The 55,515-nt window shown below is 63.7% G+C and carries 57 protein-coding genes and 2 pseudogenes (2 of these 59 only partly in view); 33 read left to right on the top strand and 26 right to left on the bottom strand.

Annotated elements, in window-relative coordinates:
- The 3 genes in view from AOT87_RS24500 to AOT87_RS24510 are tightly spaced (at most 14 nt apart) and all read left to right on the top strand, a layout consistent with a single transcriptional unit that may run on beyond the window.
- On the top strand, positions 1-754 hold the 3' portion of the coding sequence (locus tag AOT87_RS24500) for an SDR family oxidoreductase (protein ID WP_046255035.1). It extends 98 nt beyond the left edge of the window; only the last 754 of its 852 coding nucleotides appear in the window; its start codon lies beyond the left edge, outside the window; its stop codon occupies positions 752-754.
- Between the two features lie 14 nt (positions 755-768).
- On the top strand, positions 769-2,952 hold the full coding sequence (locus AOT87_RS24505) for an acyl-CoA dehydrogenase (RefSeq protein ID WP_057969224.1): 2,184 nt from the start codon (positions 769-771) through the stop codon (positions 2,950-2,952).
- Positions 2,942-3,886 (top strand): alpha/beta hydrolase, encoded by a 945-nt coding sequence (locus AOT87_RS24510; RefSeq protein ID WP_057969223.1) that lies wholly within the window; start codon positions 2,942-2,944, stop codon positions 3,884-3,886. The genes AOT87_RS24505 and AOT87_RS24510 overlap by 11 nt, the downstream gene beginning before the upstream one ends.
- Before the next feature lie 30 nt (positions 3,887-3,916).
- On the opposite strand, the gene AOT87_RS24515 is transcribed toward AOT87_RS24510, so the two are convergent.
- Genes AOT87_RS24515 through fadD2 form a run of 3 tightly spaced genes read right to left on the bottom strand, consistent with a single transcriptional unit; the run spans position 3,917 to position 7,342 of the window.
- Positions 3,917-4,381 carry an SRPBCC family protein gene (locus AOT87_RS24515; RefSeq protein WP_057969222.1) on the bottom strand — a complete coding sequence of 155 codons (465 nt, stop codon included), beginning with the start codon at positions 4,379-4,381 and terminating at the stop codon, positions 3,917-3,919.
- Between the two features lie 27 nt (positions 4,382-4,408).
- The gene (locus AOT87_RS24520) at positions 4,409-5,668 is read right to left on the bottom strand and encodes a saccharopine dehydrogenase NADP-binding domain-containing protein (RefSeq protein ID WP_057969221.1); all 1,260 of its coding nucleotides are present in this window, start codon (positions 5,666-5,668) and stop codon (positions 4,409-4,411) included.
- A 3-nt stretch (positions 5,669-5,671) separates the two neighbouring features.
- Positions 5,672-7,342, bottom strand: coding sequence for a long-chain-fatty-acid--CoA ligase FadD2 (fadD2, locus tag AOT87_RS24525; RefSeq protein WP_057969220.1), 1,671 nt, complete (start codon positions 7,340-7,342; stop codon positions 5,672-5,674).
- A gap of 121 nt (positions 7,343-7,463) precedes the next feature.
- On the opposite strand from fadD2, the gene ligD reads away from it, so the two are divergent.
- Positions 7,464-8,672, top strand: a complete 1,209-nt coding sequence (gene ligD / locus AOT87_RS24530) for a non-homologous end-joining DNA ligase (protein WP_057969227.1) — start codon at positions 7,464-7,466, stop codon at positions 8,670-8,672.
- Here ligD and AOT87_RS24535 read toward each other — a convergent pair.
- A complete protein-coding gene (locus AOT87_RS24535) occupies positions 8,669-9,064 on the bottom strand; it encodes a hypothetical protein (RefSeq protein ID WP_057970127.1) in 396 nt (131 codons plus the stop codon). The genes ligD and AOT87_RS24535 overlap by 4 nt on opposite strands.
- Before the next feature lie 496 nt (positions 9,065-9,560).
- On the opposite strand from AOT87_RS24535, the gene AOT87_RS24540 reads away from it, so the two are divergent.
- The 3 genes from AOT87_RS24540 to AOT87_RS24550 are packed head-to-tail and all read left to right on the top strand — an operon-like array spanning position 9,561 to position 11,168.
- Positions 9,561-10,313 (top strand): hypothetical protein, encoded by a 753-nt coding sequence (locus tag AOT87_RS24540; protein ID WP_057969126.1) that lies wholly within the window; start codon positions 9,561-9,563, stop codon positions 10,311-10,313.
- Positions 10,310-10,903, top strand: coding sequence for a cytochrome c oxidase subunit 3 (locus AOT87_RS24545; RefSeq protein WP_070947393.1), 594 nt, complete (start codon positions 10,310-10,312; stop codon positions 10,901-10,903). Before AOT87_RS24540 ends, AOT87_RS24545 begins: the two co-directional genes overlap by 4 nt.
- Before the next feature lie 4 nt (positions 10,904-10,907).
- Complete coding sequence (locus AOT87_RS24550) at positions 10,908-11,168, top strand: cytochrome C oxidase subunit IV family protein (protein WP_057969124.1); 261 nt, start codon at positions 10,908-10,910, stop codon at positions 11,166-11,168.
- Between the two features lie 18 nt (positions 11,169-11,186).
- On the opposite strand, the gene AOT87_RS24555 is transcribed toward AOT87_RS24550, so the two are convergent.
- The 4 genes from AOT87_RS24555 to AOT87_RS24570 are packed head-to-tail and all read right to left on the bottom strand — an operon-like array spanning position 11,187 to position 15,293.
- The gene (locus AOT87_RS24555; protein WP_057969123.1) at positions 11,187-11,945 is read right to left on the bottom strand and encodes a MerR family transcriptional regulator; all 759 of its coding nucleotides are present in this window, start codon (positions 11,943-11,945) and stop codon (positions 11,187-11,189) included.
- Entirely contained in the window at positions 11,942-13,441 is a 1,500-nt protein-coding gene (locus AOT87_RS24560; RefSeq protein ID WP_057969122.1) for an NAD(P)/FAD-dependent oxidoreductase, read from the bottom strand. Before AOT87_RS24560 ends, AOT87_RS24555 begins: the two co-directional genes overlap by 4 nt.
- A gap of 11 nt (positions 13,442-13,452) precedes the next feature.
- A complete protein-coding gene (locus AOT87_RS24565) occupies positions 13,453-14,373 on the bottom strand; it encodes a reductase (protein WP_046255047.1) in 921 nt (306 codons plus the stop codon).
- Between the two features lie 35 nt (positions 14,374-14,408).
- The gene (locus AOT87_RS24570) at positions 14,409-15,293 is read right to left on the bottom strand and encodes an SDR family NAD(P)-dependent oxidoreductase (protein ID WP_057969121.1); all 885 of its coding nucleotides are present in this window, start codon (positions 15,291-15,293) and stop codon (positions 14,409-14,411) included.
- A 59-nt stretch (positions 15,294-15,352) separates the two neighbouring features.
- Here AOT87_RS24570 and AOT87_RS24575 point away from each other — a divergent pair, with 59 nt between their 5' ends.
- Entirely contained in the window at positions 15,353-16,408 is a 1,056-nt protein-coding gene (locus tag AOT87_RS24575) for a ferredoxin--NADP reductase (protein WP_057969130.1), read from the top strand.
- A 17-nt stretch (positions 16,409-16,425) separates the two neighbouring features.
- Here the strand turns inward: AOT87_RS24575 and AOT87_RS24580 are convergent, their stop codons facing one another.
- The 4 genes from AOT87_RS24580 to AOT87_RS24595 form a co-directional block, all read right to left on the bottom strand.
- Complete coding sequence (locus AOT87_RS24580; protein WP_057969120.1) at positions 16,426-18,309, bottom strand: acetoacetate--CoA ligase; 1,884 nt, start codon at positions 18,307-18,309, stop codon at positions 16,426-16,428.
- Positions 18,299-19,939: an AMP-binding protein gene (locus AOT87_RS24585; RefSeq protein WP_057969119.1), complete on the bottom strand. Its 1,641-nt coding sequence runs from the start codon at positions 19,937-19,939 to the stop codon at positions 18,299-18,301. The genes AOT87_RS24580 and AOT87_RS24585 overlap by 11 nt, the downstream gene beginning before the upstream one ends.
- Before the next feature lie 91 nt (positions 19,940-20,030).
- The gene (locus AOT87_RS24590) at positions 20,031-20,858 is read right to left on the bottom strand and encodes a CoA ester lyase (protein ID WP_057969118.1); all 828 of its coding nucleotides are present in this window, start codon (positions 20,856-20,858) and stop codon (positions 20,031-20,033) included.
- Positions 20,855-21,346 carry a MaoC family dehydratase gene (locus AOT87_RS24595; protein WP_030097243.1) on the bottom strand — a complete coding sequence of 164 codons (492 nt, stop codon included), beginning with the start codon at positions 21,344-21,346 and terminating at the stop codon, positions 20,855-20,857. Before AOT87_RS24595 ends, AOT87_RS24590 begins: the two co-directional genes overlap by 4 nt.
- A 141-nt stretch (positions 21,347-21,487) precedes the next feature.
- Here AOT87_RS24595 and AOT87_RS24600 point away from each other — a divergent pair, with 141 nt between their 5' ends.
- Complete coding sequence (locus tag AOT87_RS24600) at positions 21,488-22,267, top strand: IclR family transcriptional regulator (protein ID WP_057969117.1); 780 nt, start codon at positions 21,488-21,490, stop codon at positions 22,265-22,267.
- Here AOT87_RS24600 and AOT87_RS24605 read toward each other — a convergent pair.
- Positions 22,264-23,139, bottom strand: coding sequence for a LysR family transcriptional regulator ArgP (locus tag AOT87_RS24605; protein ID WP_057969116.1), 876 nt, complete (start codon positions 23,137-23,139; stop codon positions 22,264-22,266). The two genes, AOT87_RS24600 and AOT87_RS24605, sit on opposite strands and share 4 nt — an antisense overlap.
- Positions 23,140-23,210: 71 nt before the next feature.
- On the opposite strand from AOT87_RS24605, the gene AOT87_RS24610 reads away from it, so the two are divergent.
- The 10 genes from AOT87_RS24610 to AOT87_RS28105 all read left to right on the top strand — a co-directional run bounded on the left by AOT87_RS24610 (position 23,211) and on the right by AOT87_RS28105 (position 30,272).
- On the top strand, positions 23,211-23,804 hold the full coding sequence (locus AOT87_RS24610) for a LysE/ArgO family amino acid transporter (protein ID WP_078322933.1): 594 nt from the start codon (positions 23,211-23,213) through the stop codon (positions 23,802-23,804).
- A gap of 66 nt (positions 23,805-23,870) precedes the next feature.
- The gene (locus tag AOT87_RS24615) at positions 23,871-24,338 is read left to right on the top strand and encodes a DUF4334 domain-containing protein (protein ID WP_057969115.1); all 468 of its coding nucleotides are present in this window, start codon (positions 23,871-23,873) and stop codon (positions 24,336-24,338) included.
- Positions 24,335-25,402 carry an NAD(P)-dependent alcohol dehydrogenase gene (locus AOT87_RS24620; protein ID WP_057969114.1) on the top strand — a complete coding sequence of 356 codons (1,068 nt, stop codon included), beginning with the start codon at positions 24,335-24,337 and terminating at the stop codon, positions 25,400-25,402. The genes AOT87_RS24615 and AOT87_RS24620 overlap by 4 nt, the downstream gene beginning before the upstream one ends.
- A gap of 41 nt (positions 25,403-25,443) precedes the next feature.
- Positions 25,444-25,986 carry a TetR family transcriptional regulator gene (locus tag AOT87_RS24625; RefSeq protein ID WP_198528399.1) on the top strand — a complete coding sequence of 181 codons (543 nt, stop codon included), beginning with the start codon at positions 25,444-25,446 and terminating at the stop codon, positions 25,984-25,986.
- A gap of 60 nt (positions 25,987-26,046) precedes the next feature.
- Positions 26,047-27,027, top strand: a complete 981-nt coding sequence (locus tag AOT87_RS24630) for an ABC transporter substrate-binding protein (protein ID WP_081343266.1) — start codon at positions 26,047-26,049, stop codon at positions 27,025-27,027.
- Positions 27,027-27,419 carry a hypothetical protein gene (locus tag AOT87_RS24635; protein ID WP_030097251.1) on the top strand — a complete coding sequence of 131 codons (393 nt, stop codon included), beginning with the start codon at positions 27,027-27,029 and terminating at the stop codon, positions 27,417-27,419. Before AOT87_RS24630 ends, AOT87_RS24635 begins: the two co-directional genes overlap by 1 nt.
- Positions 27,420-27,429: 10 nt before the next feature.
- The gene (locus AOT87_RS24640; RefSeq protein ID WP_030097252.1) at positions 27,430-28,143 is read left to right on the top strand and encodes a queuosine precursor transporter; all 714 of its coding nucleotides are present in this window, start codon (positions 27,430-27,432) and stop codon (positions 28,141-28,143) included.
- Positions 28,144-28,182: 39 nt separating this feature from the next.
- Entirely contained in the window at positions 28,183-28,830 is a 648-nt protein-coding gene (locus tag AOT87_RS24645) for an allophanate hydrolase subunit 1 (protein ID WP_057965456.1), read from the top strand.
- Positions 28,827-29,702, top strand: a complete 876-nt coding sequence (locus AOT87_RS24650; protein ID WP_057965457.1) for a 5-oxoprolinase/urea amidolyase family protein — start codon at positions 28,827-28,829, stop codon at positions 29,700-29,702. The genes AOT87_RS24645 and AOT87_RS24650 overlap by 4 nt, the downstream gene beginning before the upstream one ends.
- 18 nt (positions 29,703-29,720) lie before the next feature.
- Positions 29,721-30,272 carry a GNAT family N-acetyltransferase gene (locus tag AOT87_RS28105; RefSeq protein ID WP_070947394.1) on the top strand — a complete coding sequence of 184 codons (552 nt, stop codon included), beginning with the start codon at positions 29,721-29,723 and terminating at the stop codon, positions 30,270-30,272.
- A 59-nt stretch (positions 30,273-30,331) separates the two neighbouring features.
- Here the strand turns inward: AOT87_RS28105 and AOT87_RS29640 are convergent.
- The 3 genes and pseudogenes from AOT87_RS29640 to AOT87_RS24670 all read right to left on the bottom strand — a co-directional run.
- Positions 30,332-30,892, bottom strand: a pseudogene (locus AOT87_RS29640) (VC0807 family protein); the annotation flags it as partial.
- 44 nt (positions 30,893-30,936) lie between these two features.
- Positions 30,937-31,605: a VC0807 family protein gene (locus AOT87_RS24665; RefSeq protein ID WP_057969112.1), complete on the bottom strand. Its 669-nt coding sequence runs from the start codon at positions 31,603-31,605 to the stop codon at positions 30,937-30,939.
- 20 nt (positions 31,606-31,625) lie between these two features.
- The gene (locus tag AOT87_RS24670) at positions 31,626-32,285 is read right to left on the bottom strand and encodes a VC0807 family protein (protein WP_057969111.1); all 660 of its coding nucleotides are present in this window, start codon (positions 32,283-32,285) and stop codon (positions 31,626-31,628) included.
- A 171-nt stretch (positions 32,286-32,456) separates the two neighbouring features.
- On the opposite strand from AOT87_RS24670, the gene AOT87_RS24675 reads away from it, so the two are divergent.
- Positions 32,457-32,885: an Hsp20/alpha crystallin family protein gene (locus tag AOT87_RS24675; RefSeq protein ID WP_030097258.1), complete on the top strand. Its 429-nt coding sequence runs from the start codon at positions 32,457-32,459 to the stop codon at positions 32,883-32,885.
- Between the two features lie 27 nt (positions 32,886-32,912).
- Here AOT87_RS24675 and AOT87_RS24680 read toward each other — a convergent pair.
- Positions 32,913-33,873: pseudogene (locus AOT87_RS24680) on the bottom strand (acyl-ACP desaturase).
- A 254-nt stretch (positions 33,874-34,127) separates the two neighbouring features.
- Entirely contained in the window at positions 34,128-34,295 is a 168-nt protein-coding gene (locus tag AOT87_RS28900) for a hypothetical protein (RefSeq protein ID WP_157859033.1), read from the bottom strand.
- 186 nt (positions 34,296-34,481) lie between these two features.
- Here AOT87_RS28900 and AOT87_RS24690 point away from each other — a divergent pair, with 186 nt between their 5' ends.
- From AOT87_RS24690 to AOT87_RS24700, 3 genes are all read left to right on the top strand, one after another.
- A complete protein-coding gene (locus AOT87_RS24690) occupies positions 34,482-35,216 on the top strand; it encodes a cutinase family protein (protein ID WP_057970129.1) in 735 nt (244 codons plus the stop codon).
- Positions 35,217-35,355: 139 nt separating this feature from the next.
- Positions 35,356-38,577, top strand: coding sequence for a cytochrome P450 (locus AOT87_RS24695; protein WP_234797231.1), 3,222 nt, complete (start codon positions 35,356-35,358; stop codon positions 38,575-38,577).
- A gap of 87 nt (positions 38,578-38,664) precedes the next feature.
- Positions 38,665-39,393, top strand: coding sequence for an isochorismatase family protein (locus AOT87_RS24700; protein ID WP_057968451.1), 729 nt, complete (start codon positions 38,665-38,667; stop codon positions 39,391-39,393).
- 60 nt (positions 39,394-39,453) lie between these two features.
- On the opposite strand, the gene AOT87_RS24705 is transcribed toward AOT87_RS24700, so the two are convergent.
- Both AOT87_RS24705 and AOT87_RS24710 read right to left on the bottom strand, forming a co-directional pair.
- Positions 39,454-39,981 carry an alkyl hydroperoxide reductase gene (locus AOT87_RS24705; RefSeq protein ID WP_057968450.1) on the bottom strand — a complete coding sequence of 176 codons (528 nt, stop codon included), beginning with the start codon at positions 39,979-39,981 and terminating at the stop codon, positions 39,454-39,456.
- A 1-nt stretch (position 39,982) separates the two neighbouring features.
- A complete protein-coding gene (locus AOT87_RS24710) occupies positions 39,983-40,570 on the bottom strand; it encodes a peroxiredoxin (protein WP_030097266.1) in 588 nt (195 codons plus the stop codon).
- A gap of 96 nt (positions 40,571-40,666) precedes the next feature.
- Between AOT87_RS24710 and AOT87_RS24715 the strand changes: the two genes are divergently transcribed.
- Positions 40,667-41,605, top strand: coding sequence for a hydrogen peroxide-inducible genes activator (locus tag AOT87_RS24715; protein ID WP_057968449.1), 939 nt, complete (start codon positions 40,667-40,669; stop codon positions 41,603-41,605).
- Here the strand turns inward: AOT87_RS24715 and AOT87_RS24720 are convergent.
- From AOT87_RS24720 to AOT87_RS24735, 4 genes are read right to left on the bottom strand one after another with little or no spacing between them, the layout of a single operon-like run.
- Positions 41,602-42,366, bottom strand: a complete 765-nt coding sequence (locus AOT87_RS24720) for an isocitrate lyase/phosphoenolpyruvate mutase family protein (RefSeq protein WP_057968448.1) — start codon at positions 42,364-42,366, stop codon at positions 41,602-41,604. The genes AOT87_RS24715 and AOT87_RS24720 overlap by 4 nt on opposite strands.
- A 29-nt stretch (positions 42,367-42,395) precedes the next feature.
- Positions 42,396-43,088: a GntR family transcriptional regulator gene (locus tag AOT87_RS24725; RefSeq protein WP_057968447.1), complete on the bottom strand. Its 693-nt coding sequence runs from the start codon at positions 43,086-43,088 to the stop codon at positions 42,396-42,398.
- Positions 43,069-43,806, bottom strand: a complete 738-nt coding sequence (locus AOT87_RS24730; protein ID WP_078322941.1) for a maleate cis-trans isomerase — start codon at positions 43,804-43,806, stop codon at positions 43,069-43,071. The genes AOT87_RS24725 and AOT87_RS24730 overlap by 20 nt, the downstream gene beginning before the upstream one ends.
- Positions 43,799-44,560, bottom strand: a complete 762-nt coding sequence (locus tag AOT87_RS24735; protein ID WP_030097271.1) for an Asp/Glu/hydantoin racemase — start codon at positions 44,558-44,560, stop codon at positions 43,799-43,801. Before AOT87_RS24735 ends, AOT87_RS24730 begins: the two co-directional genes overlap by 8 nt.
- A gap of 190 nt (positions 44,561-44,750) precedes the next feature.
- On the opposite strand from AOT87_RS24735, the gene AOT87_RS24740 reads away from it, so the two are divergent.
- Together AOT87_RS24740 and AOT87_RS24745 are read left to right on the top strand one after the other, a co-directional pair.
- A complete protein-coding gene (locus AOT87_RS24740; RefSeq protein WP_234797234.1) occupies positions 44,751-45,617 on the top strand; it encodes a D-2-hydroxyacid dehydrogenase in 867 nt (288 codons plus the stop codon).
- Complete coding sequence (locus AOT87_RS24745; protein ID WP_057968445.1) at positions 45,610-47,001, top strand: amidase; 1,392 nt, start codon at positions 45,610-45,612, stop codon at positions 46,999-47,001. Before AOT87_RS24740 ends, AOT87_RS24745 begins: the two co-directional genes overlap by 8 nt.
- 7 nt (positions 47,002-47,008) lie before the next feature.
- Here AOT87_RS24745 and AOT87_RS24750 read toward each other — a convergent pair whose 3' ends face one another.
- Both AOT87_RS24750 and AOT87_RS24755 read right to left on the bottom strand, forming a co-directional pair.
- Positions 47,009-47,503 carry a DUF3830 family protein gene (locus AOT87_RS24750; protein ID WP_030097274.1) on the bottom strand — a complete coding sequence of 165 codons (495 nt, stop codon included), beginning with the start codon at positions 47,501-47,503 and terminating at the stop codon, positions 47,009-47,011.
- A complete protein-coding gene (locus tag AOT87_RS24755; RefSeq protein ID WP_109398624.1) occupies positions 47,503-48,708 on the bottom strand; it encodes an aminotransferase class III-fold pyridoxal phosphate-dependent enzyme in 1,206 nt (401 codons plus the stop codon). The genes AOT87_RS24750 and AOT87_RS24755 overlap by 1 nt, the downstream gene beginning before the upstream one ends.
- A gap of 150 nt (positions 48,709-48,858) precedes the next feature.
- On the opposite strand from AOT87_RS24755, the gene AOT87_RS24760 reads away from it, so the two are divergent.
- The 7 genes from AOT87_RS24760 to AOT87_RS24790 form a co-directional block, all read left to right on the top strand.
- Positions 48,859-50,274, top strand: a complete 1,416-nt coding sequence (locus AOT87_RS24760; RefSeq protein ID WP_057968456.1) for an NAD-dependent succinate-semialdehyde dehydrogenase — start codon at positions 48,859-48,861, stop codon at positions 50,272-50,274.
- An 8-nt stretch (positions 50,275-50,282) separates the two neighbouring features.
- Complete coding sequence (locus AOT87_RS24765) at positions 50,283-51,323, top strand: isocitrate/isopropylmalate family dehydrogenase (protein ID WP_346424252.1); 1,041 nt, start codon at positions 50,283-50,285, stop codon at positions 51,321-51,323.
- A 110-nt stretch (positions 51,324-51,433) separates the two neighbouring features.
- The gene (locus AOT87_RS24770; protein ID WP_030097278.1) at positions 51,434-51,706 is read left to right on the top strand and encodes a hypothetical protein; all 273 of its coding nucleotides are present in this window, start codon (positions 51,434-51,436) and stop codon (positions 51,704-51,706) included.
- Complete coding sequence (locus tag AOT87_RS24775; protein ID WP_057968443.1) at positions 51,703-52,512, top strand: hypothetical protein; 810 nt, start codon at positions 51,703-51,705, stop codon at positions 52,510-52,512. Before AOT87_RS24770 ends, AOT87_RS24775 begins: the two co-directional genes overlap by 4 nt.
- A gap of 45 nt (positions 52,513-52,557) precedes the next feature.
- Positions 52,558-54,471: a fumarate reductase/succinate dehydrogenase flavoprotein subunit gene (locus AOT87_RS24780; protein ID WP_030097280.1), complete on the top strand. Its 1,914-nt coding sequence runs from the start codon at positions 52,558-52,560 to the stop codon at positions 54,469-54,471.
- Position 54,472: 1 nt separating this feature from the next.
- Entirely contained in the window at positions 54,473-55,219 is a 747-nt protein-coding gene (locus tag AOT87_RS24785; protein ID WP_030097281.1) for a succinate dehydrogenase/fumarate reductase iron-sulfur subunit, read from the top strand.
- A 24-nt stretch (positions 55,220-55,243) separates the two neighbouring features.
- On the top strand, positions 55,244-55,515 hold the beginning of the coding sequence (locus tag AOT87_RS24790; RefSeq protein ID WP_057968442.1) for an SRPBCC family protein. The gene runs 337 nt beyond the window's last position; the window shows 272 of its 609 coding nt (coding positions 1-272); the start codon lies at positions 55,244-55,246; its stop codon lies beyond the right edge, outside the window.

Genomic DNA, 55,515 nt, shown 5'->3' on the forward strand with positions numbered 1-55,515 from the left:
CGCGAAGGTGGCGATCGGCGATATCGATAAAAAGCTGTGTGAGAACACCGCGGCTGAGATCGGTAACGGCACCATCGGCCTGCCACTCGATGTCACCGACTACGGCAGCTTCGAGGCCTTCTTAGACACCATCGCGGCCACCGTGGGACCCGTCGACGTGATCGTGAACAACGCGGGCATCATGCCGATCACACCGTTCGGGGAAGAGTCGCTGGAATCCATCCAGCGTCAGCTGGATATCAACGTGCGCGGCGTCATGTGGGGCAGCCAGCTCGCCATAGCGCGGATGAAGCCGCGCGGCGGCGGCGTGATCGTCAACATCGCGTCGGCGGCGGGCAAGATGGGCGTGCCCGGGCTCGCCACGTACTGCGCGACGAAATGGGCCGTGGTCGGTCTCTGTGAGTCGCTGACTCTCGAACTCAAGGACGACAACATCTCTGTTGTCTGCGTGATGCCCGGCGTCGTCAACACCGAGCTGGTGGCCGGTCTCGAAGAACACTGGCTACTGGGAATCGTTCAGCCCGAAGATATTGCCGCCGGTGTGCTCAAGGCCGTACGAAAAGGCAAGTTCCCCGTCATGGTGCCCAAGAAACTCGGCCCGCTGCTGCGGACAACGGCCATGCTGCCCCGGGCGCTGTACGGCCCCGCGGCGCGATCGCTGGGTATGGACCACTTCATGCTCGACGCCCATGGCACCTCGGCGCGTGCCGCATACGAGAACCGCGCCAGCCATAGCGAGCCCAGCGCCGACTAGTTAGGAAACAGCCCATGCCTATCGCCATCAACAGTGAGCATGTAGCACTTGCAGATTCGGCGCATGCGTTCGTCGAACGCGTGGTGCCCTCCGAGCTACTCCACGAGACCCTCGAAACACCTCTGCCGTGGCCTCCCCCGTTCTGGAAGGCCGCTGCCGATCAGGGTCTTACCTCCGTACACCTCGCCGAATCCGTTGGCGGCCAAGGATTCGGCGCACTGGAGCTGGCGATTGTGGTGGCCGAGTTCGGGCGGGGCGCCGTGCCCGGACCATTCGTCCCGTCGGTGATCGCGAGCGCGCTGATCAGCGGCCACGATCCCGACCACCCGCTACTGGGCGACCTGGCCTCCGGTGCGTCCATTGCCACCTTCGCCTCCACATCGTCGTTCAACGGTACGGCCTCCGGCGACGGCCTCACCGTCGACGGGCAGGCTCGTTCGGTACTGACGGCGGCCTCAGCGGCCTATATGGTGGCCCCGGTTTCGGTCGGCGCCGATCGGGTGTGGGTGGTCCTGAGCGCCGATGACGTCACCCTCGCACCGCAGCAGAGCGTGGACCGGCTGCGACCGGTCGCCCATGTGACGGCCGCCGCCGTCCAGGTACCCGCCGATCGCGTGCTGACCAACCTGACCGACGCCCGGGCCACCAGCATCATCTCCACGATCCTGTCGGCCGAGGCCGTCGGCGTGGCCCGCTGGGCCACCGACATCGCCTCCGAATACGCCAAGGTGCGTGAGCAATTCGGCCGCCCCATCGGGCAGTTCCAGGGCATCAAACACAAGTGCGCCACCATGGCCGCCGTCACCGAACGTGCGACAGCTGCGGTGTGGGATGCCGCACGCGCCCTTGACGATGAGGACGAGACCGCCGGCATCGTGGAGTTCGCGGCCGCCGCGGCGGCGACACTGGCACCGGCGGCCGCCCAGCAGTGCGCGCAGGACTGCATTCAGGTCCACGGCGGTATCGGCTACACCTGGGAGCACGATGCCCACATCTACTACCGCAGGGCGCTGGGTCTCATTGCCGCCCTGGGGCGTTCCGGCAGTGCGCCGACGACCGTGGTGCGCACCGCCGTCGAGCACGGCCTGCGCAAGGTAGATATCGACCTGGCACCGGAAACCGAGGCGCTGCGCCAGGAGATTCGTTCTGAAGTCGCCGCCCTCAAGGAGATCCCGTCCGGGAAGCGCAACACCGCCATCGCCGAAGGCGGGTGGGTACTGCCCTACCTGCCGACGCCCTGGGGGCGCGCCGCATCTCCCATCGAGCAGGTGATCATCTCCCAGGAATTCCTCACCGGAAAGGTGCGCCGGCCCCAGCTCGGCATCGCGACCTGGCTGGTGCCGTCCATCGTCGCGTACGGCACCGAGGAGCAGAAACAGCGCTTCCTGCCTCCCACCTTCCGGGGCGAAATGATGTGGTGCCAGCTGTTCTCCGAGCCCGGCGCCGGGTCCGATCTCGCCGGTCTGTCCACCAAGGCAGTCAAGGTGGACGGCGGCTGGCGCCTCACCGGCCAGAAGATCTGGACCTCGGTGGCCCAGTTCGCCGACTGGGGTGCCTGCCTGGCCCGGACCGATCCCAACGCTCCTAAACACAACGGCATCACGTACTTCCTCGTCGATATGAAGAGCGAGGGTGTCACCGTTCGGCCGCTGCGCGAGATGACCGGCGGCGCACTGTTCAACGAGGTGTTCATCGACGATGTGTTCGTACCCGATGAGCTGGTGGTCGGCGAGGTCGACCGCGGCTGGGAAGTCAGCCGCAACACCCTGACCGCGGAACGAGTTTCGATCGGCAGCTCCGACCTGCCGTTCCTTGCCAGCCTCGACGATCTGGTGTCCTTCATCGGCGAGCACGAGCTCAGCGAGGTAGCACGCGACCGGGCGGGCCAGCTCATCGCCGAAGGGCATGGGGTGAAGCTGCTGAATCTGCGCTCCACGCTCCTCACTCTGGCCGGCGGCGACCCGATGCCGTCGGCAGCCGTGTCCAAGCTGCTGGGCATGCGTACCGGACAGGGATACGCCGAGTTCGTGGTGAACCATTTCGGACCGGACGGCGCTATCGGCGATTCCGAGCAGGAACAAGGTCGCTGGGCCGACTATCTTCTAGCCAGCCGTGCTACCACCATCTACGGTGGCACCTCCGAAGTGCAGCTAAACATCATTGCCGAGCGACTGTTAGGACTACCGCGTGACCCGTAATACCGCGACCGAAACCGCGTGGCGTCAGCATGGGGACTTTTTCACCGCCGCTGACGGCACCCGAATCGGGTTCTCCGATACGGGGAACAGCACGGCGCCCGTCACCGTGCTGTTCCTGCACGGCTGGACCCAGAACCGCGAGGCCTGGGACGACGTGGCCGGTCCGCTCCACGAGCGCAATCCCGAACTGCGCATCGTCGCACTGGATCACCGGGGCCACGGCCAGTCCGATCCGGCACCCCAAGGCTCGGTGAACGTTCCCCAACTGGCCACGGATGCAGCCGACTTCATCAATGCCGAAATCCCAACCGGGCAGATCGTGATCGTCGGTCACTCGATGGGCGGCATGACCATGATGGGCCTCGGTGAATATCACCCGGACCTGGTCGCGCGCCGGATATCCGGCGCGGTCTTCGTCGCCACCTCGGCGGGCAGGCTGCTGCACCGGCTCCGGGTCGTCCCCCCGGTGTTCGAAGTCGTCAAGGCGGTGATCCTGGGTGTGGTGGCGCAGGGCTGGTTCCTCCAGCAGGGCTATCTCATGCGCCCCATCATTTCGACGTTGGTCTTCGGGCGTGACCCGCGGCCTTACGACGTCAGCCGAGTGTGGGACCAGATCCGCTCCGGCACCCCCCGCAGCTACAAGGACGCCGCCGAAAGCATGGTGCTGCACGAGGACCTGACCGAAGGTCTGGGCGCCTACCGTGGCAAGCCTGCCGCGGTGTTGGCAGGTGCCCGCGACTTCCTCACTCCCGCAGGTGATTCCCGCATCATTGCCGCGGCCCTACAGACCAAGGAACTGCGCACCTACCCGGGCTCGGGACACATGCTGCCCAACGAGCGCGCCGGCGAGGTTGTCAACGAAATCGTCACGGTGCTCGAGGCGATAGCTCACGAGCAGCCGGCTACCCGCACCGCCACGGAGTCCGCCGGGTAATCGGCGTCCCGGCGGCAGGCCGCTTGCCTGCTAGCTGTAGCGGCCCTGAAGTCGCGTCAGTGTGCCCTCGATCCCTCGGGCGTTTGCCTTGATGAAGCCAGGCAGTTTGTAGTTCAGCAGGGTCTGTATCGCACCGGCATTACGGAAGTCGAACGTCTCGGTGACACGGGTACTGGTGGGCGATAGGGCATCAAATTCCCACCGCCACTTGTGGCCCAGCGGATGCCGCCATTCGATGACCCTGTCGGGTTCGAGCTCCGTCACGGTGCTGGTGATGCGGTAAGGAAGCCCGAACATCCGCATGCCGGTAGAAAAGCGCGAACCAACCTCGAGATGATCAGGCGTGCGGATGTTCTGGCCGACAGTTCCCGACCCGTCCAGTTCATGGTGGCGTCGCGGATCGGCAACGATACCGAACAACTCCGATGCCGGAGCAGATACTTCGACCGAGCGACGTACCTGCTGGGGCCCCGCCTCTACCGCTGATACCGACATACACCCACTCCTTCGTTTACCGGAGAACTAGAGCCGTTCGACTTCGACCGTCACGCCCTGGGCCACCCGCAGCCGCTTCAGCAATGGATCTCCCATGGCGGCCGCAGGCGTCAAAACCCCAAGTCTGTCCGGCAATTCGCTGCGATCGAGCGCCAGGGTCAGGCCACTTTCACCCAGGAGCACGGCGGTCGCCTTATATCCGGGGTCGCCCTCCTGCGCGATGACCGCGCGGTACCGCACACCCTGGGTTGTGGTCGTGTACGTCTCGACACGGTAGTGACCCTTGTTCCGGGTACGCTCACTGGGGCCCGAGCCTGGCTTCGGAAGTAGACGCTGCGCAACAAATTTCGGCATGGGTACCCGCGTCCCCAGCCCGAACCCGGCCGTCAGAAATGCGGTGACGGCGGCCGCGGCGATCGGCGCGACCACCGAACTTCCCAGGCTCATCACCTCGCGATAACGTATCCGGGTTCCGTATGCCCAGTCCAACAATGCGTTGCTACGTCGCACAATCCGGGTGTTGACCGGTCCCATGAAGAAGGCTCCCAGCCACTTGCCCGCCAATTCCGGCGCCACGGATTCACCACGGAGCGTCTGGAATTCACGTTGGCGCCCCACTTCCGGTTCGGCGGGGCGGTCCGGGCTCAGCGAGTAGGGGTCCTGAGAGTTGCGGCGCACCTCCGGATCCTCGGCACTCGCCTCCATTACCTCGACCATGGATGCGGCCGTGCCACCGCTGACACCGCCGCGGAACTTGCTCAGCACATATGTTGTCTCGAGCAGCTCGCCGGTCTCGTCTTCCTGAGCCTGCCGGTACAGCGCGTACACGCTCAGATCCGATGGGATGGAATCAAATCCGCAGCAGTGAACGATTCTGGCGCCGGTGTCGGCGGCCTGCTTGCCGTAGACGTCGATGCTCTCCCGCACGAAGTTGACCTCACCGGTCAGGTCCGCATAGTCGGTTCCCGCCTCGGCACACGCGGCCACCAACGGCAGTCCATATTTCGTGTACGGCCCGACGGTGGTGACAACCACCTGAGTAGAAGCCGCCATGGCCGCCAGCGTGGCCGGTCGCGTGGCATCGGCCTCGATCAACGGCCAGTCCCGCGCCGCCGGTCCACACTCATCACGCACGGCGGCAAGCTTTTCGGTGTTTCGTCCCGCCAGTGCGATCCGCGCGCCGGTGGCCTCCACGCGTCCTGCCAGATACAGCGCGGTAAGCCTGCCGACGTATCCGGTCGCCCCATAAAGAACCACGTCATAGGCACGGTCGTGTTCCCGGGACATCGGCTATACCTCCAAATCGCGCAGCTGGCGCTTGAGGATCTTGCCGGAGGGGTTGCGCGGCAAGATATCCAGGAAGACCACGTCACGTGGCACCTTGTACCGCGCCAGGTTGTCGCGCACGTACGCACGGATGCCGTCGGCATCCACCGTCGACTCCGGGTGGCGGACCACGAACGCCCGCAACCGAGCGCCCCAATCCGGGTCGTCGACTCCCAGCGCGGTGGCCTCGATGACCTCCGGGTGTCCGCTGATGAGATCTTCAACCTCCGCCGGGAACACGTTCTCGCCGCCCGAGACGATCATCTCGTCATCGCGCCCGGAGACGTAGAGCAGCCCATGCTCGTCGAAGTAGCCGACGTCACCACTGGACATCAGTCCGTCGATGATCTGCTTGTGCCCGCCCCCGGTGTAGCCGTCGAATGGAATCGCGTTGCTCACGAAGATCCGTCCGACGATGCCCTGCGAGACCGGCTTTCCTTCGTCGTCAAGGATTTTCACGGTAGCGCCCTTGACAACAGGGCCCACTGTGGATGGATTGATGGCCAGATCCTGCGGCCGCGCGATGGTGGCGAAGGCCACCTCGGTGGAGCCGTACAGGTTGTAGATCACCGGCCCTAGCGTGTCCAGCGCGCGGGAGGCCAGCTCGCCGCCCAACTGTGATCCCGACACGAAAACGATACGCAGCGAAGACAAGTCGGGCTTGGTCGCCGCCTCGTCGATGGCGTTCAGGATGCGGTTGAGCATCACCGGAACGACCACCACAGCGGTCACCCGGTACTTCTCGATATCGGAGAGCACGTTCTCCGGCTTGAACTTGCGATGCAGGATCAGGGTGCAGCCCAAGGTGAGCGCCAGACTCTGATGCAGGTATCCCAGGGCGTGGAACATCGGCGCGGGCACCGATGTCACCTCACCGGAGCGGAACGGCACATGCGAGAACATGCCGCCGACCGGCGCCAGGGTCAGCGCCAGCTTGCGCGGCGCTCCCTTCGGCGTGCCGGTGGTGCCACTGGTCAGGATCACCAGCGAGGAGTACTTCGAGGGGCGCGGCGCGGCGGAGGTGCTGTTGCGTTTGATCACCGAGGCGATGGTCTCGTCGCCGGAGGAGGGTTGATCCGGGTTTTCCGGGTTGGTCGGCAACGCCATGATCCGGCCCAGCTCGGGACTGTAGCCGTCCAGGAACTCGGCATACTCGGCGTCATAGATCAGGACACGGGCGCCTTCACGCTCGGCGACCTCCTTGGTCTGCGGCCCGGAGAAATCGGTGTTGAGCAGGATGACGCGAGCGCCGGCGCGGTGTGCGGCGTAGTTGGCGATGATGAACCAGCGGTGGTTGCGCGCCAGGATGGCCACTCCGTCGCCGCCCTTGATACCCAAACGGTTCAGGCCGTGTGCCAGGGCGTTGACGGCGTCGTTGAGCTCGGCATAGGTGATCGAGCCCTCGTCGTCGATGATGGCGGTCCGCGCCGGGCTGCGGTGCGCTCCGAAGCCCGGTACCGCGCCAATCTCACCGAACCGGTAGAAGTCGCGGACGATTGCCGCGAGCACGTGGGGCGGATCGAGTTTGAGCATGCCCGCCTCGATGACCTTGCGGAGATAATGCAGCTCAGCGCCACCGCGCTTCGCAAGAGTCTGAAGTTTCGAGAAGAGCGGCCGTTCGGCGATGATCGACATGATCGACAGCCTATGTGACCTCCCTCTCAGCGGCACAGCCAACCGGTCGGTCGGGGGCCCGTCACCAACTACGCCGGGGAAAGTCGGTCTGCAGCCCTACGATGACGCCATGGCAGACGTCGTGCTGCAGGTCGCGGGGCGCGAGGTCACCATCACGCACCCCGACAAGGTGGTCTTTCCCCCGGGTGAGGACACAGCGGGCGTCACCAAGGCCGACCTGGTGCACTACTACCTGGATGTCGCCGAAGGGGCGCTGCGCGGCGTGCGTGACCGGCCGATGATTCTGAAGCGGTTCGTCAAGGGCATCTCACAGGAGGCGGTGTTCCAGAAGCGGGTGCCCGAGAAGCGGCCGGACTGGATTGCCTCCGCGGAGCTGCACTACGCGCGCGGAACCTCCGCCCGAGAGGTCGTCGTCACCGATGCGGCGTCGTTGGCGTGGGTGGTCAACCTGGGATGTGTCGACCTCAATCCGCACCCAGTGCGTGCAGACGATTTGGATCATCCTGACGAGCTGCGTATTGACCTGGACCCCGTCCCGGGGGTGCCGTGGAGCCAGATCCTCGATGTCGCGTTCGTCGTGCGCGCGGTTCTTGAAGACCATGGGCTGACGGCATGGCCGAAGACGTCTGGCTCGCGCGGCTTTCATATCTACGCGCCCATCGCGCCGCGATGGACGTTCCGGGAGCTGCGTCTGGCCGCCGAGACGGTGGCCCGCGAGGTGGAGCGCCGCGCCCCGGAGCTGGCGACCAGCCGGTGGTGGAAGGAGGAACGCCATGGGGTGTTCGTCGACTTCAACCAGAACGCCAAGGACCGCACGGTGGCCTCGGCGTACTCCGTGCGTGCGACCCCCGATGCCCGGGTGTCGACGCCGCTGCGCTGGGACGAGGTCGCGCGTTGTCGCCCTTCGGAGTTCACCCTGCACACCGTGCGCGAACGATTCGCCGAGATCGGCGATCCGTGGCGGGACATGGACGCCGAAAGGCAAGCCGGCACCGGGGCGTTGGATCAGCTCCTGGAGCTGGCCGCCGAACTGGGCCCTGCCGAAAAAGCCCCGAAAGGCGCTTCCCGGGACGGTCGGCGTCAGTCGATCATGCCGTTGGTCGAGATTGCGCGAACCAAGACCAAGCCGGAGGCTGAGGCCGCGTTCGGCATGTGGCGGGACAAATATCCAGCAGTAGCTAAATTACTTGAACCGCAAGACATTCTGATTGACGGCATGCGCGGCCCCAGCTCGATTTGGTATCGGGTGCGAGTCAACCTGGTGCACGTCCCCGAGGCCGAGCGGCCCGCTCAGGAGGAACTGATCGCCGACTACTCGCCGTGGGGCTAGCCCTGCTGCGCCGGTTGAGCAGCCAACGAGGCTGCACCCAACACCACGGCCGATAGCGCCACCGTAGTGCCGAGAGTCGAAGTCAGCTTGCTGATTTCACCCCGACGCCCGGCCGCGACCAGCACTGCCGCATCAACCGCATCGGTCAACACATTGAGTTTCAGGAATGTGGCAGGGGCCGTGAACGCACCAAGGCGCGCCAGTCCAAACGCCAACAGCGCGTTGCGGATACCGAACATGCGGCCCATGGGGATGGCAGGCGTACCCGCCGCCTCCATCCGGAACACACGCGCGAACACGTTCGGCGTCAGGAGACTGCCTGAGGCAACGATGCTGCGCCCCAGGATGAGAAGTTTCAGGGGGTTTGAGCGGACCACCACCGACGCGGACATGAGTTCTCCTCGTTGAATTCAGTCCATAGACGTTGCCCTACAACGATTATGGAAATCGATTCGAAATATACCAATCGGTTTACTATGCGACAGTTCCCATCGTTGCGCCATCCCTCCCCACTGTGATGGCAGTCACACATGGGCACCCATGTGATAGCCGATATTACCGACTGTTCAATTTACGATTGTCCATATACCGTAAATACGCTCGGTGCGGCGACCCGCACGCACCGACAGACGCACAAGGAGGTGCGCATTGAGCCGTGCATCCGCTCTCCATCGGCCTCGCCATCGGTTCCAGAGTTGGCTCTACACAACATGCTTGGTGTCATCCGACCTTGAGTTCAACCTCGGAGCGGTGCGAGTATCCGTGATCGCTTCTCGTCGTTCCAGAGCCTGAGCACAGCGAGACCGCACCCGGAGATCCCCGATCCCGGGCATCGCTGTCCCCCACCGCCCTGGAATCTTCTGCCCACGTATTGAGGAGTCTGCCCACATGTCATCAAACGTCCGCACGCAGGCCGTATTCACCGCCATCGGAATCGGCGGATTCACACTGGCGTTCGTCGTCGGGTGGATTCTTTTGGCGCGCTTCGCATTACCCGCACCAAGCCCGGCCTGGAGCGCTGAACAGCTGGCGGCGTTCTATGTGGACAACAAGAATCACATACGGCTCGGGTGCATCGTGGCCCTGTTCTTCCTGCCTCTCTTTGCACTGCCACTGGGGGTAGTACTCGCCCGGCTGCACCGAGCGGAAAGGGGCACCCCGGTGTTTACCTACACATCGTTGGTACTCATGCCGATCGCGCTCTTTCTGCTGATCCTTCCGTTCATCGCGTGGTCGGTGGCCGCTTTCCGCCCCGAACAAATCAAACCGCAGATCACCCAGGTACTCAACGACCTGGGGTGGTTCATTTTCCTCTTCACCTGGGCCGTGTTCACCGTCCTGTTCACGCTCATGGCGATAGCGATCCTGCGCGCCGAACCCGGCAACGAGCCCTTGCCACGCTGGTCGGCCTATCTCCTCCTCTGGTGTGGACTTCTGTTCGCCGGATCAGTGCTGATCATTTTCTTCAAGGACGGGCCATTTGCGTACGACGGCCTTGTCGGCCTGTACATCCCGGCGGCTGCCACCGCGATCTTCCAGGCGGGGATTTTCGCCGCGCTCGCACAGGCCCTGCTATCCGACTATCGGGCCCAGACAGGGGTTTCCACCGTTCTTGAGCAGATCAGGCCAAAGGTCTCATGACAGGAGATCTAACAACTCACACGCAGACACCGGCCCATCTCCGGACACCGCACGTCCCCGGAGAGCCCGGACTCTGGGTGTTTCTGTTCGGCGACATGATCGTCTTCGCGGCATTCTTTGCCGTCATCGCACACTATCGATCATCCGAAGCAGAGGCATTCGCCTCCGGGCAATCACAGTTGCACCTTGGCCTCGGGGCACTCAATACCGTTCTGCTGCTGAGCGGCTCACTGCTCGCGGTAATCGGACTGGAGAAGGCGCGAAACGGATCAGCACACGCGGCCCGCTATTACCTAGCGGCGGCAGGCAGTGGTATCTGCTTCATCAGCGTGAAATTAATTGAATACCAAGAGGTTACAAGCCAAGGCTTGAGCCCGATGACCAGTCACTTCTTCATGGTCTACTTCGTCTTCACGGGAATCCATCTGGTTCACACCACTGTTGCCACGGTCATACTCGGGGCGATGGCGTATGCATCACGCGGTGCCGCGGCCAGTTCGGACATCCGGCTCCTCGAGGGAGGCTCCTGTTTCTGGCATCTCATCGACCTCTTGTGGATCGGGCTCTTCTCACTTCTCTATCTGGCATAGGCACATGAATCTCACATACAGTCACAAAGCGACACTGGTTTTCCTGGTTCTCATTGCGGCAACATGTATCTCGCTACTGCTTGACGCCGAGAAGGGACATGGCTACTACATCTCATCGATAATCGTCGCCATCACTTTCGTCAAGATCTGGCTGGTAGGGAACTACTTCATGGAGCTGCGCGAAGCGCCAGGGGTGCTCCAGTTCCTCTTCGGTGGATACGTCGCATCGGTCCTGGCGATCCTGCTCGGGTTCTTCTATGTGTAGCCGAGCGCCTTCGGCAACTCACGAAGAATCGGCGGGCAGCTGCGCCTGCTCCCGGTACAGATCCATCTCGGCGCGCAGCGCGTCATCGAGCGCGCGGTTCATGGCGGCGTGCGAGGTATGCGTCGCCGCACGGCGCATCGTCCCGATAAGTTCTGTTGCCCAAGCCAGTTCGTCGTCGGTGGAGGGAACCCAACCGGGCCCACGTTGACGTGCCACCTCATCGCGCGCGGCACCGATGAGTACCCGTGCGGCATCGTCGAGCTTCTCGTTGGTCCTCACGTGGATGTCGGCTAGGTCGGTCACTCTCATTCCGAGGGAGATCAACGCCGCGAAGTTATCAATGGTGTCGAGATCGGTGACGAGATAAGAATCCGAGCCGTCAACAGGCTGGATCAGCCCGGCTTCGATCAGGCGCGCAAGGGCCGCCGAATCGATCGGGCCGAGCGTCTCTTCGAGCTCCCTCAACGAGAGATTTCCCTGGGCAGCGTCGGAGAACCGCTTCTCGAGCAGGCCCTCCAGATCCGACAGGTCGAGCACATCGGCGAGCTGGGCGCCGCGCTGCAGCCCACTGAGGAACTTCGTGATGTGTTTGAGAGTGAAACCCTCGCTGAGCAGGCGATTGATCGCCCTCAACTGGCGCAGATGCCAATCGTTGTAGATGGCTGTCCTGCCCCGGCGCAGCGGCCGGGGCAGGAGCCCTCGTTCTTGATAACCGCGGATGTTCCGGGTCGTCGTCCCCGATGCCCGCGCGAGGTCGTCGATCCGGTACTCGGTCATGGTTTCGAAGCTGGCCCTGTCAGTATCAGTTCGTCACTGGTGTTCGAGACAGTGATTTTATAGTCCTGCAGGTCGAATCTCTTGAGTTGGTTGACGTACTGCGTGGCGAATCCGGGGAACATCGTCGCGTTGAAGCCGTCATCCGTCAGGTACCAGCTCTGGCAGCCCGAGTTCCACGTGGTGGATTGCAGGCGCCGCTGGATGTCCTGGTTGTAGCTCTCCTGGATCTCGGGGCGGGGCTCCACCGATTTCCAGCCGTTGTTGACCACTGCCGCAATCGCGTCGGTGATGTAGTTGATCTGCGCCTCCATGTACACCAGCGCCGAACTGTGCCCCGGTCCCGAATTGGGCCCGAAGGTAAGGAACAGATTGGGATAGCCCGACACCGCCACGCTGCGGAAGGCATATGCCCCTCCTGACCACTCGGTGGCCAGGTCCCGTCCGTCGATCCCGGTGACCGGGAAGGGCGTCCCGGCCTTGCACACGTCGAAACCGGTTGCGAAGACGATGCAGTCGAACTGGTGCTCAATACCCTCTACCGTGCGAATACCCTTCGGGGCCAGCCGGGCGATGGGCCAGGTGACCAGCTTGCAGTTCTCTGCCTGCAAGGCGGGGTAGTAGTCACTGGTCATCAGCAGACGCTTGCAACCGGCCGAGAAATCGGGCGTCAGCTGCCGCCGCAGCCAGGGGTCCTTGACCTGTATGCGCCGGTGCGCGGAGCTGACCGCCTCGACCACGCGAGTGAAGGGTGTATCCCACACGACACCCATGGCCACCGACTCATGTCCCCAGAACCAGGCCGCACGCGCCAGCCGCTGGCTGAGCGGCCAGTTGCGGTACAGCTGTTTGAGCCGACTGCCGGTGGCGCGGTTGACGCGGGGCAAAACCCATCCGGGCGTCCGCTGGAAAACCTTCACCAGCTCGGCGGACTTCACCAGTTCCGGGATGATCTGGACGGCGCTGGCTCCCGTACCGACCACTGCCACTCGCTTGCCGGTGAAGTCGTAATCGTGATCCCATCGCGCGCTGTGGATCTTGTGGCCCTCGTAGCTCTCAAGGCCCGGAATGGCCGGAAAGCTCACATTCGCGAGTGGGCCGGACGCCATGATGACGGTGCGGGCCCGCACCGGTTCCTGGCCCTCGAACTCGACAGTCCACTCCCCGTTGGCCTCGTCATACGTGAGGCCGACGACGTTGTGCCCGAAGCGGATGTACGACCGAAGGTCTGCCGATTCGACCATCTGGTCGATATAGCCCAGGATTTCGCCGCTACCGGAGTACGTGTGCGACCACTCGGCATTTGGCGCGAAACTGTAGGAGTACAGCCTCGAGGGAATGTCGCACGCCGCCCCGGGGTAAGTGTTGTCACGCCAGGTGCCACCCACCGTGTCTCCGCGCTCGAAGATCGCGAAGTCGGTGATTCCCTTGTCTTTCAGGCGGATCGCTGCACCGATGCCGGCAAAGCCGGCACCGATGATGGCTACGGAGATGTTCATGCTGGCTGCTTTCAGGCGACGGGTTCGTAGGTGAGTTCCTGCGACCAGGTGGGCTTGTTCTCCACCAACCGCATGGGAATTCTGCCCGTCAACTTCACGAGCAAGTCAGCGGTGATGTGGTACTTGGACTTGCGATTGATCACCTTCATCGCATGCCAGGAGATGATGCGGTAGTTCGGCAGCCGCCGGACATTCTCGTTACGCTCGCCCACGCTCTTGTACCGTTTCATCGCCCCATAGAGACGTTCCTCGTCGACACCCATCGCCACAATGTTGTCGCGCATCTTGTTGAGCAGCGGCACATAGCTCAGCACGCCGATCAGCAGGCTGGGCTTGAGCCAGCCGCCGACAAACTCGATGAGCATCTTGCGCATCTTGGCATGGCCGAGGATGTCCATGACTTCGAAATCCACTGCAAGATGCCGCGATTCGTCGGAGTTGATCCGCTTGAAGGCCTCCTGCGCGATCGGATCCTTGACCTCGTCGGTGATGAACTTGATCAGTGCACCATCCAGAGCGACCTCAAGCATGGGGATGACCGTCCCCAGGAACGACAGCGACATCCCGTCGGAGTACTTGTCGAGCCAGTTGATCACCAACTGCACATTGATACTCGGGGAAGGGATTTCGTCGTTCTCGAGCATGCCCCACCGGCGCATCAGCGCGAGTTCGGCGTTGGCGTGCTTCTGCTCTTCGGCATGGAAGTGCTCGTAAATGCTCTTGAGAGTGGGGTTCGGCGCCTTCTTGGCCAGCGCCGCGAATCCACGTGCGCCGACGTTCTCGATCCACATCAGATCCGCGATGAACGGCTTGAGCTTGGCATGTAGCTCGGGCTCGATCAGCTCGGCACCGGGCGCCTCCCAGTCGATGTCGGCCAGGGACCATTGCTTGTCTTTGATCATCTGCAGCATGTTGTCGAGATCCATTGACATGGAATGTTTTTCCTTTCAGTCAGGTGATACGAAGTTCAGTGAGTGGGAAGAAGGCGCCCAAGCAAGCCCGCAACGCGCGCGTGTAGCACGGGGAAGTGCCGTTTGAAGTGCCAGATGACCTTCGCGTCGAACTGCGGGACCACATACAGGCGGCCCTGGTCATGTGCGTCGAGGGTGCTCACGGCCACCCTCTCCGGGGAAAAACCGGTGAGCTCGATGAGCCGGTCGACCAAGCCCGAGGTGCCGATCTCCACCCCGGTGAGGCGAGCGTCCTTGAAGATGTTCGTTTTGACGACGGTGGGGCACAGCACGGTCACGTTGATATCGGTGCCGCTCAGCTCGGCAGCGAGGGTTTCCGACAGAGACATGACCCCGGCCTTGGACACGTTGTACGAGGCCATCGAGGGACCTGCCGCGAACCCCGCGGCGGAGGCGACGTTGATGATTCCGCCGCGGCCGGCCGCACGGAGCAATGGCGTGAACAGTTCGCAGCCGTAGATGACGCCCCACAGGTTGATACCCAGCGCCCACTTCCAGTCGTCCATGCCGATCTCGCCGACCGGCTTACCGCCGATTCCGACGCCCGCATTGTTGATCACCAGCGTGGGCGGCCCCGCGAACACCTCCTGCGCCTCGAATACCAGCTTCTCCATCTCATCTCGCGATGAGACATCGCAGGTCACCGCGTGTGCGCAGCCCGCAGACAGCCGGTCTATCTCAGCCACGGTCTCCGCGACCCGTTCGGCGTTGATGTCCGCGCAGATCACGTGACCGCCACGGCGGGCCAGTTCAAGAGCGAAAGCACGCCCGATACCACTGCCCGCGCCGGTGACCACTGCTTTTGAGTTCACAGAGATCGGCGGGCGTCTGAAGACGTCAAGGAGCCCCATGAGGAAATAGAACAACAGCAACTGTGCCATTTGTCAATGGCACAGTGCATGATGACAATGAGGCGTACACCACTCCGGAAGGAACTCGCATGACGACGCACGCGTCCACCGCCCCCAGCGCATACGCACTGGAGGTGCTCGAAGTCATCGCCGAAACTCCCGATGCGGTCTCCATCGTGTTCGCCGCGCCGCACGACGCCCGGGCAGACTTCGCCTACAAATCCGGACAGTTCCTCACGCTGCGTGTACCGGCCGGCACGGACTCCGTATCTCGGTGCTACTCGCTCTCGAGCGCACCCGGCCTCGACGAACATCTGAAGGTCACCGTCAAACGCACATCCGGCGGCCATGCCTCGAACTGGCTGTGCGATAACGCTCGCGCCGGAATGACGCTCGAATCACTTCGCCCTGCAGGGGCATTCACCATGCGTGACACGGTGGCAGTTCCGGTGTTCGTGGCCGCGGGCAGCGGCATCACGCCGATCATGTCCATGATCCGGACGGTGCTCTCCCACTCCGTACAGAATGCGGTCCTTGTCTACGCCAACCGAGACCGCGAATCGGTGATCTTCGACGCCGAGCTGGCGGCACTGCAGTCGAAATACGGGAGCCGCCTGGCGATCGTGCACTGGATCGAGGCGGAGGACGGTCTGCCGACCCCGGACGGCCTGCGCGCGCTGCTGCCCACCCCAGTCCCCGGCACTGCCGCATATCTCTGTGGCCCAGCCCCTTTCATGGATGCAGCGGCGGCCGCGCTGGGCGATACCGGACTGGCCCGAGAGAACATCCATCGTGAGGTCTTCGTATCGCTGAGCACCGACGCCTTCGCCGCGGCACCAGTTGTCGCGACCGCACCGACCGATCCCGATGCGGTGAGCGCCACCGTCGAGATCGAGGGCGACACCCACCAGATCAGCTGGCCGAAAACACAGATCCTTCTGGATGTGCTCCTCGGCCTCGGCATCGATGCGCCCTACGTCTGCCGCGAGGGGAACTGCGGTGGTTGCTCCTACACCCTTCGCGAGGGTGAGGTGACAATGCAGGTCAACGACATCCTCGACGACCACGAGATCCGCCACGGCGTGCGGCTGGCGTGCCAGTCACTGCCGCAGTCGGACACATTGACCATCGTCTTCGACCGCTAGCAGAAGCTTTGGTGCCGCTACCAGCGGTGCCCGCTCCCTTGCTCCCGGTACCAGTCGACCAGATGGGGATTGTCGATCGAACGCGGATCCAATGACACGTCAACGCGTCCGGCGAGCACACCACAGATGGGGACCTCGAGCTTCTTGCCGGTTCGGGTGTGCGGGATTCCCGGCGCCTCGATCACCTCGTCGGGAACATGCCGCGGCGACAACCGGGCCCGGATCTCCCGCGCGATCCGGGCACCCAGGTCGGCATCGAAGGTGTGCCCCGGCGCCATCGTGACGAACAGCGGCATCCAATACGCGCCACCGGGCCCGTCGACACCGAGGACGAATGCCTCCGCGATCTCGTCCATGGACTCCACGACCTCGTAGATGTCCGCCGAGCCCATCCGGATTCCGTTGCGGTTCAGGGTGGCGTCACTGCGTCCATGGATGACCAGCGATCCGTGCTCGGTGACGGTGACCCAGTCACCATGGCGCCAGACCCCGGGGCGTGGGCCATCGGCCCATTCATGCTCGAAATAGGCAGCCCGATAACGTGATCCATCCGGGTCATCCCAGAATCGGGTCGGCATGCAGGGCATGGGTTGCAGGATCACCATTTCGCCTACCTCACCGACGAGGGACCGGCAATCGGGTGACCAACTGTGCAAGTCCACCCCCAGGTAGCGGGCGGGCAACTCGCCGGGATGCGCGGGCACTCCCGGCGTACCGCCGGCGAAGGCGGTGCACACGTCGGTACCTCCCGACAGGGATGACACCGTGACCCCGACATGCGAACCCACCCAATCGAACAGATCCGGAGAGAGGGGAGATCCGCTACTTCCCAATGTCTTCAGCGCACTCAGGTCATGCACGGCCGACGGCTCCAGTTTCGCCTTCTTGGTTGCCTGCAGGTGTCCGGGGCTGGTCCCGAAGTAGCTCACCGCTTCGGAACCCAACAGCTCCCACAGCCGATCCGCATTGGGATACAGCGGATGCCCGCTGTAACAGACCACGGTGGCGCCGACAAGCAGCCCACTCAACCGGAAGTTCCACATCATCCACGACAACGCCGTCTGCCAGAAGAACACGTCGCCCGGGCCTAGATCGCAGTGCAGCCCCGCCCCTTTGAGATGTTCCAACAGCATGCCTCCGTGGCCGTGCACAATCCCCTTGGGCTTGCCGGTGGTGCCCGAGCTGAACAAGACCCAGATCGGATGATCGAATGGAACCATCTCGACTACGGGATCTTCACTGCCCGTGGGCAATTCGACCATCAGCACCGGAGTACCGGGCAACAGGCGATGCAGTTCGGCGGTGTCGGCTGCCTTATCCACCCAGCGACCGTTGTACTGGTATCCGGGGCCGGAGATGAGAACCTTGGGATTGAGTTGACCCAGCCGTGCCGCCGCACCCTCCGGGGCGTAGTCCTGACCGCATCCCGCCCACACCGCGCCTACCGCCGCGGTGGCCAGGAAGGCAACCATCGCATCGGGCACATCCGGCAGATACGCGGCCACACAATCACCGCGGCCGACCCCCAGCCGACGCAGCTCCGCGGCCACCGCACCGATCCTGCCGGGCAGTTCAACCCAGCTGATCGCGACGCGCCCGCCCGCTTCATCCACACCCACGATGGCGTCCCCGTCGAGATGTGCGTGGCGTAGCATCGGGCTCACGTAGTTGAGCTCGGTGCCCGGAAACCATTGCGCGCCCGGCATCACCGAACCGGACAGCACGCCGTCATCGCCGTCACGCAGCCCGCGTCCCGGAACATCGAAGAACTCCCACAATGCGCGCCAGAACTGCGGTACGGAATCAACGGACCAGCGCCACACAGCGGCATAGTCCTTCAGTGACAGCCCATACCGTTGCGATACGTGCTCGACGAACCGCTCGTACGCGTTACTCCCCATGCGACCGGCCTGGCTCGCGTAACCCCAGAAGTTCGATCGCCTGCGCCCGTATTTCGATCTTGCGCACCTTCCCGGTGACGGTCATCGGGAAGCTCTCGACCACCTGCACATAACGCGGAATCTTGTAGTGGGCAAGGCGCCCCGTGGCGAAGGCACGCACGGCGGCGACGTCCACGATCGTACGGTCTGTCCTCATCCGAACCCACGCGCACAATTCTTCGCCGTACTTCTCGTCCGGCACCCCAACAACCTGAACATCCTCGATGTCGGGATGGGTGAGCAGAAACTCCTCGATCTCGCGCGGATAGATGTTTTCGCCGCCACGAATCACCATGTCCTTGATTCGCCCAATGATGGTGCAGTAGCCATCCTCTCGCATCACGGCCAGGTCCCCGCTATGCATCCATCCGTCGGCGTCGATCACCTCACGGGTGTACTCCTCGTTGTTCCAGTAACCGAGCATCACCGAATAGCCGCGCGTGCACAGCTCACCAGAGTGCCCGCGTTCCACCGTTTCTCCGGTCCCGGGGTCGACCACCTTGATCTCAACGTGCGGGTGCGCACGCCCGACTGTCGCGGTGCGGCGATCGAGGTCGTCGTCGACGAGCGTCTGGCACGAGACAGGTGACGTCTCGGTCATTCCGTACGCGATCGCCACCTCTGCCATGTGCAGATCGTCTATGCACCGCTTCATCACCTCCACGGGGCACACCGAACCCGCCATGATTCCCGTCCGCAGGCTGGACAGGTCGCGCTGCGCGAAATCGGGGTCCGCGAGCATGGCGATGAACATGGTGGGCACCCCGTACACCCCCACACAGCGCTCACGTTCGATCGACTCGAGCGTGCGTACCGCGTCGAATCCCGGCGACGGGACCACGATGGTGGCACCGTGCGTCGTGCATCCGAGATTGCCCATGACCATTCCGAAGCAGTGATAGAAGGGCACCGGGACGCACAGCCGATCGCCGACTTCCAGGTGAATCGACTCGGTCACGAAGTATCCGTTGTTGACCACGTTGCGGTGCGACAGCGTCGCACCCTTCGGATAACCCGTTGTCCCCGAGGTGTACTGGATGTTGATGGGATCGGTGTTGGACAGCTGTGACATCCGGGTGCGCAGTGCCTCCTCGGAGACCTGCCCTGCGGCGGTAATCAGATTCGCCCAGTCGGAGGTACCGATGAACAACACGTCCACTAGCGAGGGCACCTCCGAGTGCACCTGTTCCACCATCGTGACGTAGTCGGAGGACTTGAACGCCGTGGCACAGACCAGCGTGCGAACACCCGACTGATTGAGGGCATAGGCCAGCTCATGGGTTCGGTAGGCCGGATTGATGTTGACCAGTATTGCGCCAATCTTTGCCGTCGCGTACTGCACCAGGACCCACTCCGGACAGTTCGGCGCCCAGATGCCCACCCGGTCCCCTGCGTCGATTCCGAGTGACATAAAGCCGCGCGCAACGCGATTGATGTCGGTGTCGAGCTCCCGGTATGTCCATCTGCGTCCACCCGCGACGTCGACCAGAGCATCAACATCGGGATAGGTGCCGGCGATGCGCTCGAAGTTCTCCCCAATCGTCTCCTCGATGATCGGGGACGTCGACGGCCCGGCCTCATAGGACTTCATCGTCTCGCTTTCACCACATAGACCGGCCACGACTCTAACGACTCATCCCAGCCCGCATCTGGTGTTTGGGTGCGTTGCCGTCGGATGCTTCTCACTCGGACCTCCCGCCAGTCACCATGTTCAGCTGGATGATTCGCTCCGCGCGCCGAAGCACGGGCGCATCAACCATGGCGCCCTCGAACTGGAAGACACCGCGTTCCCGGCCCGCCAGCTCAAGCACAGCGTGCGCCCAGCGCACCCGTTCGGCGGCCGGCCGGTAGGCCGCGCGAATGACGTTTACCTGCGTGGGGTGGATCGCCACCTTGGCATCGAATCCGACGGCCGCCGCGTCATCCGCTTCCACACGCAGACCATCGAGCCCCGTGATATCGAGGTACACCGAATCCACGGCTATCCGGCCAAATGCCTTTGCTGCCAAGAGGGTTTGCGAACGCACATGCCGCGCTACATCGCGGTAACTGCCGTCTGGCCAGCGGTTGTTGGTGCCCCACGTCGCGGCAAAGAGATCCTCGGCACCCCACATCGCCGCGACAACGTTCCCGGGCCGCACCAATTCCGCGACGTTAAGAGCCCCCAACGGAGTCTCGACGAGGACCACCACGCACCACGGTGCCAGTGCCACGACGTGATCCGCGTGTTCGCTCTTGGCCAGCATTACGGTCCTGTACTCGGTCCGCGCGAGCGCCTCGACATCCAGCCGGTGATCAGCGGTGTTGGCCTGGTTGAGGCGGACCACGGTGCGATCGGGATCCAGTGGAGTATTGATCAGGGCGTCGCGGGCAGCAGGGCGATCGGCAGCCGCAACCCCGTCCTCAAGATCGATAATCACCACATCTGCTGCTGCAGCGGCTTTTTCGAAGCGTTCGGGGCGATCGGCCGGACAGAACAGCCAGCCCGGACCGGCATCAAGAAGTGTCACTGCTGCTGCCCTCCGGGCCGTTTACGCACCATGGTCTTTCGCGAGGCCGTTGCCACCACGTCGCCGTGCTGATTCCTGCCGGTATGCGCGAAGGTGACGATGCCCTCACCTGGGCGGCTCCTGGATTCGCGCTTACCGATCACCTCTGACTCCGCATACAGCGTGTCACCGTGGAACAGCGGCTTGGGGAAGGCGATATCGGAGAATCCCAGATTCCCGACGATGGTGCCCTGGGTCAGTTGTGCGACCGACAACCCGACCAACGTCGACAGAGTGAACATCGAATTCACCAGCCGCTGATTGAACGGCGGTAGCGCCTCCGAGAACGCCGCGTCGAGATGCAATGCCTGGGTGTTCATGGTCAACGTGGTGAACAAAACGTTGTCGGCCTCCGTGATCGTCCGCCCCGGCCGGTGCACGTACAGCACATCGGGCTCGAATTCCTCGAACCACAGACCGCGCTGCTCGACGATCTGTTTGTCGCTCACAACCACCTCCAAGCCCAACCAGAGCGTCCACTTGCTGGCGCACCGGCGCACCGACACCTTGGATGAAAACCCAGCTGCACGGCAAGGATGGTGGAGAAAGCTCTCACCGGATGAACACACTCGGGCTTGAACGTCCACTCAATGGACACGTATCGTGAGCGGGTGACTGAGGCACCCAGCGTGGTACGCCGCACCGCGGCCCTGCTGCGTGCCGTGTCAGCAGACACCGGAACGGGCGTCAGCACCACAGAACTCGCTCGCCGCACCGACATCCCGCGGGCCACCGCGCACCGGCTGCTGGAATCGCTCGCCACCGAAGGGTTCGTGGAGCGCGATGCCCGCTCCGGCCAATGGTTCCTAGGTCCGGAGATCTACGTGCTCGGCGCTACCTCAGCTCCCCGTTACAACATCACGGAGAAGGCGGCCGCCGACGTGGCGGCGCTGGCACGGGAAACCGGCGAGAGTGCGTTCTTCTCACTGCGCCGCGGAGATCACACCGTCGTATTGCTCAGCGAGGATGGCGATTTCCCAATCCGATCGCACGTGCTGTACGAGGGCGCCCGTTTTCCGCTCGGAATCGTCTCATCCGGAATGGCCGTCCTGGCTTACCTTCCAGACGACGCGATCCATGCCTACTTGACCAGGGCCGACCTGGAGTCCGAGTGGGGCAGCGGTTTTCGCACCGACGCCGTCTGGGATCGGATCGGCGCCACCCGGCAGGCCGGCTGGTCGCTCAACCCGGGCCAGCTGGTCGAGGGATCCTGGGGCATGGCCGCCGCCGTGTTCGATACCAACCACAACCCCATCGGTGCGCTCACCCTGACCGGCATCGAGGCACGGTTCAACGCCGAACGCCAACCGGTCCTCGGACAGCTCTTGCTGCGGCACGCGCATCGGCTCAGCCGCGCCGTGCGCCGCTAGTGCTCGCGCCGCAGAACGGAAGCCTCCTTGCGTACCGCCGAGGTGATCGCCTGCAGTGTCGAGGATTCGAATTTCCAATGTTGCCAATACAACGGCACATCGAGATACCGACCCGGGGCCAGGTCAACAAGGCCGCTGCGATCCAACTGCTCAAGCATCATTCCCCAGCCCAATCCGACCCGCAGCGCCTCGGTGTTTCCACTTGTCGTAGGCACGTAGTGTTCCGGGACCGCGACATCCCGACGAAAGAGCTTGCGTAAGAACTGATCTTGGAGTGCATCACGCCTGTCCCACCGCATCATCGGCGCGCGCCGTACGGCCTCGATCCCCGAGTCAAGCAGACCGTCCGGGAGGTAGCGCGCTACATAACCCGGTGACGCCATCCCGAAGTACCGCATCGAGCCAAGCGATTCGGAGCGGCATCCGGCGATAGGCTTAGGCTCCGTTGTCACCGCTGCCATCACAACGCCTGCGCGCAACAACTCCGCGGAATGATCCTGATCCTCAACGCGGATGTCGATAAGCACGCCGTCGGGAATCTGCGCCAACACCGACCCCATCCATGTTTCGAATGAGTCGGCATTCACCGCGATCGCGACCCGGATCGGAGATCCATCGACACCCATCTCGCGCAGTGCCTCACGCTCCAGCGTGCCAACCTGGGCCGCCAGTCGCATCAACGAGACACCCGCATCGGTTGCCACACAGGGCTTCTCGCGGCGAACCAGCACCTGACCCACCGACTGTTCCAACGCCTTGACACGTTGACTCACCGCCGAAGGGGTGATGACGAGCCGCCGGGCGGCGGCATCGAAGCTGCCCTCTTCGATGACGGCGGCGAAGGCAACCAGCTGCTGCGAGTCCAGACTCACATTAGCGATTCTAATGCAGAGTAAGAATCATTAGCTGTACTACAGCTTTTTACCGCCCTAACGTCGATGTCGTGACCGTCCTCTTCCTCGGCTTCCTGACCGGAATGTCCCTCATTGCCGCCATCGGCGCCCAGAACGCCTTCGTACTCAGACAAGGGATTCGCAGTGAGTACGTGCTGCCGGTGGTCGCCGTGTGCATCACCGGCGACTTTCTGCTCATCGCCGCGGGCATCGGTGGCCTCGGTGGACTGATCGCGGCCACGCCGAGTCTGCTCACCGTAGCCAAGGTGGGCGGTGCCGCGTTTCTCATCTGCTACGGATTGCTGGCCGCCCGCCGCGCATTACGGCCCGGCACTCTGGTTCCCGCCGAATCCAATCCGGCACGCCTCGGCGCGGTACTGATGACCGCACTGGCCATCACCTTCCTGAATCCGCACGTCTATCTCGACACCGTGGTGCTGCTCGGCTCACTCGCCAACGCACACAAGGACGCACGCTGGCTGTTCGGCGCGGGCGCCCTGATCGCAAGTGTCGTCTGGTTCGTCGGGCTCGGCTTTGGCGCCCGGTACCTTGCCGGACTGTTCCAGCGTCCAGGAACCTGGCGTGTACTCGACGCCGTCATCGCCGTCGTCATGATCGCGCTGGGCCTCACATTGATCGTCTGATCGCCCTTGCCGAACCATTTGGTCCGGTGTTAGCGTCCTTCCCGAACCAACTGACTTGGGAGAGACATGGATGTCGACAAGGCCCGCACCCGCTTCGCCGAACTTCGAGGCCACCGGGACGTCAGTCCCGCCGACCTCGACGAGATCTGGGCCGCGCTCGATACCGCCCGACCCGAAGACATGCTCGGCAGTTGGAAGGGCGACGAGTTCCACACCGGACACAAGATGAACGGCCAGCTGGCTGCCGCCCGCTGGTACGGCAAGATCTTCAGATCCATCAACGACGTCGAGCCGATCGTCTGTTACGACGACGAAGGAAAGTTGTTCTCCAACAACGATTTGAGTCTGGGTGGTGCAACCCTGTGGGATATCGAGTTCCGCGGCGAGGTCACCGGCACCATGGTGTACGACGGACAGCCCACTTTTGATCACTTCAAGTGGGTCGACGAGAACACGCTGATGGGCATCATGAACGGCAAGCGTCAGCGCGCCAGCGGCAACTACCTCTACTTCATTCTCGAACGCGATCGGTGAAAGTCACTGCAGCACTGAGCCGATCCGCAGAGTCTTCATTCACCCTCGAAGAGGTGGAACTCGAGGATCCGCGCTCCGACGAGGTGCTCGTCAAGATTCACGCCACCGGCCTGTGCCACACCGACCTGACCTTCACATCACAGGTACCGATCCCGGCGGTGCTCAGCCATGAGGGTGCGGGGGTCGTCCAGGTCGTAGGCCCTGACGTGACCGGTATCCGGCCAGGAGACCGTGTGGTCTTGAGCTACCGCAGCTGCGGCCAGTGCCGACAATGCGATGCGGGTGAGCGGGCCTACTGCTCCCGCGCCGCCCGGCTCAACCTCTCGGGTACACGGCTCGACGGCACGACGGCACTGTCCCAGAACGGGAACGCACTGTTCGGCTCGTTCTTCGGACAGTCGAGCTTCGCCCAGTACGCACTCGCCACCGCCGACAACACCGTCGTGGTGGACCCCTCCACGGACCTCACCATCGCCGCACCCCTTGGCTGCGGTCTGCAGACCGGTGCTGGTGCGGTGCTCAACGTACTTACACCTGAACCGGATTCGCGCCTCGTGGTGTTCGGCGCTGGCGGTGTCGGCCTCGCCGCGGTGATGGCCGCCAAGGCGGTCGGCGTGCAGACGATCATCGCTGTGGACCCTGTCGCCTCGCGGCGAGACAAAGCCACTGAATTGGGTGCGACCCATACCGTCGACCCCACGGCCCAGGACGTGACCACCATCGCGCGCGGGGCTACCCATGCTCTGGACACCACGGCCAACCCCGATGTCATCGCCACGGCGCTCGGGCTGCTGCGGCAGCGCGGTGTACTGGTTCTGGTCGGGCTGGGCGCCTCACGCGGAACAATCGATCTCACCGATCTGATGTTCGGCGGCAAGGTGATCCGCGGATGCATCGAGGGCGACGCGAATCCTCTGGAGTTCATTCCGGAACTGCTGAGGATGCACGCGCAGGGCCGCTTCCCGATCGAATCGCTGATACGTACCTACCCGGCGCGTGATATCGATCGAGCCGTCGCGGACGCGCGATCGGGAATCGCGATCAAACCGGTGCTGCTCTGGTGAGCGCCATGCGAGCGGCCGGGCAGGCCACCCACGACCGGATCATGGCGGCCGCCAAGGCCGAGTTCACCGAGTACGGCTTCGCTGGTGCGCGGCTCAACCGAATTGCCACCAATGCGAACGCAAGCAAGGAACGGCTGTACAGCTACTTTGAGAGCAAGGAGCAGCTGTTTGAAGCCGTTGTGGCGCAATGGATCAATGATGCGCCATACAAGGTGCCGCTGCGGGCCGACGATGTGCCGGGCTACGTCGCGGGCCTCTTCGACAACATCGTCGCCGACCCCCAGGGCGCGCGGTTACAGCGCTGGATCGAACTGGAAGCCCCCGACGGAATGTTCGACAACCACGTACTGCGCCGCATCTTCCAGGCGAAACTCGACGAGGTGCGCCGGGGCCAGCAGTGCGGGCTCATCGACCCGGCGTGGGACCCCACATGTCTGCTCGTGATGCTGATCGATATCGCCTACTCGATGGCGGCTAGCGGATTCGGTATCGACCGGATTGTCGGCGAACCGCTCGGCGACGACGTGCTCGCGGACCGCCGCACCGCAGCCGCCGAGGCGGCACGCCGGCTGGTAGCCCGTTAACGAACATCGCCGCACCCCCTGAGTGCATGTGCCAGCTACTCTCGATATGTGCCGTCCGCGATATTGACCCGCCGCGGGTTTCTCGCTGCCGGTGCCACGCTCGCCGCGGGCACCGCGCTGGCTGCCTGCACCAAGGACTCTCCTCCCACTTCCGAGCGCAACGGTGTCGCCGTCATCAAGCACGCGTTCGGCACCACCGAAGTCAAGACTCCGCCGCAGCGCATCGTCAGTGCCGGGTACACCGAGCATGACTACCTGCTGGCGCTGGGCATCGTCCCTATCGCGGTCACCGAGTGGTACGGAGGATTCCCCTTCGCCACCTGGCCATGGGCTACCGATCGCCTGGGCGCGGCCACACCCGAGGTGCTCACCCTTACCGACGGACTGATGGTCGACAAGATCGCATCCCTGAAACCCGACCTCATCCTGGCCACCAACGCCGGGCTGGATCAGGACAACTACAACAAGTTGTCCGGTATCGCACCGACCATCGCGCAGTCGGGCAAGTACGCGTTCTTCGAGCCGTGGAAAGACCAGGCCAAGGCCATCGGGCAGTCCGTATTCAAGCCGTCGGGGATGGACGCGGTGGTGCAGGCCGTCGACAGCAGATTCACTTCGGCCACGTCTGCGCACCCCAGCTTCAAGGATAAGAAGGTCATCTACCTGCAGGGTGAACTGCTCGACGGACAGGCCATCGCGTGTCGATCCGGACCGCGCACCGGATTCCTCAGCTCCCTCGGATTGGCTGTTCCCGCCGAATTGGACAGCTACGGCAAGGCCGACCAGCTCGCCCATCTTCCGGCCGATCAGCTTGCCAGTGTGCTCGGGCAGGCCGATGTGCTGCTGTGGGGCACCGAATCCGACGAACAGAGCACCGCGCTGCAGGCCGACCCGGTGATCACCAAACTGGGCTCCTCGCTGCTGAACCGCAGCATTTTCACCAGCAAGGAGTTGGCCGGCGCCATCAACTTCAGCTCGCCGCTGAGTCTGACCTACGTGGCGGACAACCTGGTCCCCCAGCTGGCCCGAGTACTGGGGTGATGAACTACCCACCCGCCCGACCGGCCCAGCCGTATTGGGCTGACGTTGTGATTCGCGTAGTCGGCGGCATCGTCGGCGCCATAGCTCTTGGTGTCTTCGCACTGGGTGCATACATGGTGTTGTCGACCCGGCTGTCGTCGAATCCGTTCGCCGACCCGCACGGCTACGGGCTGATCATCGGAATGGTGCTCGCCCTGCCCTGCGGACTGCTGGCCTCAGGCACGCTGCCGTTGGCGCTTCCCCGCAGGCAATGGCTTCGCGCCTTCACCATCGGCTTCGTCGTGTATCTCGCGTCAGCGGCATTGTTGATCTACTCGGCCGCCACCATGCCCAACCGCCCTCCGCCCTGCGCGACAAATCCACCCGCGCCGCATTGCAAGCACGCACCCTAGACTTCGCGGAATGGCGACAAGCGAGGTCGAGACAAGCCCCCAGGATCATGTGGTCTTCGCCCAGGTAGGCCGCAGCTACTATCCGCTGCTGTCGGCTGTCTTTGTCGGAGTCGTACTCATCTCGAACGTGGCTGCCACCAAGGCAATTGGCTTTGGCCCTGTGGTCGGCGATTGGTCGCTGATCACCGACGGGGCGTTTGTGCTGTTCCCGCTGAGCTATGTGATCGGCGATGTGCTCAGTGAGGTCTACGGGTATCGCGCCACCAACCGGGTGATCCTGCTCGGGTTCGCGATGGAGCTCCTGGCATGCCTGGTGTTGTGGACGGCCAAGATCCTGCCGCCCGCCGACTTCTATCCCAACCAGGAGGCCTTTTCCACCATCGTCACCAGCATCACCACGCTCATGGTGGCAGGACTCGCGGGATATCTTGTTGGACAAACACTTAACGCGCTCGTGGTGGTGCGGATGAAGAAGCGTTCCAAGGAACGCCACCTGTGGGCGCGACTGGTGGGTTCGACGGTTATCGGCGAGTTCGCCGATTCACTGGTGTTCTGTTCCATCGCGGCCACCGCGCTGGGCATTCACACCTTCGGCCAGTTGGCGACGTACACGGCCCTGGGCTGGATCTTCAAGTCGGTGGTGGAGATCGTGATGCTGCCGATTACCTATCGGGTGATCGCCTACATCAAGAAGCACGAGCCGACTTATACACAGGCCGGATAAATGCGCCCCTAGGCGTGGCCACGGGAGTACCGTCGAAATATGAGTACCGCAACGGATTTGAAGGTGCGGGATCACGGGGATCGGGCGTTGTTGCTCGAGTGCACATCCGTGCAGGAAGTGCTGGCGTGGACGTCGGCGCTGAATGCCGACCCTATCGACGGCGTCACCGATATCGTTCCCGCGTCCCGGACCGTACTTCTCAAGCTCGACAGCCCGGCCGACCAGGCCATAGTGCGGCACCGGCTGACGCAACGCACGGCACCGTCGGGCACGGCGGAGAGCACCGCCTCACCACCGGTGACCATCCCGGTCCGGTACGACGGTCTCGATCTCGAAGAGGTTGCCGAACACACGGGCCTCGGTGTAGACGGTGTCATCGCGGCACACACCGGAACGGTATGGACCGTCGGATTCTGCGGATTCGCACCGGGATTCGCGTACCTCGTGGGCGGGGACACGCGTCTGGCCATCCCGCGCCGCGCCGACCCGCGCACCAAGGTACCTGCCGGGGCCGTCGCACTCGCCGGCGAGTTCAGTGGGATTTACCCGCGTGAATCTCCCGGCGGCTGGCAACTGATCGGCAGCACCGACGCCGTCATCTGGGATCTCGACCGCAACCCACCTGCGTTACTGACGCCCGGTACCCGTGTCCAGTTCCAAGTCCAAACCCAGGGGACGATCGAATGAGACCCACCCTTGAGGTAATGCGCACCGGCCCTCTCGCCCTGATTCAGGACCTCGGCCGCGTCGGCAAGGCGGCCATGGGTGTCGGACGCTCCGGGGCAGCCGATCGCAAATCGCATTCGCTGGCCAACCGGTTGGTGGCGAACCCCGACCATCTGGCGACCATCGAGGTGACACTGGGCGGCATGTCATTTCGGGTCTCCGGTGGCGATGCGGTGGTGGCTGTTACCGGTGCCGACACCGATCCGTCCGTCAATGGAATTCCCTTCGGTACCAACAGTATTACCCAAGTTCAAGATGGCGATGTGGTGTCGCTCGGCGCACCGCTCAGTGGCCTGCGTAGCTACGTGGCCGTGCGCGGTGGAGTCAGCGTGGCGCCGGTGATGGGCTCGCGCAGCTTCGACATCCTGTCTGGCATCGGCCCCAAGCCGCTGCAGGCCGGGGACAGGCTGCCGGTCGGACCACGGTCCCCTTCCTTCCCGGAGATCGAGCAAGCACCGGTGGCCACCATGTCCGATGACATCGTCGAACTCAAGGTGGTGCCCGGTCCGCGTGACGACTGGTTCGTCGATCCCGACGAGCTGACACACGGCAGCTGGATCGTCTCCGATCGCAGCGACCGGGTAGGCACCCGGCTCAGCGGTAAGCCTCTGGAGCTACGCGACCCCGCCAGGCAGCTGCCGAGCGAGGGCGTGATCCGCGGTGCAATCCAGGTGCCACCCGGCGGCCAGCCCGTTATCCTGGGCCCTGACCATCCGGTGACCGGCGGCTATCCTGTCATCGGGGTGATCACCGATCAGGATGTGGACCTGGCCGCCCAGGTGCGGCCAGGACAAACCGTTCGGTTCCGCTGGTCAAGACCGCGCCTCAGCTAGGAGCATCCCGTGTCTACGATGCCGACCGTACCCGTCATCCGGACCCACACCGCGCGACTCATCCACACCGCCGATCTGGATAGCGAAACACGCCATGCGGCAAGGGAATTACTGATCGAAGCCTTTGAGGGCGAGTTCACCGAGGAAGACTGGGAACATTGCCTGGGCGGTATGCATGCGCTCATCTGGTACCACGGCACACTCATCGCCCACGCCGCAGTGATCCAGCGCCGGCTGCTCCATCAAGGGCGGGCCATACGCACCGGATACGTGGAAGGCGTTGCGGTAGATAGCGACTGGCGCGGCAACGGGCTCGGGCGCGCAATCATGGACGCGGCCGAACAGGTTTTGCGTGGCGCCTATGAACTGGGCGCGTTGAGCGCCGATGACGAGGTCGCACCGTTCTATCGGGCGCGCGGCTGGGTCCCCTGGCTCGGAACCACTCCCGTCGCGACCGCAGACGGCATCGTGCCCGCAGAGGATGAGGGCGTGCACGTACTGCCGATGAGTTCCGGGGTTGACCCCTCCGGCTCACTGACCTGTGATTGGCGCGGCGGCGACGCCTGGTGATGTCCGCGGCGACGCAGGAACACCCAGATCACCGCGATCACAAACGCCAGCCGTGCAGCACTGCCGGCCGTCGCCAGTAGGCCGTTGACCACCTGCGCGATGTCCACCGGATACCGCAGGATGATCCCCGCCATCGCAGCGGCCTGTACCAACTCCAGCGAGCCGACGATCACACAGAGCCGCACATGCATCCGGTGATAGGCGCGCAAGTCCGCATCGCCCCAGTGATGACGTGCTACCCAACCCGGGCGGATCATGTCGATGATGACTTCGGTGAGAGGCCGTTTCGTCAGACAGCTACCGATATAGAACAGGCCGAACAACACCACCGGGACCACATGGGTGAGTTGAGCCAGCTGTGGTGAGCTGGTCAGCAGGGCGACCACGAGCGTCGCGCCGTGCATCAGCATGATGAATCCCGCGACGATGTCGAAGCGCCTGTCTCGTAATGCCGTGTAGATGACGCGCAGCGCCGAGACCACCGCCGCGGCCATCAGGGCATGCAACTCCGAGGCACCCAGCAGGCGCATCCCGTAGTACGTACCCAGGCCGAGCGCGGCACTGACCAAAGCGTGTCCGAGTGTGAATTTCCCTGCACCCTTACCCAACCCACTCACCACAGCGACGGTACCGACGCAATCTAAGAGAGCCTGAGAAAGCGGGGCTACCTGCCAGCGAGGGCGCGTTCCTTACGGCGCAAGTACATCCGGATCGCAACGACGACGCCCACGATCAGTCCCCCCGTGGTCAGCATCGACACCACCGGGTTCACCGCCTGGACCACATCGACGGAGAAGCTGTAAATGATCACCACCATCAAGGCACAGAACAGCAGGCTGAAGATCCCGCACCAGAAGCTGACGAGAACATGCAGCCGGTGGTACGAGCGCTGGTCCTCATCGGTCCAGCCCTGTTCCTCGGCCAGTTTCTCCACGCCGCCGGGCCAGAGTTTCGTGACCAACAGCTCAGTCAGTGGCTTGCCGATGAGCGCACTGACCAGAAAATAGGTGGCCAGCAACATGCCCGGCACCTCATTAGTGACCTGTGACAAACGTGGGTCGCGGGTGAGCCACGCCATGACGAGGCTGACGCCAAAGATCGGCACCACCAGCAATGAGACCGGATCCAGGGCCCGCTTCCACGCCATTTTCGCCAACGCCTGGGCGGCCGATACCGCGGTGGCGGCCATCAGCGCGTGCAGCTCCGAGAAGCCTGCCAGGCGCAGACCGAAGTAGGCGCATAGCGCGGGTCCGACATTGAGCAGCCCCTCGATCAAAAGCTGGCGGGGCGAGATCCCGCTCTCGGTTTCGGGCTGCTCGGTGGACAGGGACACCGCGCGACTGTATCCGGTCGTCAGGCCGCGGGCGAGTCGTACGTCATGCGCTGGAGGTAGCGCCGGATAACCACAATGATGCCGATGATCAGCCCCATTGTCGTCACCAGGGAGAAGATTTGGTTGACCGCCTGGGCGATATCAACCGAGAAGCTGTAGATGATGACGATCGATATTGCCGACAGCAGCAGGCTGATGACACCGCACCACAAACTCACGTGGACATGCATCCGGTGATACGAACGGAAGTTCTCCGGAGTCCAATGATGTTCGGCTGCAATCTCTTCGATTCGCCCAGGCCGAGCCTTCGCGATCATCAGTTCGGTGAGGGGCTTGCCGATGAACGCACTTCCGATAAGAAACAGCGATAGCAGGATGCCGGGAATCGTGTTGGATACCTGGGCCATACGTGCATCAGAGGTGATGAGCGCGATGACCAGACTCAGCCCGAAGTTGAACATCAGGAAGCCCGACAGGACGTCGAACTTGCGGTTCTTGACCACCGTGATCAACACCTGAATCGCGGCGACCACCGTGGCAGCAATCAACGCGTGAATCTCGGGTTGCCCAAAGGTGCGTAGCAGGTAATAGGTGCCGAGCGATGGTCCGACGCTGGCAAGGGTGTGCCGGAGCACGACGCGCGCTGACGCCTTCTGATTCTCTGCGGGCTGCTCGGGCACGCCGGCGAGGGTACCCGGCGAAACTGGGAATCAGAGGCTGGCACGCAGCGGCGATGAGCTCGCGCGCGCGTTCGCCGTCGGCGTACAGAAAACGGAACTTTAGCGCGAGTCACTCAAGTTTGTACGTGTGACGGCCGGTTGAGATTCCGGCCCTATAGAAGGAGACACGCTATGAGCAATCTGGTTTGGACACGCCGCAGCCCGTTCGCCGAGTTCGACGCGCTGGTACGTCAGTCCTTCGGCCCTGCCACCAGCTGGCCCACCCCCGGTTTCGTTCCGTCCGCCGAGGTCGTGAAGGACGGCGATGACGCCCTGGTCCGTCTGGACCTGCCCGGCGTCGACGTCGACCAGGACGTCACGGTCGAGGTGGAACGCGGCAAGTTGGTGGTGTCCGGTGAGCGCCGCGACGCACGCGCCGAACAGACGGAAGGACGCGTACTGCGCGAGGTCCGCTACGGCACGTTCCGTCGCACCTTCACATTGCCCACCCATGTGACGGGTGATGCGATCTCGGCGAGCTACGACGCGGGCGTGCTGACCGTCAAGGTCGCCGGCGCCTACGCAAACGCCGAGGCGCAGAAGATCGAGATCACCAAGTAATCGGCAGGCCGAGAAGGGAAGTCCGCACTATCCGGCGCGGGCTTCCTTTTTCTTCGCCTCACGGGCCAGCATGCGGTCGCGCTGCTCTTCGAACTTAATGACTTGGCGCTTAAGGTCTTCCACGTACGCGGCGAGCTGCTCGCGTCGCTGCTCTCCCTTGGCACTGAAATCACTGCGATCGAAGATCCGCCACTTCCGTAGATTCGGCGTAACAACCTCTTCGAGATGCTGGCGGGGGTCGTAAATGCCGTGTTTGGCCATCAGCACACCATTACGACGGAAGTTCGGCATGCCCTGTCCGGGCATGCGGAAGTTCTCGATCACCGCGGCAATCGCCTCCAACGCCTGATCTGGCACGAGATCCAGTGCGGCACTGCACATATTGCGATAGAAGATCATGTGCAGGTTCTCGTCGGCAGCGACACGTTGCAGCATCCGGTCCGCGACGGGGTCGTCGCACACCTTGCCGGTGTTGCGGTGGCTGACGCGGGTCGCCAGCTCCTGCAACGTGGTGTACGCGACCGAGAGCAGGAAGTCGGTCTTGTGTACCGACTCTTCCTCATCGGTGGGATTGAAGCCCGCGGTCATGTGTTCCATCCGCGCCCGCTCCAACGCCACCGGATCTACTCCCCGCGTCACAACCAGATAGTCGCGAATGACGATGCCGTGCCGGTTCTCCTCGGCGGCCCACCCAGGTTCCCCAGGCACCATCGAGACCGAAGTACTGGGCCGCCTGACGGTGGTAGGACGGCAGGTTGTCCTCGGTAAGCAGATTGGTGATCATCGCCGCCTTGGCAACTTCGCTCAGCTGTGACTGCTCCGGGTCCCAGTCGTCGCCGCCCATCTGCGCGAAATTACGACCGCGTTCCCAGGGAACGTAGTCGTGCGGATGCCACTCCGTGGCCACCGACAAATGCCGGTTAAGGTTGGCTTCAGCAACGGGTTCCAACTCGCTGAGCATCTCAAGGTCGGTCAACTCTCTTGACATTTCACCTTGTCTTTCGCGTTGGAACCCCGAGCCCACGCACAGGGTAACTTATCTGAGCAATGCCTTAAGGCGCCTGTCAGTCACGACTGATTGCCTGCAACTTCCACCCCGACCACACCGCCGGACGGGTCACCATGCCTGTTCGGCCCCCACAGCTGGGCAACGGCTTGCTACAGACCCGATATTCGAACCGGCTTCGCAGCACCATAGCGCCGTGAGAGCAACATCACTAATCGGGCCGTGTCACATCGCCCTCACACCGAGGAATCGCCGCCCGAGTCCAACATCGGGGCCAGATAGTCCAGCGCAAACCGGCGCGCCTGTTCCGGAGTCTCCAGGCCTATCACCGTCTGCCGCGTCAGAATCAAGGACAGGGCAATACGTATATGCAGCTCGGCGACCGTACGCAAGTGAGCCAACATCCGCCCCGAAACCTCTGCGTCACCGTAGATCTCCGAGGGGCTGATCCTGGCCCTGAACGCTGCCGCCGGCGTGGCGAGCGGAAACAAGTCATCCGTAACCCAGGCCGTCCCGGCCTCCTAGGAGTCCTCCGTCGCACTGGGCGGGCAATCGAGCCGGTCGGTATTTTGAAAGCCGTGCGAACTGCGATGTGCCGCGCGGCAGCGGCCGCCACTGCCTTCTTGATCCTGCTCGGCGGGTACGGGCTGCAATCCCCGCAGACCGCGCACGCCTCGAGCTGCACTGACATTGACCTGGCCTTTGCGCGTGGCACCAACGAGCCCGCAGGCCTGGGCGACGTCGGTAAGTCATTCAACGACGCGGTCCAGAAACAGCTGAAGGGCGCCAAGGGGATGAGCATCTCCACCTATGGGGTGGACTATCCCGCGAGTGTCGACTTCATCCAGGCCGGCAAGGGATCGGACGATCTGAGCAAGCACATCCAGAAGACGGCCGCCGACTGCCCGAAGATGAAATTCGTCGTCGGCGGGTACGCGCAGGGTGCGGCGGTGGTCGATGTGCTGCTGGGTAACACACCGCCGGGTACCTACACCTTCACCAATCCCCTACCCGCCGGGCTCGAGGACCGCATCGTGTCGATTGTGCTGTTCGGGGATCCCAAGAACATCCGCCCGCCCGGCGTGGATGTGAATCTCGCGATCCGGGAAGACCTGTTGCACAAGGTGATTGACGTCTGCAACCCCGGAGACTTCTTCTGCGACCCGCAGGGCGGGGACATCGTCTCGCACACCACCTACGCCAAGGACAAACTCACCGACGGCGCGGCGGAGACTGTGGTCCAGCGGCTGGTCGCCGCGTTGGGAAATCGCTGCCAGGGCAGTGAACCGTCGGGCGCCTCCGCGACCTGCGCGCCCAGCGCATAGCGGGAGGCAGGCACCCCCGTTTTGCTGGTTCCTGCATGCCGCGACGGCCTGACGCAGAACAATCAAACCACCCCAAACCACGACATTGCGTGGGTTGTAGCCACATGTGTACAGTCGTGGATGGCCATGCTGTAGACGAATGACTACAGCGGCAGGAGCGGAGGGCGACGAGCGCATGAGCAGCGATATTCGCGTGGTGGAGCCGGGCGAGTACACCTCACCCGCACGTCCACCGGAGATCGAAGGCATTCCCTGCGCCGACGGAAGACCACTGCCACCCGGCCCGGTGCCGGGCCGCCCCTATGCGCTGCCCGCAGATCTCCTCGTCGAGGAGTTCGGACCGCTCTTCTATGCCGATTTCGGAGTTTCGCGCCGGCTGTATGCGTGCTCGCTGGCACTGGTCGAGGAGCTGTGCGACGAGAGCCGGTTCATCAAGGGCATCACCGACCGGCTGGACCGATTCCGTCCACTCGCGGGCGACGGATTGTTCACCGCCTACCCGGGCGAGCCGAACTGGCAGAAGGCCCACGATGTTCTGTTGCCCGGCTTCAGCTTCAGCGGTCTACGCAACTACCACCCGGCCATGCTCGATATCAATCGTCAGCTCCTTGCCCGGTGGGATGCGAGCACCGGCGAGCATCTTGTGGACGTGGCCGAGGATCTGGGCAAGCTCGCCATGGACACGGTCGGGCTAGCCGGGTTCGGGGCGAGGTTCGACTCCTACCAGCGGGAGGGACTTGCGGCTATTCCGGCGAGCTTCGCCGTCGCGCTGCACCAGATGCTGGCTCCTGGAGGCGAGAACAGCGACCTGTTCGCGGCCGAACAGCAGAAGCTGCACACCTTCATCGATGAGCTCATCACCCGGCACGACGACGGTGCGGACGAGCACGAGAACCTGCTCGGACTCATGCTCGCGCCCGGCACCCCGCAGACCCCGGCACTGGAGCTGAGCAGCGTTCATTCTCAGGTCCTGACGTTCTTGATCGCCGGGCAGGACACCACCTCCACGGTGATGCCGACGGCGCTCTACAGCCTGGTCAAAAACCCTGCCGTGCTTCACCGGGCTCAGGCCGAAGTTGACGCGCTGTTCGGGCCAGGAGACGAGCACAGCCCCACGTTCGACGAAATCGGCAAGCTCCGCTACATCCGTCAAATCGTGGACGAGACACTCAGGCTTTCGCCCCCGGTCCGTGAATTCGACCGAATGGCAACAGAAGACACCCTGCTCGCCGGGCGCTACCCGGTGCGCAAGGGTGAAGTAGTCACTGTCCTCACGACCGCGCTGCACCGTCAGCCGCAATGGGGCGACAACGTGGAGACTTTCGACCCAGACCGGTTCTCGCCGGAACGATCCGCCAAGCGACCGGTGAACCTGTTCAAGCCTTTCGGCACCGGAGCCCGATCCTGCATCGGACGGCAGTTCGCGCTGCACGAGGCAACGATGGCCCTAGCGACACTGGTACACAGATACCGCTTCATCGACTCCGAGCACTACCAGTTGCGAACCCAAAGTGATCTCATCCGGAAACCGGTGGGCTTTCGGATTGGCTTGGCGCGACGTACTTCCCAGGACCGCCAGCATGAGCCGGCAGCCACGACCACCCCGACACCACAGGAGTCGCGGCAACTGACGGTCACCGCTGTACCCGGATCGGCGCTGACCGTCTTCCATGGCTCAAACCTGGGCACCTGTCGGGCACTGGCACACCAACTGGCTGAGGAAGCTTCCGATCTCGGCTACCGGACGACGGTGGCCCCGCTGAACGAAGCGACACACGCCCTGCCCAGCGAGGGCGCCATGGTGGTCGTCGCCTCCTCCTACAACGGTCAACCGACCGACGATGCCCGACAGTTCCTCACCTGGCTCGATAGCGCAGAAGCGCGTGCGGACGGCGCGCTGCGCTACGCGGTACTCGGCGTCGGAGACCGGAACTGGCCCGAGACGTACCAGGCGGTGCCTCGAAAAATCGATGAACGCCTGGCCGCGCTCGGTGGTACGCCAATTGTTTCCCGTTGCGAGGCAGACACTTCCGGCGATTTCGCAGGCAGCGTCGAGTCCTTCTCGCAAGCACTCTGGACGTCGCTGGGCACGGTCGCCAGTGCGGATACTCCCAGCGGTACCCTCGAGGGTCCCCTTTACGAACTCCGCGCCATCGACGGGCCGGTGACGGCGGCAATCGATGCCCGGTTCGAGGTAATACCCATGACCGTTCTGGAGAACCGGGAACTGGTCGGCGCCAACAACCCACTGGGACAGGCCAAGCGGCTGGTACGGGTGGCATTACCCGCCGACGTCGAGTACCACACCGGGGATCACCTCACCGTCCTCGCGGACAACCAGCCCGAAGTCGTGGACAAAGCCGGAGAGTTGCTCGGCCTCATCCTGGACCGGCGCATCTCCATCAACACCCGGCGCAACAGCCGCCGGGCCATTGCGCTGGACCGCGAAGTAAGCGTGCGCGAGCTACTCACCCACTTCGTCGAACTGCGCAAGCCGACCACCAGAACGCAGCTGCTCCGGCTGGCCGCCGCGAACCCCTGTCCACCGGAACGATCCGCGCTGGAGGCGCTCGCCGAGCATCCGGAGACACGCTCGCTCGGTATCGCAGGGTGCCTCATGGAGTTTCCCGCCACCACGCTGTCGCGCGCCGAACTTCTTGAACTGTTCGAGCCGATGACGCCACGGCACTACTCGATAGCCTCCTCGGCCCGGCAGAGCCCGGGGATCGTCGAGCTGGTGGTCAGCGTGCTCGATGCCCCCGCCCGATCCGGGTTCGGAGATTATCAAGGAGTGGCCTCCAACTACCTCGCCAACATCACACCAGGACAACAGATCCGGGCACGGGTCGATCAGGCCCGGCAGGCGTTTCGTGCCGGGGCCAACCCCGCCCGCAATGTCATCTTGGTCAGTGCCGGTACCGGAGTCGCACCGTTCCGGGGATTTGTCGGTGACCGGCTGGCCGCACAGCGCGCCGGCGAGTCGTATGCTCCGGCACTCTGCTTCTTCGGCGTCCGGCATCCGGAAGTCGACTATCTGTTCCGGGACGAGTTCGCGGCCGCCGAACAGTCGGGCGTGGTCCACATGCGCCCGGCGTTCTCTCGCGCATCCGAGAACGGCATCAAGTATGTACAAGACCGGATTGCCGCCGACGCGGACGACGTCTGGGATCTGCTCGGCGATCCGGCCAAACAGACCCATGTGTATGTCTGTGGCGACGGCGGCAAGATGGCCCCAGCCGTCCGGGAGGCGTTCTTGGATATCTACCGAAAGCACACCGGCGCCACCGAACCTCAGGCGCGGAACTGGCTTACCGGCCTGGTGGAGGCCGATCGCTACGTGGAGGACGTCTGGACCGAGTGAGGCATACACTCCCGCGCCGCGAAGCCCGGCCTCAGCGGCACGTAGTGTTTCTTGAAGGTCCCTGACTCTTCAAGAAGGAGTGAATCGATGCGCAGACGCACCTTTCTCCGTTCCAGCTCCGTGGCATTGCCCGCCGTCGCACTGGGCCTCTCGACATCCGGGAGCGCCACTGCCGACGTCCGTCCCACCGGGTCAATTGCCTACCCGTTCAGCACCATTGATGTACCTGCGAAAAGCGCGCCGTGGACCCTGGAAACGAACCGCGCCGTGCTGCTGGTCCACGATATGCAGCACTATTTTGTGAAGGCATATGCGCCGCATGCCGATCCCATCGCCACCGTGCTGAAGAACATCAAGAGCCTGCTCGACGTCGCGCATGCCCGCGGTGTGCCCGTGCTCTACTCAGCGCAGCCCGGCGGTATGACACCGGAGCAGCGAGGACTCTTCGGCCAGCTCTATGGGCCGGGCATGCCGGACGACGACGCCGAGCGCGCGATTGTCGATCCCATAGCCCCGATGACTACAGATACCGTGCTGACGAAATGGAAGTACAGCGAGTTCTTCCGCTCTGAACTTCTGGAGATTCTGCGTAACGCCCACCGCGATCAGCTGATCATCGTCGGCGTCTACGCCTTCTCCGGAATCACCGTGACATCCGCCGACGCGGTCCAGAACGATATTCAGGCATTCGTCGTCTCCGATGCCGTGGCGGACTACACCGCTACGGGGCACAACCAGGCACTCGCCTGGTGCGCGGAGCGGACCGCCAAAATACTGACCACCCGGTCCGCGATAGCGGCACTTGATAACTCGTAACAGCTGACGGCACGACAAAGGCCGCTTGCGTCACACGCAAGCGGCCTTATGTCTTTGTGCCTAGACCAGCGCGGGCACGGTGGCCAGCGCCTGGGCGACGCCCGAGACGATCGCCGCGATCTTGAGTGCCTCGAGAATCTGCTCGCGGGTCAATCCGGCCTCACGTAGCACCTTCTCGTGCGAACCGACGCAGAAGTGACAGCCGTTGATGGTCGACACCGCGAAGGACCACAGTTCGAACTCTGCCTTGTCGACGCCGGGGTTACCGATGATGTTCATCCGCAGACCCGGGCGCAGGTCGTCATAGGCACCATCGAGGAAGCCCCGCCCGCGGTAGAACACGTTGGTCATCGCCATGATCGAGGCCGCGCCGAGTGCGGCGTCGAGTGCCTCGGGCGACAGCACGGTGGCAGCCTCTTCGCGAATCTCCTTGAACACCTGATCGTTCCGGGTGGCCGCCGCCGTCGCGACGAGAGTGCCCCAGAGCTGGGCCGGCGACAGTACGGTGCCACGGGCGACCGTACCCAGGTTGAGCTTGAGATCCTTGGCGTACTCGGGCAGCGCCTCTTTCAGGTTTTCGATACCCATGTCAGACGCCCGCGCTCATGAGCTCGCCCGCATCGATCGTCGGGTCACCCTTGCGCCAGTTGCAGGCGCACAGCTCGTCGGACTGCAGCGCGTCGAGCACGCGGAGCACCTCGTCGACGTTGCGGCCCACCGAACCCGCGGTGACGGAGACGAACTGGATGATGTTGTCGGGGTCGACGATGAAGGTGGCGCGGTCGGCCACACCATCGGAGTTCAGCACGCCCGACGCCTCGGCCAGCTCGCGCTTGAGATCGCTGAGGATCGGGAACGGCAGGGTCTTGAGGTCCTCATGCTGTGCCCGCCACTGGAAGTGCACGAACTCGTTGTCCACCGACGCGCCCAGCACCTGGGTGTCGCGATCGGCGAACTCGTCGTTCAGACGACCGAAGGCCGCGATCTCGGTGGGGCACACGAAGGTGAAGTCCTTCGGCCAGAAGAAGATCACGCGCCACTTGCCGGGGTGGTCCTCGCTGGTGACGGTGGTGAAGTAGTCGTCAGGCTGCTGGGCGTTCACCTTCGACAGATCGCCGCCGATGACCGCAGTCAGGTTGTAGGCCGGGAATTCATCGCCGATGGTCCGCAGAGTCACGATTCTCCTTCACGTATTCGCTGAATGCTTACTGGCACCATCGTGCCGGAAATCTTTCAAAAACAAAACGTGATTGTTGGCACTATATTGATAGGTATGTCCGATCGTAGTTATCAGCCGACTCTGGTCGGCATGCGCGCTTTCGTGGCTATCGCACGAAAGCGGCACTTCGGAAGCGCCGCCGCCGAGCTCGGCGTGAGTCAGCCCTCGCTGTCGCAGGCCCTGTCCATGCTCGAAGAGGGGCTGGGGGTGCGGCTCGTCGAGCGCAACACCCGCAAGGTGCTGCTCACTCCGGAGGGCGAGGCGCTACTGGAGAAGGCCACCAGCGCGCTGGATGCGGTCGACGAATTCACCTCGGCCGCAAGCGGGGTACGCGATCCGTTTGCGCAGACGCTGCGACTCGGCTTGATTCCCACGGTGGCCCCCTATGTGCTGCCCATGGTGCTCAGCGGACTGTCCCGTGAGTTCCCGGAGATGTCCTTGCGGGTCACCGAGGACCAGACCGGCCGGCTGCTGCGGTCCCTGGCCGATGGGTCCCTGGATGTCGCGGTCATGGCGCTGCCCGCGCAAACTCCCGGTATGGCGGAGATCCCCATGTACCGGGAAGATTTCGTTCTTGCCTTGCCGTCCGGACATCCGCTTGCCGGCAGCACGAAGGTCGAGCCCGCTGATCTGGCGGACATGCCGCTGTTGTTGCTGGACGAGGGGCATTGCCTGCGCGATCAGGCTCTGGAGGTATGCCAACTCGCGGGGGTGCGGCCCGATCTCGGACACACCCGTGCGGCCTCGCTGGCCACTGCCGTGCAGTGTGTCGAGGGTGGCCTCGGCGTCACGCTCATCCCGGGCACCGCGGTCACCGCCGAGACCGCCAGCGGCGGACTGGCCACCGCCACCTTCGCGGCACCGGTACCAGGCCGCCGGATCGGCTTGGTGTACCGCGCGATCAGCGGCCGGGAGGACGCCTACCGACGGCTGGCCGAGCTGCTGACCCAACTTGTCGCGGCCGTGCACCCGGTCTTGGCCGAGGCGGTCTAACGCCAGCGGGCCAGGATTTCCTCGGCCCGGGCCGAGAGTGCGCGCTGCAAAAACGGTCCGAAACTGATCCGCCCGACACCCAACGGACCAAACGAGGCCGGATCATCCACATCGGGCAGCGCGATCGCGTTCACCGGAAGCGGCAGCTCAGATGTCAAGCGTCGCTGCACATCCGGATCATGACGGCCTACCGGGTACAGCGAGTCGGCGCCCGCCTCTGCAGCGAGCGTGAGCCGCGCGATGGCCCGATCCACCCGGTCCGATTCGTCCCCGATTTGGCGCAGGAGGATGTCCGTCCGCGCGTTGATCACTACCGGCACGCCCGACTCATCGGCCGCAACCCGCAGTGCCCCAACAAGATCGGCGTGCTCCTGCGGCTCACGAATCCGGCCGCCTTCGCTATGTACCGAGTCCTCGATGTTCAGACCGACCGCACCCGCCTCGATCAGTCCCTCGATGAGCCGCTGTGGCGTCTGCGCATAGCCGGACTCGATATCCACGGACACCGGCAGGTCGACCGCGGCGGTGATCTGCGAGACCCGTGCCACCACGTCCTCAAATGACATGCCCTCCGCATCGGCTTTGCCCACCGAATCGGCGAGCGGATGCGAACCCACCGTCAACGCCGCAAATCCGGCATCGGCGGCGAGCTTCGCGGACCAGGCATCCCACACCGTCGGCAGGAAGACCGGGTCACCCGGCACGTGAAACGATTTCAGCAGAACGGCCTTGGCGGCGAGATCACCGGAGGTGTTGGTCATGCCTACATCCAACCCGGTCCCGCGCCGATTTACTCCACCGGTGCGCCCGCGGAGCCGCGCCGTGCCATAAGGCGCGCGACCGCATCGTGCATATGCTCCTCGATCAATCGATACGCAGCAGGCGCATCACCGGCGCCGATCGCCGCGCACAGGACCTCATGCTCACGGACCTGATCCGTCAGGTCCGGGTAGGCGCCCTGCAGTTCCCCCAACAGCATCCGGGTCTCCAGCAGCAGGGTGCGCATGGCGCGGCGCAGCCGGGGGCTTCCCGAGGAGTCCACCAGCACCTCGTGAAAGTCCTGATCGGCGTCGGTCACCGCGACGATATCGCCGCGAACGGCGGCCTCCGTCATCACCGCCACGGGCACGAGCAGCCGCCGGTAGGCGGTGACGGTGTCGCCGGACATGATGCATTCCAACGCCGCTCGTTCGATGGCGGCCCGCGACCGGTAGACATCGTGGACGTCTTCATCGGTCAGCTCGATGACGAAGATGCCGCGATTGCGCTCACTGCGCAGCAGACCCTCCGATACGAGGCGCTGCATGGCTTCGCGCAGTGGTCCACGGGAGACCGCGAACTGCGCGGCCAATGACGCCTCCCCCAACTGGGCGCCGGGCGCCAGCACACCGCGCATGATCGCGATGCGCAACCGCTCGGCGATCAGTTCCGCGGTGGATTGCCGTTCCAGGGGCGCGAACTCCTCAGGTACCAGCGTCGTCATGTCGTCTCCTGAAAAGCCGCCCCAAACCCGGAAAATCGGGCACCTCTTTGATTAATCGCAAACCTTCCCACACCGTGACCTGGTTCGCGGTCAATACCACTTTGTCCAGCCGAGATTCGAGCCGCTCGACGTGCGCGACGGTGTGCATGGCGGTGTCGGGAATCAACAGCGCCTCGGCGCCTGGGTGGTCGTGCGCATCCGCCAGCTCGTCCACCTGGCTCGCGGTAAGCCGGCCCACCTCTGCCGCCGTGTCGATGCCCGCCTCGCCCATCGACACGACCTCAATGTCGTGCGCGGCCAGAAATGCGACGAACAGCTCGGCGATATCGCGCGGATAGCTCGCAGCCACCGCCACTTTCGAAATCCCGAGCGCTACGGCCGCGTTGACGAAGGCGAAGGACGTGCTCGACGCAGGCGTACCGCTGGACTCGGACAGGAGCGCCACTTGATGCGCCGCGCCCTGCGGACCGTAGACAAAGCTGCCCGAGGTGCACGCCCACACCACAGCACCCGGTTCATGAGGGCGCAGCAGTCGAGCACCCTCGGCGAGTTTCTCCGGACTGCCCAGATCGAGCAGTTCGGGCACGGCATGCAGGTCGGTGCCGTAGATGTGCACGACGGGGAAGTTCATGTCCAACTGGCGCGCCACCAGTGGGTAGTCCGACTCGGCCGCGTGATCCGGGTAGATAAATCCCACCGTCGGACGCGTATTACTCACTCGAACCTCCTCCGAAGACATCGCGAAGCCACTTACCGGGCCCCATCATGGGAAGACTCATCCGGTCCAGACAGGCCCAGATGGTCAGTTGGTTGGCCGTCAACACCGGCTTGCCGAGCAGCCGTTCCAACGGCTCGATCACGTCATAAGTGCGCAGATTGGTACAGCTGACGAAAATCGCTTCGGCATCATCGGTGTCGGCAGCGAGAATTCGCTCGGCGACGGTGCGGTAGTTGACCTTCCAGATGCCCCCGCCCAGGCCCAGATGATCTGTCCGCACCACCGTTACACCCAACTCCCCCAGGAACTTGGCGAGCAGCTCGGTCAGCTCGGCGTCGTAGGGAGTGATGACGCTGATCCGGCCGATACCCAGGGCGGTCACGGCCTCCGCCAGCGCTCCTGAGGTAGTGACGGCAGACTTGGCGCCGGTCGCCATGATGGCCTCGACCAGCGACCGCTCGTGTTCGACACCGCGAATGAAACTGCCCGAAGTGCACAGGTATGCAACGACTTCCGGCTCGACGTGCAGGACATCGCGGGTGGCCGCCTGCAGATGAGCGGTATTGGAAACCAACTCGGCCATGGCCCTGCTCACCGGTACCGGCTCATACGGGGTACGGGCCAGATGCAGCGATACCTCGGCCGGAACCCAACGCCACAGCTCACGCTCCAGTGCAAGGTCGAAAGGCGCAATGATGCCGATGCCGCGCTGATCAGCCGACTCCGAGAAATCGGGAAGAGACGAGAAATCCACCGGCAAGACCTAACACTCGCAGCATCGCTCCGCGCTCCGAGCGATCACTCAGATTGTTGACAATCATACGATATCTCCATACCGTGTCAACGTGAGCGCGCGCCCGATTCTCGCGGATGAGCAGCTTGCGCGAAGACCAGTGGTGGCCGTGCAGCACTCACCTAATTCGATACCGGACCGACTCGACACCATGGCCGCGTCCGCTGAGCTACGACTGGTGGAATCGGACCAACTCGCCACGGCGCTGCCCGGAGCCGAGATCCTCTTCGTCTACGACTTTCGTTCCTCGGCGCTGCGCGAAACATGGTCCGCCGCAGACTCATTACGCTGGGTGCAGATCGCGGCCACGGGTGCCGATCCGGTGCTGTTCGATGAACTCGTCGAGAGTGACGTAATACTGACCAATTCCCGCGGTCTGTTCGAGCGCCCCATCGCCGAGTACGTGCTGGCACAGATCCTGGCTTTCGCCAAGGACATTCGCCGTTCCACGCGTGCCCAGGCCGCGCTGAGCTGGCGCCATTTCGAATCAGAATCCATCGAAGGTGTGCCCGTAGCAGTACTCGGTACCGGACCGATCGGCCAGGCCATCGCCGCCCTCTTGGCCGCGGTGGGCATGCGGGTTACCGTGCTCGGCAGAACCGAATCCGCCGAATTGTCTTCCCATGTAGCCGATGTCGAGTATCTGGTGCTCGCGGCTCCGCTTACCGCGTGCACGCACGGAATTGTCAATGCACGCGTGCTCTCGGCGATGCCAACGACAGCCCGGCTGATCAATGTGGGCCGCGGCGAACTGGTGGGCACGTGGGATCTGGTGTCCGCACTGAACCAGGGAGCCATTGCCGGGGCCGCGTTGGACGTCACCGATCCCGAACCGCTGCCGGCGGGACATCCTCTGTGGCGCACACCGAATACGTACATCACCCCGCATAACAGTGGCGATGTACACGGATGGACCGACCGTCTTCAGGACCAGTTTGTCGCCAACTTCGACCGCTATCTGCGTGGCGAGGAACTTCTGAATATCGTCGACAAGGACAGGATGCACCGCAATGCATGAACCCACCGATCCCACCGAGATGACCGCTCTGGAGCTGGTGGCCGCGTACACCTCGGGTGAACTGTCTCCGGTGGAGGCGACAGCCGCGGTGTTGTCCAAAATCGCCCAAACCGATAGCGCCATCAATGCTTACTGCCTCGTCGACGAGGAAGCCGCTCTGGCAGCGGCCACACAATCCGAGGAGCGATGGCACGGTCACTACACCCGTGGACTACTCGACGGGGTGCCGATCTCCATCAAGGACGTCTTCCTGACCCAGAACTGGCCGACCCTGCGGGGCTCGGGCCTGGTCGATCCGGCTGGCCCATGGGAGGCAGATAGCCCCGCTGTACATCGCATCCGGGCCGACGGCATGGTCATGGTCGGCAAGACCACCACGCCCGAGCTGGCCTGGAAGGGGGTTACCGATAGCCGTCAGCGCGGAATCACCCATAACCCGGCCGACCCGCGCCGCACGGCAGGCGGGTCTTCCGGCGGCAGCGCGGCTGCGGTGGCCGCCGGCATGGGCCCGATGTCCATCGGCACCGATGGTGGGGGCAGCATCCGGATACCCGCCAGCTTCTGCGGCGTAGTCGGTTTCAAACCCACGCACGGCCGGGTCCCGATGTACCCGATCAGCCCCTTCGGGCCGCTGGCACACGGTGGCCCGATAACTCGCACGGTGGAAGACGCCGCGCTACTGATGGACATCATCAGCCTGCCGGACCACCGCGATCCCACCTCGCAGCCGCCCACCCTCACCACCTACCGCTCGCAGGTCTACCGGGATATGACAGGCCTGGATATCGCCTACTCACCCACGCTCGGCTACGCCGACGTCGATCGCGAGGTCGCCGACCTGGTCGAAAACGCGGTGAACGCCCTTGACGAGGCCGGGTTGCCCGTGACCCACGCAGATCCGGGATTCTCCGACCCCATCGATGCCTTCGAAATCCTATGGGCTGCAGGGGCAGCCGCCAGTCTCAACAACTATGGCACCCTCAGCGAGGTACGCGACGGGATAGATCCAGGGCTGGCCCAGATGTGGGACATCGGCCTTGAGGCCTCCGCCACCGAGTATCTGGGAGCACGCAACGCCTGTGTAGAACTGGGCGCCATCATGGGTGCTTTCCACGAGATCCACAATGTGCTCATCACCCCGACCGTGCCGATCCCCGCGTTCCCGTTGGGCGCCGACGTCCCGCCGAACTCAGGGATGCGCTGGTGGGCACAGTGGACACCATTCACTTACCCGTTCAACATGACTCAGCAGCCGGCCCTGTCGATTCCGGTGGGCCGCACCTCAACGGGGCTGCCGGTCGGCATGCAGATCATCGGCCCGCGGCACAGCGACGACCTGGTGCTGGCGGTCGGCCATTTCGCCGAGCGGGTGCTCGCGGGTTAGGCCCCAACTAAGCCCGCGCGAAGGCCAACTGCTCGCCCTGAACGCCGGTGAGCCACAGATCCTGGCAGGCGGCCGCGATATCGGCCAGACCCTCTTCGATGGTCGCGAACACATTCCCGGGCACCCATCCGGCGTCCCCGTTGATCAGCAGATTGTTGCGGCCATAGAAGATCGCCAGATCGGTGGCGCCCTGCGCCGAATGCGCTTCCGATCCCGGCTCGTACCCGTAGGCGGGGTTACCGATCTCCCATGGCTCGAACCCAAAGAAGCACACATCCCCGGGGATCGGGGTGATGGTTGGATTCTCCCGGCCGGGCGCCGGCAGTAACGGCGGCAGCAGGGTGTACACCTCGTTGCGCGCATACTTTGCGTGGTATGCCTGACCTACGACCGGCAGTGAGTTCCATACCGTTTCACAGGTTCTCGGTGCCTCAGCGTCGAGCAGCCGGGCACGGCAGGTGACGCCCCGCTTGGTCAGCGTGATGGATATGTAGCGATCCATCACAGCTCCGCCAACACGGTGCTCCAGATGCCCAGGGCATCGGATATCTGATCGGCCGTCACTACCAGGGGTGGAATCATCCGCACCACATTCATATGTGGACCGCACATCAGCAGGAGCAGCCCCTTCTCGGCCGCCAATGCCTGGGCCCGGGCGGCGAGCTGGGCCGCAGGCCTGCCGTCCGCACTGAACTCCACACCTACCATCAACCCCAGACCGCGCACATCACCGTCAATCCCTCTCTCGGCAGCGATCTTTCGCGCACCGCCGAGAAGCTCCCGGCCACGCGCCCGAGCGTTCTCGACGAGCCGTTCCTCGTCGAGCACGTCGAGGGTGGCCAGCGCAGCCGCACAGGCAACGGCATTGGCGCCATAGGTGCCGCCCTGCGAACCGGGCCAGGCACGCCCCATCAGCTCGGCAGAGGCCGCGATACCCGAGATGGGGAACCCGCTGGCGATTCCCTTGGCCATCACCAGAATGTCTGGCGTCACGCCAAAATGCTGATGGCCGAAATACTCTCCGGTGCGGCCGAATCCGGTCTGCACCTCGTCAACCACCAGTAGGATGCCGTGCTGGCGAGCGCGTTCGGCGACGCCGTTGAGGAACTCGGTGTTGGCGGGGATGTAACCGCCCTCGCCCAACACCGGTTCGATGACCAGCGCTGCCACCTGATTGGGTGCCGTCGCGGTGGCGAACAGGTAGTCCAGCTCTTGCAGCGCGAACCGGGTGGCCTCGGTCTCGCTCCAGCCATACCGATACGCCGTCGGGAAAGGAGCCGTGTACACGCCGGCCATCAAGGGGCCGATTCCCGATGAGAATCGTGGCCCCGAGGTGGTCATGGTGGCCGCGGCCAGGGTACGTCCGTGAAATCCACCTTGGAACACAACGATGTTCGGGCGGCCGGTGGCCTGCCGCGCCAACCGCACGGAGGCCTCGATGGCCTCGCTGCCCGAGTTGGCGAAGAACAACGAATCCAGATCCGCAGGCAACACATCACCAAGACGGCGCACCAGGTTTTGCAATGGTCGATGCATCACCGTGGTGTACTGCCCGTGAATGAGCGTGGCCACCTGCCGTTGCGCGGCCTCGACCACACGAGGATGGCAGTGACCCGTACTCACGACACCGATACCCGCAGTGAAATCCAGGTATTCATGGTCACTTTCGTCATACAGATAGCAACCCTGGCCTCGCACCGCCACCACCGAGGTGGCCTGCTTGAGCACGGGCGATAACGCAGTCACGGCATCCCTTCCACTGACATACTCAGAACTATTGTCGATTGTTGACAATCTCCCTAGCATGGTGGCATGCACCCAGGCGCAGTGTCTACCCCCCTGTCCACCGAAAGCGCGGTGGTCGCCGCCGCGCTCTCCCAGCAGCTCCGCCACGGTCCTACCTTCCCCGTCGTGGACCCCTCGACCGAAGAGGTGCTGGCCGATGTCGCCAACATGGACGGCCGCGCCGCACTCACCGCGTTGAGTAATACGGTTGCCGTCCAACGCTCCTGGGCCTCGACCTCGCCGCAGCAGCGCGCCGACATACTGATGCGTGCCTACACACTGATGATCGAGAGCACCGAAGACCTGGCCCTGCTCATGACCCTGGAGATGGGCAAGCCCCTCACCGAGTCACGCGGCGAGGTCACCTACGCGGCAGAGTTTTTCCGTTGGTTTGCCGGCGAAGCGGTACGCCAGGACGGAGGCGTGATGCTGGCACCCGACGGCGGATCACGGTTGATCGTGACCCACCGCCCGGTGGGCCCCTGCCTGCTGATCACGCCGTGGAACTTCCCGCTGGCCATGGGCACCCGAAAGATCGGCCCCGCATTGGCCGCGGGCTGCACCTGTCTGGTCAAACCGGCCGAACAGACGCCACTGTCGATGCTCGCCCTACTCGGCATCCTGCGCGAAGCCGGAGTTCCCGACGGGGTGGTATCGGTGATCACCACCGCCGACCCCGGACCGACCATGGCACCCCTGCTTGCCGACCCCCGAGTGCGCAAGCTCTCCTTCACCGGATCCACCGAGGTGGGCCGCTACCTGCTCACGCAGTGCGCACCTACCGTCAAACGCACCTCGATGGAATTGGGCGGAAACGCACCGTTCATCGTGTTCGACGACGCCGACCCCGAAGAGGCCGCCGCCGGCGCGCTGATCGCCAAGATGCGCAACATCGGCCAGGCCTGCACCGCTGCCAATAGGATTTACGTGCAGCGCGGTGTCGCCGGAGCGTTCACCGAGGCGCTCACCGCAAAGCTCGGCGCGCTGCATATGGGACGCGGCACCCAACCCGGTGTCGATGTCGGCCCGCTGATCGACCCAGACGCGGTGGCCAAGGCCGACCGGCTGGTCACGGACGCCCGGAAGCGCGGTGCCACAGTGCGATTGGGCGGCGAGATTCCTGACGGTGCCGGATACTTCTACCCTCCATCCCTGCTGACCGACGTGCCCGATGACAGCGACATGATGCGGACCGAAATCTTTGCCCCAGTGGCCGCCATAGCGAGCTTCGACACCGAGGAGGAAGTGATCGCCCGCGCCAATGACTCCGAATTCGGTTTGGTGGCATACCTGTACACCAATGATGCCCGACGCGGATGGCGGGTTTCCGAGCAATTGGAGACCGGCATGGTGGGGCTGAACCGGCCCGTCGTGTCCACCCCCGCCGCCCCCTTCGGCGGCGTCAAACAATCCGGGATCGGACGGGAAGGGGGCTTCGCGGGAATCGAGGAGTTCCTGGAGACCAAGTACATCGGCGCGGCCGTATGAACGCCCGGATGAATGTGGCGACCATTCCGGGTGACGGGATCGGCGTCGACGTGACCAGGGAGGCCGTCAAGGTGATGGACGCCGCCACCGGCGGCCGCATCGAATGGACCGAATTCGACTATTCCTGCCAGAGATACGCCAACACCGGCGCCATGATGCCCGCCGACGCACCCGCGACGCTGGCCGGATTCGACGCTATTCTGCTTGGCGCGGTGGGGTATCCGGGCGTGCCCGATGACGTCTCGCTATGGGGACTGCTCATCCCGCTGCGGCGCGCCTTCAACCAGTACGTGAACCTGCGACCCGTACGTCTGCTGCCCGGTATCGCCTCGCCTCTGGCCGGGGTATCTGCCGATGCCCTCTCGATGGTCATCGTGCGCGAGAACACCGAGGGCGAATACTCGCCGATCGGCGGCATTCACAACCGCGGCAATCAGAACGAATTCGCGCTTCAGGAATCGGTTTTCACGCGCATCGGGTGCGAGCGCATCATCCGGTACGCATTCGAGCTGGCCGCGTCTGCCGGATTCCGCGTCTGCTCGGCCACGAAATCGAACGGCATCATTCATTCAATGCCTTACTGGGACAGCATCTTCAACATGGTGGCGGCCGAATACCCACAGGTTCCCTCCGTGTCGATGCACGTCGACGCTCTTGCCGCCCGGATGATCAGTGATCCCGGCAGCCTGGACGTCATCGTTGCCTCCAACCTCTTCGGCGACATCCTCTCCGACTTGGCGGCGGCGGTTACCGGAGGCCTGGGACTGGCGGCATCCGGAAACATCAACCCGGAACGAACCGCCATCTCCATGTTCGAATCGGTGCACGGTTCGGCACCCGACATAGCCGGCCAGGGCATCGCCAACCCCATCGCACAGATACTGGCCGGCGCCATGCTTCTGGACCATCTGAACGAGCCTGACGCGGCCAACAAGATTCGCCTCGCCGTCGACCAGGTACTGGAAGAAGGTCGCGTTCGCACGCCCGATCTCGGAGGTAGCGACACCACCGAGCAGCTCGGCACAGCAATCGCCGAAACTGCTCGGTGATCTTGAATTAACTGACGACATCAGTGACTTGTGTCACTTTCCGTTCGGCTGTCCTGGCAAGATGGTTGTCGTAGCCTGTGATCCACGACACCTTCAGCCCAAGGAGTCCGATGTCGACGAAGACGGAGCTCACCGAGCTCAACCAAGCACTTGGCAGCCTGCGCCGCTGTGTCCACTCTCTGCAGTCTCGTTATGGCGACCTGCCGGCCGTGCGCCGCATCGTCAATGACGTAGAGCGGCTGGATATCGACGCCGCCGATCTGGATCTCTCGCCTCATGAGCACCGGCTCGCGAGCAACGAGAAGATCCAAATCCCCGACACCGAGTACGACCGGGAGTTCTGGGGCGATATCGACGACGAAGGAGTTGGTGGCTACAGATGAGTCAAGCCACCGGGGTCTTCTCGCCTTCGCGTGCCCAGATTCAGCAGCGCACGCTACGCACTGACAAGTGGTGGCTCGCACCATTACTCACCAACCTCGGGCTGGCGACATTCGTCATCTACGCCACTGTGCGCGCTTTCTGGGGCAGCGCGTACTGGGTGCCGCAGTATCACTATCTGACGCCGTTCTATTCACCATGCGTCAGCACTGCCTGCGCGCCCGGGGCCAGCCATTTCGGGCATTGGGTGGGTGATCTGCCGTGGTTCATTCCCATGGCCTTCATCTCGCTGCCGTTCCTGCTCGCCTTCCGGCTGACCTGCTATTACTACCGCAAGGCCTACTACCGCTCGGTCTGGCAGTCGCCGACCGCCTGCGCGGTGGCCGAGCCGCACGCGAAGTATTCCGGCGAGACCAAGCTGCCGCTGATCATGCAGAACATTCACCGGTACTTCTTCTACGCCGCGGCGATCATCTCGCTCGTCAACACCTATGACGCCATCGTCGCCTTCCATTCGGAAAAGACCGGCGGTTTCGGATTCGGCTTGGGCAACGTGATCTTGGTGACCAACGTGGTTCTGCTGTGGGTGTACACGCTCTCCTGCCACTCCTGCCGGCATGTCACCGGCGGGCGGCTCAAGCACTTCTCCAAACACCCTGTCCGGTATTGGATATGGACACAGGTCAGCAAGCTCAACACCAGGCACATGCTGTTCGCCTGGATCACGCTGGGCACGCTGATCCTCACCGACCTGTACGTCATGCTGGTGGCCAGCGGCACCATCTCCGACATGAGATTCGTTGGTTAACAATCACATTCATATTCATCCTCGCAAACAAACTGGGGTTAATTAATGGCTGAACTCGAACGGCACCAATACGACGTAGTCGTGATCGGTGCCGGTGGCGCCGGACTACGCGCCGTCATCGAGGCACGTGAACAGGGCTTTAAGGTCGCGGTCGTCTGTAAATCCCTGTTCGGCAAGGCACACACCGTGATGGCCGAAGGCGGTTGTGCCGCCTCGATGGGCAATGCCAACGACAAGGACAGCTGGCAGGTGCACTTCGGTGACACCATGCGCGGCGGCAAGTTCCTGAACAACTGGCGGATGGCCGAGCTGCACGCCAAGGAGGCCCCGGACCGGGTCTGGGAGCTGGAAACCTATGGCGCGTTGTTCGATCGCACCAAGGATGGCCGGATCAGCCAGCGCAACTTCGGCGGCCACACCTATCCGCGGCTGGCGCACGTCGGCGATCGCACCGGCCTGGAGATCATCCGCACCATGCAGCAGAAGATCGTTTCGCTACAGCAGGAAGACTTCGCCGAAACCGGTGATTACGAGGCACGTATCAAGATCTTCGCCGAGTGCACCATCACCGACCTGCTCCTGGACGGGGACCGGATCGCCGGCGGGTTCGGATACTGGCGCGAATCGGGCCGATTCATCCTCTTCGAGGCCCCCGCAGTGGTTTTGGCTACGGGCGGCATTGGCAAGTCGTTCAAGGTGTCATCGAATTCCTGGGAGTACACCGGTGACGGTCATGCCCTGGCACTGCGCGCCGGCGGCACGCTGATCAACATGGAGTTCATCCAGTTTCACCCGACCGGCATGGTCTGGCCTCCCTCGGTGAAAGGCATCCTGGTCACCGAAGGCGTGCGCGGCGACGGCGGAGTGCTCAAGAACTCCGAGGGCAAGCGATTCATGTTCGACTACATCCCCGCGGTGTTCAAGGGTCAATACGCCGAGACCGAGGAAGAAGCCGACCAGTGGCTCAAGGACAACGACTCGGCACGGCGCACCCCTGACCTGCTGCCCCGTGACGAGGTCGCCCGGGCCATCAACTCCGAAGTCAAGGCCGGCCGCGGCACCCCGCACGGCGGCGTGTACCTGGACATCGCTTCACGCATCCCCACCGAAGAAATCAAGCGGCGGCTACCGTCGATGTACCACCAGTTCAAGGAACTCGCCGAGGTGGACATCACCAAGGACGACATGGAAGTCGGTCCGACCTGTCACTACGTGATGGGCGGTATCGAGGTCGATCCCGACAGTGGAGCCGCGACGGTGCCCGGTCTCTTCGCGGCGGGTGAATGCTCCGGCGGCATGCACGGGTCAAACCGGTTGGGCGGCAACTCCCTTTCCGACCTGCTGGTGTTCGGACGGCGCGCCGGTCTGGGAGCCGCCGACTACGTCAAGGGACTCACCTCCCGCCCACAGATCACCGAGGCCGACGTCGACAAGGCTGCCGCCCTGGCGCTGGCGCCCTTCGGCGACCCGGCGGCCGAGGGTGCCGAAAATCCGTACACACTGCACACCGACTTGCAGCAGGCCATGAACGACCTGGTCGGCATCATCCGCAAGGAAGAGGAAGTCGAACAGGCCCTGGTCAAGCTGAACGAGCTCAAGGAACGCTTCAAACACGTTGCGGTGGAAGGGCACCGACAGTTCAATCCGGGCTGGCACCTGGCCATCGACATGCGCAACATGCTGCTGGTCAGTGAGTGCGTGGCCAAGGCGGCGCTGCTGCGTACCGAGAGCCGAGGCGGGCACACCCGCGATGACCATCCGGACATGGATGCCACCTGGCGCAAGACCCTGCTGGTCTGCAGCACCACCGGCGGAGATCCGGCGGTACCCGATGTACTCGTCACGCCCGAGCCGCAGATCCCCTTACGCCCAGATCTTTTGGAACTTTTCGAGATCGGCGAGCTGGAGAAATACTTCACGCCCGAAGAACTGGCAGAGCACCCAGGAAGGAAGTCCTGACGTGAGCTATGACGCGCACCTCCAGGTCTGGCGAGGCGATGACGACGGCGGTGAGCTCATCGACTACACCGTTCCGGTGAGCGAGGGCGAGGTCGTGCTCGACATCATCCACCGCATCCAGGCCACTCAGGCCTCGGACCTGGCGGTGCGCTGGAACTGCAAGGCCGGAAAATGCGGCTCCTGCTCGGCCGAGATCAATGGCCGTCCGCGGCTCATGTGCATGACCCGGATGTCGACATTCGATGAATCCGAGACCATCACCGTGACGCCACTGCGCGCCTTCCCGGTGATTCGCGACCTGGTTACCGACGTGTCGTTCAACTACCAAAAGGCCAGAGAAGTCCAATCATTCACCCCACCGAAGGGCTTGAAACCCGGCGAGTACCGGATGCAGCAGGAAGATGTAGAGCGGTCACAGGAGTTCCGCAAGTGCATCGAATGCTTCCTCTGCCAGAACACCTGCCACGCGGTGCGCGACCATGAGGAGAACAAGAAGGCTTTCGCCGGACCGCGCTATCTGATGCGGGTGGCCGAGCTGGAGATGCACCCACTCGATGTTGCCGATCGGCGCGAGGTGGCTCAGGAGGAACTGGGCCTGGGCTACTGCAACATCACCAAGTGCTGCACCGAGGTATGCCCCGAAGGCATCCACATCACCGATAACGCGCTGATCCCTATGAAGGAGCGGATCGCCGATCGCAAGTACGACCCGATTGTCTGGTTGGGCAACAAGCTGTTCCGCCGCTAGCCGGGTCTTGCACAGGAGAAGCGCATGGAAACCTGGCTCGTCATCGTCATCGCGGTTGTCTGCCTGGCAGCCGTAGGTGCCGTCGCGGGCTTGATCCTGCTGGCAATTCTTGCTGCGGGCGGCATCTCGGCCGCTCGGTTCAATCTCACCCCCGTAGCCGCCGATCAGCTGCATGAGTATCTGGCTTCCAACGCCTCCTTCGCACTCTCGGTCCAGCGCGACTTCTTCTACCCTCCCGATCGCGTGTTCAAGGCCCTGCTCGACGAGCGGTTCATGAGCTGGGTCCCGTTCTCCAA

Source organism: Mycobacteroides sp. H003 (assembly GCF_001440135.1).
Lineage (GTDB): Bacteria > Actinomycetota > Actinomycetes > Mycobacteriales > Mycobacteriaceae > Mycobacterium > Mycobacterium gwanakae.

What these genes read in the sequence shown, in the direction of transcription:
- AOT87_RS24505 (WP_057969224.1), top strand. Translation starts at nt 769, where the DNA reads ATGCCTATCGCCATCAACAGTGAGCATGTAGCACTTGCAGATTCGGCG.
- AOT87_RS24515 (WP_057969222.1), bottom strand. Translation starts at nt 4,381, where the DNA reads ATGTCGGTATCAGCGGTAGAGGCGGGGCCCCAGCAGGTACGTCGCTCG.
- AOT87_RS24520 (WP_057969221.1), bottom strand. Translation starts at nt 5,668, where the DNA reads ATGTCCCGGGAACACGACCGTGCCTATGACGTGGTTCTTTATGGGGCG.
- fadD2 (WP_057969220.1), bottom strand. Translation starts at nt 7,342, where the DNA reads ATGTCGATCATCGCCGAACGGCCGCTCTTCTCGAAACTTCAGACTCTT.
- AOT87_RS24535 (WP_057970127.1), bottom strand. Translation starts at nt 9,064, where the DNA reads ATGTCCGCGTCGGTGGTGGTCCGCTCAAACCCCCTGAAACTTCTCATC.
- AOT87_RS24540 (WP_057969126.1), top strand. Translation starts at nt 9,561, where the DNA reads ATGTCATCAAACGTCCGCACGCAGGCCGTATTCACCGCCATCGGAATC.
- AOT87_RS24545 (WP_070947393.1), top strand. Translation starts at nt 10,310, where the DNA reads ATGACAGGAGATCTAACAACTCACACGCAGACACCGGCCCATCTCCGG.
- AOT87_RS24550 (WP_057969124.1), top strand. Translation starts at nt 10,908, where the DNA reads ATGAATCTCACATACAGTCACAAAGCGACACTGGTTTTCCTGGTTCTC.
- AOT87_RS24555 (WP_057969123.1), bottom strand. Translation starts at nt 11,945, where the DNA reads ATGACCGAGTACCGGATCGACGACCTCGCGCGGGCATCGGGGACGACG.
- AOT87_RS24560 (WP_057969122.1), bottom strand. Translation starts at nt 13,441, where the DNA reads ATGAACATCTCCGTAGCCATCATCGGTGCCGGCTTTGCCGGCATCGGT.
- AOT87_RS24565 (WP_046255047.1), bottom strand. Translation starts at nt 14,373, where the DNA reads ATGTCAATGGATCTCGACAACATGCTGCAGATGATCAAAGACAAGCAA.
- AOT87_RS24570 (WP_057969121.1), bottom strand. Translation starts at nt 15,293, where the DNA reads ATGGCACAGTTGCTGTTGTTCTATTTCCTCATGGGGCTCCTTGACGTC.
- AOT87_RS24575 (WP_057969130.1), top strand. Translation starts at nt 15,353, where the DNA reads ATGACGACGCACGCGTCCACCGCCCCCAGCGCATACGCACTGGAGGTG.
- AOT87_RS24580 (WP_057969120.1), bottom strand. Translation starts at nt 18,309, where the DNA reads ATGGGGAGTAACGCGTACGAGCGGTTCGTCGAGCACGTATCGCAACGG.
- AOT87_RS24585 (WP_057969119.1), bottom strand. Translation starts at nt 19,939, where the DNA reads ATGAAGTCCTATGAGGCCGGGCCGTCGACGTCCCCGATCATCGAGGAG.
- AOT87_RS24600 (WP_057969117.1), top strand. Translation starts at nt 21,488, where the DNA reads ATGGACACGTATCGTGAGCGGGTGACTGAGGCACCCAGCGTGGTACGC.
- AOT87_RS24615 (WP_057969115.1), top strand. Translation starts at nt 23,871, where the DNA reads ATGGATGTCGACAAGGCCCGCACCCGCTTCGCCGAACTTCGAGGCCAC.
- AOT87_RS24625 (WP_198528399.1), top strand. Translation starts at nt 25,444, where the DNA reads ATGGCGGCCGCCAAGGCCGAGTTCACCGAGTACGGCTTCGCTGGTGCG.
- AOT87_RS24635 (WP_030097251.1), top strand. Translation starts at nt 27,027, where the DNA reads ATGAACTACCCACCCGCCCGACCGGCCCAGCCGTATTGGGCTGACGTT.
- AOT87_RS24640 (WP_030097252.1), top strand. Translation starts at nt 27,430, where the DNA reads ATGGCGACAAGCGAGGTCGAGACAAGCCCCCAGGATCATGTGGTCTTC.
- AOT87_RS24645 (WP_057965456.1), top strand. Translation starts at nt 28,183, where the DNA reads ATGAGTACCGCAACGGATTTGAAGGTGCGGGATCACGGGGATCGGGCG.
- AOT87_RS24650 (WP_057965457.1), top strand. Translation starts at nt 28,827, where the DNA reads ATGAGACCCACCCTTGAGGTAATGCGCACCGGCCCTCTCGCCCTGATT.
- AOT87_RS28105 (WP_070947394.1), top strand. Translation starts at nt 29,721, where the DNA reads ATGCCGACCGTACCCGTCATCCGGACCCACACCGCGCGACTCATCCAC.
- AOT87_RS24675 (WP_030097258.1), top strand. Translation starts at nt 32,457, where the DNA reads ATGAGCAATCTGGTTTGGACACGCCGCAGCCCGTTCGCCGAGTTCGAC.
- AOT87_RS28900 (WP_157859033.1), bottom strand. Translation starts at nt 34,295, where the DNA reads ATGTTGGCTCACTTGCGTACGGTCGCCGAGCTGCATATACGTATTGCC.
- AOT87_RS24690 (WP_057970129.1), top strand. Translation starts at nt 34,482, where the DNA reads ATGTGCCGCGCGGCAGCGGCCGCCACTGCCTTCTTGATCCTGCTCGGC.
- AOT87_RS24695 (WP_234797231.1), top strand. Translation starts at nt 35,356, where the DNA reads ATGACTACAGCGGCAGGAGCGGAGGGCGACGAGCGCATGAGCAGCGAT.
- AOT87_RS24700 (WP_057968451.1), top strand. Translation starts at nt 38,665, where the DNA reads ATGCGCAGACGCACCTTTCTCCGTTCCAGCTCCGTGGCATTGCCCGCC.
- AOT87_RS24705 (WP_057968450.1), bottom strand. Translation starts at nt 39,981, where the DNA reads ATGGGTATCGAAAACCTGAAAGAGGCGCTGCCCGAGTACGCCAAGGAT.
- AOT87_RS24715 (WP_057968449.1), top strand. Translation starts at nt 40,667, where the DNA reads ATGTCCGATCGTAGTTATCAGCCGACTCTGGTCGGCATGCGCGCTTTC.
- AOT87_RS24720 (WP_057968448.1), bottom strand. Translation starts at nt 42,366, where the DNA reads ATGACCAACACCTCCGGTGATCTCGCCGCCAAGGCCGTTCTGCTGAAA.
- AOT87_RS24725 (WP_057968447.1), bottom strand. Translation starts at nt 43,088, where the DNA reads ATGACGACGCTGGTACCTGAGGAGTTCGCGCCCCTGGAACGGCAATCC.
- AOT87_RS24740 (WP_234797234.1), top strand. Translation starts at nt 44,751, where the DNA reads ATGGCCGCGTCCGCTGAGCTACGACTGGTGGAATCGGACCAACTCGCC.
- AOT87_RS24745 (WP_057968445.1), top strand. Translation starts at nt 45,610, where the DNA reads ATGCATGAACCCACCGATCCCACCGAGATGACCGCTCTGGAGCTGGTG.
- AOT87_RS24750 (WP_030097274.1), bottom strand. Translation starts at nt 47,503, where the DNA reads ATGGATCGCTACATATCCATCACGCTGACCAAGCGGGGCGTCACCTGC.
- AOT87_RS24765 (WP_346424252.1), top strand. Translation starts at nt 50,283, where the DNA reads ATGAATGTGGCGACCATTCCGGGTGACGGGATCGGCGTCGACGTGACC.
- AOT87_RS24770 (WP_030097278.1), top strand. Translation starts at nt 51,434, where the DNA reads ATGTCGACGAAGACGGAGCTCACCGAGCTCAACCAAGCACTTGGCAGC.
- AOT87_RS24775 (WP_057968443.1), top strand. Translation starts at nt 51,703, where the DNA reads ATGAGTCAAGCCACCGGGGTCTTCTCGCCTTCGCGTGCCCAGATTCAG.
- AOT87_RS24780 (WP_030097280.1), top strand. Translation starts at nt 52,558, where the DNA reads ATGGCTGAACTCGAACGGCACCAATACGACGTAGTCGTGATCGGTGCC.